Annotated in this window: 56 protein-coding genes and 2 tRNA genes (1 of these 58 cut by a window edge); 26 read left to right on the top strand and 32 right to left on the bottom strand. The window is 67.7% G+C overall.

The genetic code is table 11. The features are described 5' to 3' along the window. The 6 genes from ILP92_RS15765 to folK form a co-directional block, all read right to left on the bottom strand. Positions 1–735, bottom strand: partial view of a DUF3800 domain-containing protein gene (locus ILP92_RS15765; RefSeq protein ID WP_198917378.1) — the 5' portion only. Its footprint begins 291 nt before the window's first position; the window shows 735 of its 1,026 coding nt (coding positions 1–735); it begins with the start codon at positions 733–735; its stop codon lies beyond the left edge, outside the window. A gap of 364 nt (positions 736–1,099) precedes the next feature. Further along, positions 1,100–1,843 carry a pyridoxine 5'-phosphate synthase gene (locus ILP92_RS15760; protein ID WP_198917377.1) on the bottom strand — a complete coding sequence of 248 codons (744 nt, stop codon included), beginning with the start codon at positions 1,841–1,843 and terminating at the stop codon, positions 1,100–1,102. Beyond that, positions 1,836–2,498, bottom strand: coding sequence for a DUF2062 domain-containing protein (locus ILP92_RS15755; protein WP_198917376.1), 663 nt, complete (start codon positions 2,496–2,498; stop codon positions 1,836–1,838). The genes ILP92_RS15760 and ILP92_RS15755 overlap by 8 nt, the downstream gene beginning before the upstream one ends. Before the next feature lie 17 nt (positions 2,499–2,515). Continuing rightward, positions 2,516–4,636 carry a RelA/SpoT family protein gene (locus ILP92_RS15750; RefSeq protein ID WP_198917375.1) on the bottom strand — a complete coding sequence of 707 codons (2,121 nt, stop codon included), beginning with the start codon at positions 4,634–4,636 and terminating at the stop codon, positions 2,516–2,518. A 27-nt stretch (positions 4,637–4,663) separates the two neighbouring features. Continuing rightward, entirely contained in the window at positions 4,664–5,017 is a 354-nt protein-coding gene (rpoZ, locus tag ILP92_RS15745; protein ID WP_198917374.1) for a DNA-directed RNA polymerase subunit omega, read from the bottom strand. 76 nt (positions 5,018–5,093) lie between these two features. Continuing rightward, positions 5,094–5,678: a 2-amino-4-hydroxy-6-hydroxymethyldihydropteridine diphosphokinase gene (gene folK, locus ILP92_RS15740; RefSeq protein WP_198917373.1), complete on the bottom strand. Its 585-nt coding sequence runs from the start codon at positions 5,676–5,678 to the stop codon at positions 5,094–5,096. A 107-nt stretch (positions 5,679–5,785) separates the two neighbouring features. On the opposite strand from folK, the gene ILP92_RS15735 reads away from it, so the two are divergent. The 8 genes from ILP92_RS15735 to ILP92_RS15700 all read left to right on the top strand — a co-directional run bounded on the left by ILP92_RS15735 (position 5,786) and on the right by ILP92_RS15700 (position 11,170). Next, entirely contained in the window at positions 5,786–6,346 is a 561-nt protein-coding gene (locus tag ILP92_RS15735; RefSeq protein ID WP_198917372.1) for a LabA-like NYN domain-containing protein, read from the top strand. Between the two features lie 204 nt (positions 6,347–6,550). Then, complete coding sequence (locus ILP92_RS15730) at positions 6,551–7,282, top strand: helix-turn-helix transcriptional regulator (RefSeq protein WP_198917371.1); 732 nt, start codon at positions 6,551–6,553, stop codon at positions 7,280–7,282. A 62-nt stretch (positions 7,283–7,344) separates the two neighbouring features. Then, a complete protein-coding gene (gene ispH / locus ILP92_RS15725) occupies positions 7,345–8,295 on the top strand; it encodes a 4-hydroxy-3-methylbut-2-enyl diphosphate reductase (RefSeq protein WP_198917370.1) in 951 nt (316 codons plus the stop codon). An 85-nt stretch (positions 8,296–8,380) separates the two neighbouring features. After that, complete coding sequence (locus tag ILP92_RS15720) at positions 8,381–8,992, top strand: LysE family translocator (RefSeq protein WP_198917369.1); 612 nt, start codon at positions 8,381–8,383, stop codon at positions 8,990–8,992. After that, positions 8,989–9,435, top strand: a complete 447-nt coding sequence (locus tag ILP92_RS15715) for a DUF3429 domain-containing protein (protein WP_198917368.1) — start codon at positions 8,989–8,991, stop codon at positions 9,433–9,435. Before ILP92_RS15720 ends, ILP92_RS15715 begins: the two co-directional genes overlap by 4 nt. Further along, on the top strand, positions 9,432–10,031 hold the full coding sequence (locus ILP92_RS15710; protein WP_198917367.1) for a class I SAM-dependent DNA methyltransferase: 600 nt from the start codon (positions 9,432–9,434) through the stop codon (positions 10,029–10,031). The genes ILP92_RS15715 and ILP92_RS15710 overlap by 4 nt, the downstream gene beginning before the upstream one ends. A gap of 66 nt (positions 10,032–10,097) precedes the next feature. Continuing rightward, on the top strand, positions 10,098–10,556 hold the full coding sequence (gene rnhA / locus ILP92_RS15705; protein ID WP_198917366.1) for a ribonuclease HI: 459 nt from the start codon (positions 10,098–10,100) through the stop codon (positions 10,554–10,556). Beyond that, on the top strand, positions 10,553–11,170 hold the full coding sequence (locus tag ILP92_RS15700) for a trimeric intracellular cation channel family protein (RefSeq protein WP_198917365.1): 618 nt from the start codon (positions 10,553–10,555) through the stop codon (positions 11,168–11,170). The genes rnhA and ILP92_RS15700 overlap by 4 nt, the downstream gene beginning before the upstream one ends. A gap of 13 nt (positions 11,171–11,183) precedes the next feature. Here the strand turns inward: ILP92_RS15700 and fmt are convergent, their stop codons facing one another. The 3 genes from fmt to def (ILP92_RS15685) form a co-directional block, all read right to left on the bottom strand. Next, entirely contained in the window at positions 11,184–12,083 is a 900-nt protein-coding gene (gene fmt / locus ILP92_RS15695) for a methionyl-tRNA formyltransferase (protein WP_198917364.1), read from the bottom strand. A 4-nt stretch (positions 12,084–12,087) separates the two neighbouring features. After that, the gene (def, locus tag ILP92_RS15690) at positions 12,088–12,585 is read right to left on the bottom strand and encodes a peptide deformylase (RefSeq protein WP_198917363.1); all 498 of its coding nucleotides are present in this window, start codon (positions 12,583–12,585) and stop codon (positions 12,088–12,090) included. 70 nt (positions 12,586–12,655) lie between these two features. Then, positions 12,656–13,177 carry a peptide deformylase gene (gene def / locus ILP92_RS15685; RefSeq protein ID WP_198917362.1) on the bottom strand — a complete coding sequence of 174 codons (522 nt, stop codon included), beginning with the start codon at positions 13,175–13,177 and terminating at the stop codon, positions 12,656–12,658. A gap of 141 nt (positions 13,178–13,318) precedes the next feature. On the opposite strand from def (ILP92_RS15685), the gene ILP92_RS15680 reads away from it, so the two are divergent. Together ILP92_RS15680 and ILP92_RS15675 are read left to right on the top strand one after the other, a co-directional pair. After that, positions 13,319–14,488 (top strand): MalY/PatB family protein, encoded by a 1,170-nt coding sequence (locus ILP92_RS15680; protein ID WP_198917361.1) that lies wholly within the window; start codon positions 13,319–13,321, stop codon positions 14,486–14,488. A 253-nt stretch (positions 14,489–14,741) separates the two neighbouring features. After that, complete coding sequence (locus ILP92_RS15675; RefSeq protein ID WP_198917360.1) at positions 14,742–16,007, top strand: DEAD/DEAH box helicase; 1,266 nt, start codon at positions 14,742–14,744, stop codon at positions 16,005–16,007. A 98-nt stretch (positions 16,008–16,105) separates the two neighbouring features. Here the strand turns inward: ILP92_RS15675 and ILP92_RS15670 are convergent, their stop codons facing one another. From ILP92_RS15670 to uraH, 15 genes are all read right to left on the bottom strand, one after another. After that, positions 16,106–16,504: an acyl-CoA thioesterase gene (locus ILP92_RS15670; RefSeq protein WP_198917359.1), complete on the bottom strand. Its 399-nt coding sequence runs from the start codon at positions 16,502–16,504 to the stop codon at positions 16,106–16,108. A gap of 49 nt (positions 16,505–16,553) precedes the next feature. Next, positions 16,554–17,765: an acyl-CoA dehydrogenase gene (locus ILP92_RS15665; RefSeq protein WP_198917358.1), complete on the bottom strand. Its 1,212-nt coding sequence runs from the start codon at positions 17,763–17,765 to the stop codon at positions 16,554–16,556. 5 nt (positions 17,766–17,770) lie between these two features. Then, positions 17,771–19,258, bottom strand: a complete 1,488-nt coding sequence (locus tag ILP92_RS15660; protein ID WP_198917357.1) for a class I adenylate-forming enzyme family protein — start codon at positions 19,256–19,258, stop codon at positions 17,771–17,773. Next, positions 19,255–20,247 (bottom strand): NAD(P)H-dependent flavin oxidoreductase, encoded by a 993-nt coding sequence (locus ILP92_RS15655; protein ID WP_198917356.1) that lies wholly within the window; start codon positions 20,245–20,247, stop codon positions 19,255–19,257. Before ILP92_RS15655 ends, ILP92_RS15660 begins: the two co-directional genes overlap by 4 nt. Beyond that, on the bottom strand, positions 20,244–21,026 hold the full coding sequence (locus tag ILP92_RS15650) for an oxepin-CoA hydrolase, alternative type (protein WP_198917355.1): 783 nt from the start codon (positions 21,024–21,026) through the stop codon (positions 20,244–20,246). Before ILP92_RS15650 ends, ILP92_RS15655 begins: the two co-directional genes overlap by 4 nt. Continuing rightward, positions 21,023–21,433 carry a PaaI family thioesterase gene (locus ILP92_RS15645; RefSeq protein ID WP_198917354.1) on the bottom strand — a complete coding sequence of 137 codons (411 nt, stop codon included), beginning with the start codon at positions 21,431–21,433 and terminating at the stop codon, positions 21,023–21,025. The genes ILP92_RS15650 and ILP92_RS15645 overlap by 4 nt, the downstream gene beginning before the upstream one ends. After that, positions 21,430–22,551, bottom strand: coding sequence for an acyl-CoA dehydrogenase family protein (locus tag ILP92_RS15640; RefSeq protein WP_198917353.1), 1,122 nt, complete (start codon positions 22,549–22,551; stop codon positions 21,430–21,432). Before ILP92_RS15640 ends, ILP92_RS15645 begins: the two co-directional genes overlap by 4 nt. A gap of 3 nt (positions 22,552–22,554) precedes the next feature. Then, positions 22,555–23,751, bottom strand: coding sequence for an acyl-CoA dehydrogenase family protein (locus ILP92_RS15635; protein WP_198917352.1), 1,197 nt, complete (start codon positions 23,749–23,751; stop codon positions 22,555–22,557). A 13-nt stretch (positions 23,752–23,764) separates the two neighbouring features. Beyond that, positions 23,765–24,940, bottom strand: coding sequence for an acetyl-CoA C-acyltransferase (locus ILP92_RS15630; RefSeq protein WP_198917351.1), 1,176 nt, complete (start codon positions 24,938–24,940; stop codon positions 23,765–23,767). Beyond that, positions 24,933–27,011: a 3-hydroxyacyl-CoA dehydrogenase NAD-binding domain-containing protein gene (locus ILP92_RS15625; RefSeq protein WP_198917350.1), complete on the bottom strand. Its 2,079-nt coding sequence runs from the start codon at positions 27,009–27,011 to the stop codon at positions 24,933–24,935. The genes ILP92_RS15630 and ILP92_RS15625 overlap by 8 nt, the downstream gene beginning before the upstream one ends. 30 nt (positions 27,012–27,041) lie before the next feature. Next, the gene (locus ILP92_RS15620; protein ID WP_198917349.1) at positions 27,042–27,842 is read right to left on the bottom strand and encodes an IclR family transcriptional regulator; all 801 of its coding nucleotides are present in this window, start codon (positions 27,840–27,842) and stop codon (positions 27,042–27,044) included. Beyond that, positions 27,839–29,179, bottom strand: a complete 1,341-nt coding sequence (locus tag ILP92_RS15615) for a TRAP transporter large permease (protein WP_198917348.1) — start codon at positions 29,177–29,179, stop codon at positions 27,839–27,841. The genes ILP92_RS15620 and ILP92_RS15615 overlap by 4 nt, the downstream gene beginning before the upstream one ends. Positions 29,180–29,182: 3 nt before the next feature. Then, positions 29,183–29,698 (bottom strand): TRAP transporter small permease, encoded by a 516-nt coding sequence (locus ILP92_RS15610; protein ID WP_198917347.1) that lies wholly within the window; start codon positions 29,696–29,698, stop codon positions 29,183–29,185. Between the two features lie 111 nt (positions 29,699–29,809). After that, a complete protein-coding gene (locus ILP92_RS15605) occupies positions 29,810–30,859 on the bottom strand; it encodes a C4-dicarboxylate TRAP transporter substrate-binding protein (RefSeq protein ID WP_198917346.1) in 1,050 nt (349 codons plus the stop codon). Between the two features lie 284 nt (positions 30,860–31,143). Further along, positions 31,144–31,476 carry a hydroxyisourate hydrolase gene (gene uraH / locus ILP92_RS15600; protein ID WP_198917345.1) on the bottom strand — a complete coding sequence of 111 codons (333 nt, stop codon included), beginning with the start codon at positions 31,474–31,476 and terminating at the stop codon, positions 31,144–31,146. A gap of 75 nt (positions 31,477–31,551) precedes the next feature. On the opposite strand from uraH, the gene puuE reads away from it, so the two are divergent. From puuE to ILP92_RS15585, 3 genes are all read left to right on the top strand, one after another. Further along, positions 31,552–32,964, top strand: coding sequence for an allantoinase PuuE (puuE, locus tag ILP92_RS15595; RefSeq protein ID WP_235971490.1), 1,413 nt, complete (start codon positions 31,552–31,554; stop codon positions 32,962–32,964). A 79-nt stretch (positions 32,965–33,043) separates the two neighbouring features. Then, positions 33,044–33,535 (top strand): ureidoglycolate lyase, encoded by a 492-nt coding sequence (locus ILP92_RS15590; RefSeq protein WP_198917344.1) that lies wholly within the window; start codon positions 33,044–33,046, stop codon positions 33,533–33,535. Positions 33,536–33,699: 164 nt separating this feature from the next. Continuing rightward, positions 33,700–34,803: a glycosyltransferase family 61 protein gene (locus tag ILP92_RS15585; protein ID WP_198917343.1), complete on the top strand. Its 1,104-nt coding sequence runs from the start codon at positions 33,700–33,702 to the stop codon at positions 34,801–34,803. Between the two features lie 306 nt (positions 34,804–35,109). On the opposite strand, the gene ILP92_RS15580 is transcribed toward ILP92_RS15585, so the two are convergent. The 5 genes from ILP92_RS15580 to ILP92_RS15560 all read right to left on the bottom strand — a co-directional run bounded on the left by ILP92_RS15580 (position 35,110) and on the right by ILP92_RS15560 (position 40,904). Then, the gene (locus ILP92_RS15580) at positions 35,110–35,964 is read right to left on the bottom strand and encodes a bifunctional allantoicase/(S)-ureidoglycine aminohydrolase (protein WP_368667909.1); all 855 of its coding nucleotides are present in this window, start codon (positions 35,962–35,964) and stop codon (positions 35,110–35,112) included. 16 nt (positions 35,965–35,980) lie between these two features. Further along, a complete protein-coding gene (locus tag ILP92_RS15575; RefSeq protein WP_198917341.1) occupies positions 35,981–37,210 on the bottom strand; it encodes a urate hydroxylase PuuD in 1,230 nt (409 codons plus the stop codon). A 112-nt stretch (positions 37,211–37,322) separates the two neighbouring features. Then, complete coding sequence (locus ILP92_RS15570; protein WP_198917340.1) at positions 37,323–38,723, bottom strand: sensor histidine kinase; 1,401 nt, start codon at positions 38,721–38,723, stop codon at positions 37,323–37,325. Positions 38,724–38,744: 21 nt separating this feature from the next. Then, complete coding sequence (locus ILP92_RS15565; RefSeq protein ID WP_198917339.1) at positions 38,745–40,163, bottom strand: dihydrolipoyl dehydrogenase family protein; 1,419 nt, start codon at positions 40,161–40,163, stop codon at positions 38,745–38,747. 3 nt (positions 40,164–40,166) lie between these two features. Continuing rightward, positions 40,167–40,904 (bottom strand): TVP38/TMEM64 family protein, encoded by a 738-nt coding sequence (locus ILP92_RS15560; protein WP_198917338.1) that lies wholly within the window; start codon positions 40,902–40,904, stop codon positions 40,167–40,169. A gap of 252 nt (positions 40,905–41,156) precedes the next feature. On the opposite strand from ILP92_RS15560, the gene rpmH reads away from it, so the two are divergent. From rpmH to yidD, 3 genes are read left to right on the top strand one after another with little or no spacing between them, the layout of a single operon-like run. After that, a complete protein-coding gene (gene rpmH, locus ILP92_RS15555) occupies positions 41,157–41,291 on the top strand; it encodes a 50S ribosomal protein L34 (RefSeq protein ID WP_198917337.1) in 135 nt (44 codons plus the stop codon). Positions 41,292–41,301: 10 nt separating this feature from the next. Beyond that, on the top strand, positions 41,302–41,694 hold the full coding sequence (gene rnpA, locus ILP92_RS15550) for a ribonuclease P protein component (RefSeq protein ID WP_198917336.1): 393 nt from the start codon (positions 41,302–41,304) through the stop codon (positions 41,692–41,694). Continuing rightward, positions 41,691–41,909, top strand: a complete 219-nt coding sequence (gene yidD / locus ILP92_RS15545) for a membrane protein insertion efficiency factor YidD (RefSeq protein WP_198917335.1) — start codon at positions 41,691–41,693, stop codon at positions 41,907–41,909. The genes rnpA and yidD overlap by 4 nt, the downstream gene beginning before the upstream one ends. A gap of 50 nt (positions 41,910–41,959) precedes the next feature. On the opposite strand, the gene ILP92_RS15540 is transcribed toward yidD, so the two are convergent. Then, positions 41,960–42,520, bottom strand: a complete 561-nt coding sequence (locus tag ILP92_RS15540) for a DUF1353 domain-containing protein (protein WP_198917334.1) — start codon at positions 42,518–42,520, stop codon at positions 41,960–41,962. A gap of 48 nt (positions 42,521–42,568) precedes the next feature. On the opposite strand from ILP92_RS15540, the gene ttcA reads away from it, so the two are divergent. The 8 genes from ttcA to ILP92_RS15500 all read left to right on the top strand — a co-directional run bounded on the left by ttcA (position 42,569) and on the right by ILP92_RS15500 (position 52,564). Beyond that, a complete protein-coding gene (gene ttcA, locus ILP92_RS15535) occupies positions 42,569–43,393 on the top strand; it encodes a tRNA 2-thiocytidine(32) synthetase TtcA (protein WP_198917432.1) in 825 nt (274 codons plus the stop codon). A 50-nt stretch (positions 43,394–43,443) separates the two neighbouring features. Continuing rightward, a tRNA-Gly gene (locus ILP92_RS15530) sits at positions 43,444–43,517 on the top strand. A 115-nt stretch (positions 43,518–43,632) separates the two neighbouring features. Continuing rightward, positions 43,633–46,341 (top strand): DUF2339 domain-containing protein, encoded by a 2,709-nt coding sequence (locus tag ILP92_RS15525; RefSeq protein ID WP_198917333.1) that lies wholly within the window; start codon positions 43,633–43,635, stop codon positions 46,339–46,341. Between the two features lie 94 nt (positions 46,342–46,435). Next, complete coding sequence (locus ILP92_RS15520; protein ID WP_198917332.1) at positions 46,436–47,395, top strand: DNA cytosine methyltransferase; 960 nt, start codon at positions 46,436–46,438, stop codon at positions 47,393–47,395. A gap of 4 nt (positions 47,396–47,399) precedes the next feature. Next, positions 47,400–48,308, top strand: coding sequence for a NaeI family type II restriction endonuclease (locus tag ILP92_RS15515; protein WP_198917331.1), 909 nt, complete (start codon positions 47,400–47,402; stop codon positions 48,306–48,308). A gap of 67 nt (positions 48,309–48,375) precedes the next feature. Continuing rightward, positions 48,376–50,160: an ABC transporter transmembrane domain-containing protein gene (locus ILP92_RS15510; RefSeq protein WP_198917330.1), complete on the top strand. Its 1,785-nt coding sequence runs from the start codon at positions 48,376–48,378 to the stop codon at positions 50,158–50,160. A gap of 119 nt (positions 50,161–50,279) precedes the next feature. Next, complete coding sequence (locus ILP92_RS15505; RefSeq protein ID WP_198917329.1) at positions 50,280–52,154, top strand: acyl-CoA synthetase; 1,875 nt, start codon at positions 50,280–50,282, stop codon at positions 52,152–52,154. Positions 52,155–52,219: 65 nt separating this feature from the next. Further along, positions 52,220–52,564 carry a DUF3140 domain-containing protein gene (locus tag ILP92_RS15500; protein ID WP_198917328.1) on the top strand — a complete coding sequence of 115 codons (345 nt, stop codon included), beginning with the start codon at positions 52,220–52,222 and terminating at the stop codon, positions 52,562–52,564. 63 nt (positions 52,565–52,627) lie between these two features. Here ILP92_RS15500 and ILP92_RS15495 read toward each other — a convergent pair. Continuing rightward, positions 52,628–52,703: transfer RNA gene (locus ILP92_RS15495), tRNA-Trp, on the bottom strand. A 122-nt stretch (positions 52,704–52,825) separates the two neighbouring features. Here ILP92_RS15495 and ILP92_RS15490 point away from each other — a divergent pair. Further along, positions 52,826–53,320, top strand: coding sequence for a ferritin-like domain-containing protein (locus tag ILP92_RS15490; RefSeq protein WP_198917327.1), 495 nt, complete (start codon positions 52,826–52,828; stop codon positions 53,318–53,320). 99 nt (positions 53,321–53,419) lie between these two features. Further along, entirely contained in the window at positions 53,420–54,265 is an 846-nt protein-coding gene (locus tag ILP92_RS15485; protein ID WP_198917326.1) for a hypothetical protein, read from the top strand. Here the strand turns inward: ILP92_RS15485 and ILP92_RS15480 are convergent. After that, the gene (locus tag ILP92_RS15480) at positions 54,262–55,236 is read right to left on the bottom strand and encodes a zinc transporter ZntB (protein WP_198917325.1); all 975 of its coding nucleotides are present in this window, start codon (positions 55,234–55,236) and stop codon (positions 54,262–54,264) included. The two genes, ILP92_RS15485 and ILP92_RS15480, sit on opposite strands and share 4 nt — an antisense overlap. Positions 55,237–55,339 lie beyond the last annotated feature (103 nt).

Below are 55,339 nucleotides of genomic sequence, written 5' to 3'. Positions count from 1 at the left end.
TTGGAGCTCACTTCGAAATTCATCTTGCTTATCGTGAAAGAGAATTTCCGGCTTACTGCCAGTGTCTCTTGAAAATTCGTGGATGGCCTGAAAAAGTTGGGTAAATGCGATAACGTTAGGAGTATGCGCCTGATAACCCTTCCTTTTTCGAGTTGCGTTCATTGTAAAGCTACCCGGCGATTTGCGGGCAAACTTGAACGCTTCCTTCACAACGGACTTGAACGGCTTGGGATAACCAGCTGACGAAATAAAACTCTCGACTTCGCCAAGGGTGCAAATAACGCCATCTATATCATCAGCTAAATATGCGGTCCAAAATTGCTTTGCCGCTTTAAAATTGAGAGCATCATCCATCATAAGGCAAAGAATGTGTCTGTGCATTTCGTCCCAATACCACACTCCCGGAACTGCAGAATTTTCACCGGGATCAAATATCAAGTCGACCAGTTTCGTCGGAGCGACATAAGGCTTGTGAATCTGCATGATGTTGAAATTCCATTTATTTCCATCATCAAGCGTGTCTAAAATATTTTGCCCGAGCTCTGCAATTTCGTGGTCCTGCCACTGGTTCGCATGCAGCCTTTCCACTCCCTTTCTTTTAACAAACGGACCTATTACAGATTCGCATGGGTGACGAATATCATTAATGGACAGAATGCTCCCTAGTCGAAAAATTTCGTTTTTGTCAAATATGTTCCTTCCTGAGTGCCCAGTTTCATCAGTATATGCAAACATTCCACACTCCACTATTTCCTGATCGCGGCCTGCATGAAGAGCGAGTATCTGACAGCTCCAAGAAAGGCCGCAATCTAAGCGACTTCGAAAAAGCAAAAAGCGCCAGTATTCAATAATTAGTGTAGTCACTCAAAACCTTAGAAAACGTGAAATGCTTCAGAGACCAAGCATCTATCATTTTAAATCCCATCAGGCAGTCTATGCAGTTCATTGAATTTCGCAAATAACGTTAGCTTCGTATTGTTGGCATTCGTTTTCTTCGTAACAGTGCCTCCTTCCCGCCCCAAAGAACGTCGATGCTTAAGGCCGCAACGAACAGGCTCCCCCCATACCCGACCAACGCCCCTCAACGACGGGTCCCCACCTACCCCCGCGCGGTGTCCATGATTTCGCGCATCCGGGCGATGGCGGGCTCGAGGCCCAGGAAGATCGCCTCGCCGATCAGGAAATGGCCGATGTTCAGCTCCACCACCTGCGGCAGCGCGGCGATGGGCGGCACCGTGTCGTAGGTCAGGCCGTGGCCCGCGTGGACTTCCAGACCCAGATCATGGGCGAAGGCGGCCATGTCGGTCAGCCGCGCCACTTCCGCGGCCGCGTCGTCCATCCGGCCCTCGGCGAAGGCATCGCAATAAGCGCCGGTATGCAGCTCGACCACCTGCGCACCGATGCGCGCCGCGGCCTCGATCTGGCGGCAGTCGGCGGCGATGAAGATCGACACCCGGCACCCGGCCTCGGCCAGGGGCGCGATGAAATGCGCCAGCTTGTTCTCTTCGCGCGCGACCTCCAGGCCCCCTTCGGTCGTGCGTTCCTCGCGCCGCTCGGGCACCAGGCATACGGCGTGGGGCTTGTGGCGCAGGGCGATGGCCTGCATCTCGTCGGTGGCCGCCATCTCGAAGTTCAGCGGCACCGTCAGCGCCGCCATCAGGTTCTCGATATCGGCGTCCGAGATGTGGCGTCGGTCCTCGCGCAGATGCGCCGTGATACCGTCGGCGCCCGACGCCTCGGCCAGCTTCGCGGCGCGCACCGGGTCGGGCACACCGCCTCCGCGCGCGTTCCGGACCGTCGCCACGTGGTCGATATTGACGCCCAGTCGCAGGTGCTCAGCCATCGGTCGCTTCCTTCTTCAGGCGACGCGCGGCACTGGTCTGCGCGGCGCGGCGCTGCTTTTCGAACTTCTTCTTCAGCCGCTTTATGCGCGACTTCTGATAGGCCGCAATGACGGGGCGCGAAATCGCGTAGGCCGCCAGCCCCGCCAGCACGCCGGGGATGATGCCCCCGACCAGGTAGGGCAGGAAGACGCGGCTCATGAACAGGTCCAGCCCGTCGAACTCAACCGACCCGCCGGTCAGCAGCGCGTTGGCGTTGGTCCAAAGCTCGACCGACACCCGGCTGAAGGCGTCGAACGTCTCGTCCAGCGGCAGCGGGTGATCCTGGCCCAGCAGCTTGCTGCCCAGCCCCACCGATACGCCGGCGATGACCGGGAAGGTGATCGGGTTGCCCACGAAGGTGGCCAGCAGCGCCGCGACGATGTTGCCGCCCATCAGCCACGCCAGGCCCGCGGCCACCAGGAAATGCAGCCCGAAAAGCGGCGTGAAACTGGTGAAGACGCCCGCCGCGATGCCGCGGCTGATCTTGTAGGCGGGGTCCGGCAGGCGGCGCAGCCGGTGCACCATGTACAGGATCGCGCGCCACCACCCGCCGCGCGGGTACAGCCAACGCCCCATATGCGCCAGGGTCGATCTGGGCTTGCGCCGCTTGAACAAAACCGGTGTCGCCTTTCTCAGGGTTTGCGGTCGGGATTGCGCACCCGCGTGATCGTCGCGACATCCGCATCCGATTCCAGCGACAGCCGGACCGCGTGCATATGCTCCACGCTGCGCAGGTCTATATCGATCTGGACGCGATAGAAATCGGGTTTCTTGTCGCAAAACACCAGGTCCGAGATGTTGGCCTTTTGCGACCCGATCAGCGTGCAGATGCGCCCCAGAACGCCCGCGTCGTTGGTCAGGGTCAGCTCGAAGGTAACGGTATGCACCGCCGGGTGCGTGCCCGAATGCCAGTGCAGGTCGACCCAGCGGTCGGGGCGGTCTTCGAAATCAATCAGCGTGGGGCAGTCGATGGCGTGGATGGTCACGCCCTTGCCCCGGCTGGTGATGCCGACGATGCGCTCGCCCGGGACCGGCTGGCAGCATTGCGCCCGCGCGAAGGCCTGGTCGCCCTCGAGCCCCACGATCGCGGCGCCGGCCTCGATCTCGTCGCCCTTGACCAGCACCAGCTCGGGGAACAGCACCTCGATCACCCGGCGCGCCTGCAGCTCGGCCGAGCCGAGCCGGGCCAGCAGCTCGTCGCTGTCGGGGATGTTCAGCAGCCGCGCTGCGGTGCCCAGCGCCTTGTTGGTCAGCCGCTTGCCCGCCGCATCGAAGGCCACGCGCGCCAGCTCGTTGCCCAGCCGGATGAACTTGTCGCGGTCGGCGGCGCGCAGCGATTTGCGGATCGCGGTCTTGGCGCGCCCGGTGGCCACGATGTCCATCCACGTCGATTGCGGGCGCTGGCCCTCGGCGGTCAGGATCTCGACGCTCTGCCCGTTCCTCAGCCGCGTCCAGAGCGGGACGCGCACGTGGTCGACCTTGGCGCCCACGCAGGCATCGCCGATGCGCGTGTGGATGGCATAGGCGAAGTCCAGCGGCGTGGCGCCCTTGGGCAGCTTCACCACCTCGCCCTGGGGCGTGAAGCAGAAGACCTGGTCCTGGTACATCTCCAGCTTCACAGCTTCCAGGAACTCGTCGTGATCCTCGGCGCTGTCGAATTGCTCGTTCAGCGTCGCGATCCAGCCCGCGGGATCGACGGCGAACGGGTTCACCGCCCGCTCGCCATCGCGATAGGACCAGTGCGCCGCGACGCCGCTTTCGGCCACCTCGTGCATCTGGCGGGTGCGGATCTGCACCTCGACCCGCTTGCCGTCGCGGCCCGACACGGTCGTGTGGATCGAGCGGTAGCCGTTCGACTTGGGCTGGCTGATGTAATCCTTGAAGCGGCCCGGCACGGCCCGCCAGCGCTGGTGGATGGCGCCCAGCACGGCGTAGCAGGCGGCTTCGTCGGCGACGATGACGCGGAAGCCGTAGATGTCGGACAGGCGCGAGAAGCCGATCTTCTTCTCTTCCATCTTGCGCCAAATGGAAAACGGCTTCTTGGCGCGGCCGTGCACTTCGCCGTCCAGGCCGATCCGGTCCAGCTCGGCGCGGATATCGGATGTGATCTTGTCGATCACGTCGCCCGATTCGCGCTGCAGGGTGATGAAGCGGCGGATGATCGAATTGCGGCCCTCGGGGTTCAGCACGCCGAAGGACAGGTCCTCCAGCTCTTCGCGCATCCACTGCATGCCCATGCGGCCCGCCAGCGGCGCGTAGATGTCCATCGTCTCGCGGGCCTTGCGCATCTGGCCCTCGGGCCGCATGGACTTGATGGTGCGCATGTTGTGCAGCCGGTCGGCCAGCTTGACCAGGATCACCCGCATGTCCCGGCTCATCGCCATGAACAGCTTGCGGAAATTCTCGGCCTGCTTGGTCTCGTTGGAATTCAGCTGCAGCTTGGTCAGCTTGGTGACACCGTCCACCAGCTCGGCGATCTCGGTGCTGAACTTCCGGGCGATATCGTCATGGGACGCGCGCGTGTCCTCGACCGTGTCGTGCAGCAGCGCCGTCACGATGGTGGCGTCGTCCAGCTGCTGGCCCGCAAGGATATGGGCGACCGCCAGCGGATGCGTGATGTAGGGCTCGCCCGAATGGCGATACTGGCCCTGATGCATCTCGGACCCGAACGCATAGGCGCGCGCGATCAGGTCGTCGTCGCTTTTGGGATGGTATTGCTTGATGCGGGCGATCAGGCCGGAGATGTCGTCCATTCGGCCTGCCGCCCGCGTCCCGTCGTGTTACTGCTGGCCTTGCGCTTCCATCAGCGCGCGCAGCAGTTTTTCTTCGCTCATGTCGTCGTCGGCGGGCTTGTCCTGCTCGGCGCCCATCAGCAGCGCCATCGCGTCCTCTTCGGGCTCGTCGACCTCGATCTGGGTCTGGTGCGATTCGATCATCCGCTCGCGCAGGTCATCGGCAAGCTGCGTCTCTTCGGCGATCTCGCGCAACGACACGACGGGGTTCTTGTCGTTGTCGCGGTCGACCGTGGGGGTCGAGCCTGCCGCGATTTCCCGCGCACGATGGGCGGCCAGCATCACCAGCTCGAAGCGGTTGGGCACTTTGTCGACGCAGTCTTCTACGGTCACGCGGGCCATGGGGCACCTCTTGATCTCGAATGTGTAAGGGGCCTGCCTTAGACGATGACAAAAGGATTGACAAGTCGCGAATCCGCTAGTCCGGGTCGGAAATCGGCCGGATCGCGGCCACGTCGCCCGCGGGCAGGCGGGCCAGCATCCCTGCCACGTCAAGGCCCAGCACCGGGTGACGCCAATCGGGCGCGATCTCGGCCATCGGCACCAGCACGAAGGCGCGCTCGTGCAGGCGCGGATGCGGCAGAATCGGCTGATCTGGCGCCTCGCGTTTCTGCCGCTCGAACGGCAGGTCGTGCCAGTGCAGATACACCTCGCGGTCCGGCACCACCCTGTCGCCCAGCGCCAGCAGGTCCAGATCGATCGTGCGCGCGGCCCAGCGCCCGTCGCGCGCCCGGCCCAGTTCGGCCTCGACGGCGTGCAGGTGGGCCAGCGCCCGATCGGCGTCCAGCGCGGTCTGGAACAGCGCCACCGCATTCACGAAATCGGGACCGGATCCGGCCGGAAACGCGGGGGTCCGCATCAACCGGCTGACGCGCTGCAACCGGAATGCTTTCGTGTCAAGAAGATGCAAGGCGGCAAGCAGCATTTGTGCCGGTTTTCCGGCATTGCCGGGCAGATTGGCGCCAAGCGCCACAAAAGCATGCCGTTGCGTCACATCTGTCATGGATTATTGCGCCGAAGTGTCAGAAGGTTATGTAGCCGGTCGGAACGGGCGCGACACTTTGGCAGTGATGGCCCAAACTCCCGCGGGAGGCTATTCGAGGATCTATCATGTTTTATCGCGACGAACGTTTGGCACTTTTCATTGACGGATCAAACCTCTACGCCGCGGCGAAATCCTTGGGCTTCGATATCGACTACAAGTTGCTCAGACAGGAATTCATGCAGCGTGGCAAGCTGCTGCGTGCGTTTTACTACACCGCCCTGCTGGAGAACGACGACTATTCCCCGATCCGCCCGCTGGTGGACTGGCTGCACTACAACGGCTTCACCATGGTCACCAAGCCGGCCAAGGAATTCACCGACAGCCAGGGCCGCCGCAAGGTGAAGGGCAACATGGATATCGAGCTGGCGGTCGACGCCATGGAGCTTGCGCCGCGCGTCGATCACATCGTGCTGTTCTCGGGCGACGGCGATTTCCGCCCGCTGGTCGAATCGCTGCAGCGCGCGGGCGTGCGCGTGTCGGTGGTCAGCACCATCCGCAGCCAGCCGCCCATGATCGCCGACGAGTTGCGCCGCCAGGCCGACAACTTCATCGAGCTCGAAGAGCTGCGCGAAGTGATCGGACGCCCGCCGCGCGAAGACCAAAGCCCCCGCGCCGTCAACAACTGAACCCTCGCATCCACGCCCCCATCGTGACCCCGGCCCGAAAAATCAGGGGGCGCCCCGATGACGACGCAACCGGACACCCCCGTCTGAAATAACCGCGCGTGCAAGCGGAACAGGCAATACTGACCCCGGCGGCGATACAATTTTTCGACTTTATCTTTTGGTCAATTCCTCCAACATCCCCCCAGACAGGGGGGAAGGGGTTCCATGCCTTTGGATCGGATCGACCAGATCGAGCGCAGCACCAGTGCGGCCGATCTCTGGGACGCCACGCTGTCGGCGCTGGCCGACGAGGGGCTGGATTTCGCCATCTACCTGACCGCCAACGCCGAGAACCGCGACGCGCAGCTGATGACGAACCTGCCGACGCTCTACGACATCTCCGCCCCCGAGGACGATCCGTTCCTGCAGCATTGCTGCCGCTCCTACGAGATCACGAAGACCGGCGCGGCCTACATGGAAGACTACCCCTACCTCAACGCAAGGGCGCGCAGCTTCATCCTGTCGGCGCGCGAGCACGGCTTCCAGTCGGGCATGGCGATCCCGGTGCGGCTGGAAGGCTCGCCGCGCTTCGGCGGCTTTAACCTGGGCTCGCGGCTGGACCGCGACGCGTTCGAGACCCGCATCTGGCCCCACCGCGAACGCATCCGCTTCTCGTGCCTGATCGTGCATCGCCGCATGGAAGAGCTGGCCCGCAGCCCCGGCCCCGATACCGGGTTCCGCGAATTGCTGATCGCGCCGCAAAGCGACCCGCTGTCGCCGCTCAGCCCGCGCGAGAAGGAAATGATCTACCTTTTGGCGCGCGGCCTCAGCCGCAAGGAATGCGCGCGGATGTGCGACATAACGCCCAACACGGCCAACGAATACATCAAGAGCGCCTATCGCAAGCTGGGCGTGCGCAACAAGGTCGAGGCCGCGCGGCTCATCAACTCGCTCTGACCTCTGGAATTCGGCGGCGCGCAACTTTAGGTGATACGCACTGACCGCCGGAGATCCCCCGAATGACCAAGCCGCCCCTCACGCTCTACCTCGCCGCGCCGCGCGGCTTCTGCGCGGGCGTGGATCGCGCCATCAAGATCGTCGAGATGGCCTTGCACAAATGGGGCGCGCCGGTCTTCGTCCGCCACGAGATCGTGCACAACAAGGTCGTCGTGGACACCCTGCGCGAGAAGGGCGCGGTCTTCGTGGAAACGCTGGACCAGGTGCCCAACGACCGCCCGGTGATCTTCTCTGCCCACGGCGTGCCCAAGGCGGTCCCGGCCGAGGCACGGCGCCGCGACATGGTCTTCGTCGACGCCACCTGCCCGCTGGTCAGCAAGGTCCATATCGAGGCCGAGCGCCACCACGCCAACGGCCTGCAGATGGTGATGATCGGCCATGCGGGCCACCCCGAAACGCTGGGCACCATGGGCCAGCTGCCCCCCGGCGAGGTGCTGCTGGTCGAAACCGTGGACGACGTGGCGGGGCTCGAGCCGCGCGATGCCGACAAGCTGGCCTTCATCACCCAGACGACGCTCAGCGTGGACGACACCGCCCATATCGTGGCCGCGCTGAAGGCGCGCTTCCCGGCCATCGTCGGGCCGCACAAGGAAGATATCTGCTACGCCACCACCAACCGCCAGGAAGCGGTGAAGGCCATGGCGCCCGACTGCGACGCGATGCTGGTGGTGGGCGCGCCCAACTCGTCCAACTCCCAGCGCCTGGTCGAGGTCGGCACCCGCGCGGGCTGCCCCTACGCCCAGCTGGTGCAGCGGGCCAGCGACATCGACTGGCGCGCGCTCGACGGCATCCGCTCGGTCGGCGTGACCGCCGGCGCCTCTGCCCCCGAAGTGCTGGTGAATGAGGTCATCGACGCCTTCCGCGCCCGCTACGACGTGACGGCGCAGCTGGTGGAAACAGCCGTCGAGACCGTCGAGTTCAAGGTGCCCCGCGTGCTGCGCGAACCCGCCTGAACACGCGGCCCGACAGCTCACCGATTGGCATCGCGCGCGTCCACGCTATGATTTCCGTAACCATTTCCGGATTAAGGTGACGCCCGTGTCGTACCAGTTTCTTCTGACCGCTTTCGTCGTCGTGATCGCCCCGGGCACCGGGGTGATCTACACGCTTGCCATCGGCCTGGGCCAGGGGCGGCGCGCGGCGCTCTGGGCGGCGCTGGGCTGCACCTTCGGGATCGTGCCGCACCTGCTGGCCGCGACGCTGGGCCTTGCGGCGCTGCTGCATACCAGCGCGCTGGCCTTCCAGATCGTGAAATTCGCGGGCGTGGCCTACCTGCTCTACCTCGGCTGGCAGGCGCTGCGATCGGGCGGCGCGCTGAACGTGGCGGCGCGGGACGGCTCGGATCCCGGCCCCCGCATCGCCCGGCGCGGCGCGCTCATCAACATCCTGAACCCCAAGCTGTCGCTGTTCTTCCTGGCGCTGCTGCCGCCCTTCCTCTCGGGCACCCCCGCCACCGCCACGGCCGAGATGCTGGTCCTGGGCGCCGTCTTCATGGCCATGACGCTGGCCGTCTTCGCGCTCTACGGCGTGGCCGCCGCACAGGTCCGCGCCCGCGTCCTGTCGTCCGAGCGGGCGCTGCGCTGGCTGTCGCGCGGCATCGCCGCCACCTTCGCAGCCCTGGCCGGTCGGCTGGCGGTCGAGCGCGCATGACCATCCCGCGCGCCCCCCTGCTGCTGGGCCTCGCGGGCCTCCTGCCGTTCCTGTGGGGCGTGGCGACCATGCTGCTGCCCGACCTCGGCACCTGGGCCGCGCGCGCCATCGGCCCGCGCTTCGTCGGGCCCTACGTGCAGTTGGCCTACGGCACGGTGATCCTGTCGTTCATGTCCGGCGTGCTCTGGGGCTTCGCCACCCGCGCGACCGGCGCCATCGCCGCCAGCGGCTACGCGCTGTCGACGGTGCCCGCGCTCTGGGCCTTTTTCCTTGTCGGCGGCGGACCGGTCTCGGCCGCGATCTACCTGGCCCTGGGCTTCGCGGGCATCCTGGCGCTGGACCTGCTGTTCTGGCGGCAGGACCTCGCGCCGCCCTGGTGGATGCAGCTGCGGCTGCTGCTGACCGCCATCGTCGTCCTGTCGCTGCTGCCGATCATCCTGTGACCGCCGATCCGCAAACCCTGGCGACCTACGCCAAACGGGCCGAGGAATACGCCGACGTCATCAGCCGCGCCGGGCCCGACGCCGACCTGCTGGCCTTCATGGACGCGCTGCCGCCGGGCGATGCGCCCGTGCTCGACTGGGGCTGCGGGCCGGGCAACAGCGCCGCGATCATGGTCTCGCACGAGATCGACGTCGACGCCACCGACGCGTCGCCCGAAATGGCCGCCGTCGCCGCGGGCCTGGGCGTGGACGTGCGCATCGAACCCTTCGACGCGCTCGACCCCGCGCCGCGCTACCGCGGGATCTGGGCCAATTTCGCCCTGCTCCACGCCCCGCCCGACGTGGTGCCGGACCTGGTCGCGCTGGCAGGCCGCGCTCTTCTGCCCGGCGGCGTGCTGCACCTGGGCATGAAGCAGGGCAGCGGCTCGGCGCGCGACCCCATCGGGCGCTATTTCAGCTACTGGCAGCCGGACGACTTGGACCGCATGACCCGCGCCGCCGGTCTGACCCCGTTCCGCACCCGGCTGGGCGAAGGCAACGGGCTCGACGGCCGGATCGAGCCCTTCGTGATCCATCTCAGCCGCAAACCGGCCTGAGCGAGCCATTTACCCCGGTCCGCGCTTCGGTCTAGAAGCTGGTCCACGCCACGACGAAAGCCCCCCATGACCAAACTCATCGCCTATACCGACGGCGCCTGCTCGGGCAATCCCGGCCCCGGCGGCTGGGGCGCGCTCCTGCAGGCCAGGGACGGCGACCGGGTCGTGAAATCGCGCGACCTGAAGGGCGGCGAGCCGCAGACCACGAACAACCGGATGGAGCTTCTGGCCGCCATCAACGCGCTGGAAAGCCTGTCGCGCCCGTCCGCCATCACCATCGTCACCGACAGCCAATACGTGAAGAACGGCGTGACCGCCTGGATCCACGGCTGGAAGCGCAACGGCTGGAAGACCTCGGCCAAGAAGCCTGTGAAGAACGAAGACCTGTGGAAGCGGCTCGACGCGGCCCAGCAACGCCACGACGTGACGTGGGAATGGGTCAAGGGCCACGCGGGCCATCCGGAAAACGAACGCGCCGACGAACTGGCCCGCGCCGGCATGGCCCCGTTCAAGACCGGCAAATGACGGCGCTGGCCTTTCTCGACTACGCGTCGGTGTTCATCTTCGCGCTGACCGGCGCTTTCGCCGCCAGCCGGGCGCAGCTCGACATCGTGGGCTTCGTGTTCCTGGCCAGCCTGGTGGGGATGGGCGGCGGCACGATCCGCGACCTGCTGCTCGACCGCCCGCCGCTCTGGATCACCGATCCCACCTACCTTGGCGTGGCGGCGGTGGCGGCGGTGCTGGTCTTCTTCCTGGCGCACCTGGTGGGCAGCCGGTTGCGCTGGCTGGTCTGGCTCGACGCCTGCGCGCTGTCGGTGGCGGTGCCCGCGGGCTTCGCCGTGGCGCTGGCGACCGGACAGCCCTGGCCCATCGTGCTGCTCATGGGCGTGGTGACCGGCACCTTCGGCGGCCTGATGCGCGACGTGGTCGTCAACGACGTGCCCGTGGTGCTGGTGCAGGGCGAGCTCTACGTGACCGCCGCCGCGGCGGGCGGGATCGCGGGTCTGGCCGCGCTGAGCATCGGCGACGCCTCCTTCGCCCTGCTGATCTGCGCGCTGACCACGCTGATCCTGCGCGCCGGATCGCTGCGCTTCGGCTGGTGCCTGCCCACCTACAAGTCGCGCGCCCCGCGCCGCTAGGCCCGCGCCGCCCCTAGCCCAGCCGGTCGGGCAGCGTCATGCCGCGCAGCGCCTCGCTGGCCGCAACCGCCCGCTTGCCCGCCCGCTGCAATTCCAGCACCTCGACCGCGCCCGCGCCGCAGGCCACGGTGAAGCCCCCCAGCACTGTGCCGGGCGCACCCGACCCTTCCACTGCCCGCGAGCGCAGCAGCTTCACCCGCTCGCCCGCGATGTCGCACCACGCGCCCGGCACCGGCGACAGCCCCCGGATCTGCCGGTCCACCTCGATCGCGGGCCGTGTCCAGTCCACCCGCGCCTCGGCCTTGTCGATCTTCCTGGCATAGGTCACGCCGTCCTCGGGCTGCGGCTCCGGCACCAGTTCGTCCAGGCGGTCCAGCGCCCGAACGATCAACTCCGCCCCCATGCCCGACAACCGGTCATGCAGATCGCCGGTCGTGTCGGTCGCGCCGATGGGCGTGGCCGCGCGCAGCAGCACCGGCCCGGTATCCAGCCCCGCTTCCATCCGCATGACGCAGACGCCCGTCTCGGTATCCCCGGTCATCACCGCCCGGTGGATCGGCGCCGCCCCCCGCCAGCGCGGCAGCAGCGACGCGTGGATGTTCAGGCAGCCCAGCCGCGGCGCGTCCAGCACCGCCTGCGGCAACAGCAGCCCGTAGGCCACGACCACCGCCACATCCGCGCCCAGCGCCGCGAAATCCGCCTGCGCTTCCGGCGATTTCAGGCTGGCGGGATGGCGCACCTCCAGCCCCAGCTCCAGCGCCCGGCGATGCACCGCACCCGGCCGGTCCTTCTTGCCGCGCCCCGCGGGCCGCGGCGGCTGGGTATAGACGCAGACCACGTCGTGGCCCGCGTCGACCAGCGCCTGCAGCGGCGGCACCGAGAAGTCGGGCGTTCCCATGAACACGACCCGCATGGCGCTATCCCCCCACCTTGGCGGCACGCTTCAACAGCATGTCGCGCTTCACCCGGCTCAGCCGGTCGAAATACATCCGCCCCGCTAGGTGGTCGACCTGGTGCTGCACGCTGGTGGCCCAAAGCCCCACGAAATCGCGCTCTTCCACCTCGCCCGCCGCGTTCAGGAATCGCACCGTCACCGCGCGCGGCCGCGACACCTGCGCCGACACCCCCGGCAGGTTCGGCGACGCTTCCTCGTGCAGGCGCGGCTCGACACTGGCATAAAGCACCTCCGGGTTCGCCATCAGCACCGCCCGGCCGCGCTCGGCCGACGCATCCACCACCGCCAGCGCGCGCATCACGCCGATCTGCGGCGCCGCCAGGCCCACGCCCGGCATCGCCTCCATCGTGTCCACCATGTCGGACCAGAGCGCGCGCACCGCGTCGTCCACCGCCGCCACCGGCAAAGCCGCGCGGCGCAGGCGTCGATCCGGCCACATCACGAAAGGCCTCACAGCCATGGCGCCCCTGCCCCATCTTTGTTCTTGAAAATATCCCGGCGCACCGCCCGCCCCGCGCGCGACACGCGCCTCAGGCGCGCGCCAGTTCCCGCTTCAGCTTCTGCATCTTGCGGGTGATCATCTGCCGCCTCAGCGGCTTAAGGTAGTCGATGAACAGCTTGCCATCCAGGTGATCGATCTCGTGCTGCACGCAGGTGGCCCAAAGCCCCTCGAACCGCTCCGACATCTCGGCCCCGTCCAGGTCGGTCCAGCGCACCTCGACCGCGGCGGGCCGCTCCACGTCGGCATATTGCTCGGGGATCGACAAACAGCCTTCCTCGTAGGTCGACAGCTCGTCCGCGGCCCACACCACCACCGGATCGATCAGCACCAGGGGCCGCGGCGCCGCGCCCTCTTCCTTCACGCAATCCATCACCAGCAGGCGGCTCGACACGCCGATCTGCGGCGCGGCCAGCCCGATACCCGGCGCATCGTACATGGTCTGCAGCATGTCCTCGGCCAGCGCCCGGATCTCGTCCGTGGGCGTGCCCACGGGATCCGCCACCTTCTTCAGGCGCGGGTCGGGATGGATCAGGATGGGTCGAATGCTCATGGCCCTCATTTATGCGCCACCGCGCCCGGATGCAACAAAACCGCGCCACCCGCAGCCCCGCGGGGCGTGCGATTTTTGCACTGGACGTCCGGCCCCGGCGTGACAGGTTCTCCCCCAAGCGCAACCCGAGGAACCGCCCCCATGTCCTTCGACGAGATCATCGACCGCCGCGGCACCCATTCCACCAAGTGGGACATGATGGAGCCGATCTACGGCGTCCCCGCCGAAGACGGCCTGTCCATGTGGGTCGCCGACATGGATTTCCGCGCGCCGCCCTGCGTGCAGGACGCGGTCGGGGCCCTGCACGACCACGGCATCTACGGCTATTTCGGCGACACCACGCAATATAACGACGCGATCCGCTGGTGGATGCGCGAACGCCACGGCTGGCAGGTCGATCCCGACCACATCTTCACCACCAACGGGCTGGTCAACGGAACGGCCATGTGCGTCGACGCCTTCACGTCTCCGGGCGACGGGGTGGTCCTGTTCACCCCCGTCTACCACGCCTTCGCCCGCGTCATCAAAGCCGCGGACCGCCGGATCGTCGAATGCCAGCTGGCCCTCGAAGACGGGCGCTACGGCTTCGATTTCGACGCCTACGACGTCCAGATGACGGGCCAGGAAAAGCTGCTGATCCTGTGCTCGCCGCACAATCCCGGCGGCCGCGTCTGGACCCGCGACGAGCTCGCGGGCGTCGCCGCGTTCGCCCGCCGCCACGACCTGGTGATCGTGTCCGACGAGATCCACCACGACCTGGTCTATCCCGGCCACAGCCACACGCCCATGGCCCTGGTCGACGGCATCGCCGACCGGCTGGTGATGATGAGCGCCACGACCAAGACCTTCAACATCGCCGGCGCCCATGTGGGCAACGTCATCATCGCCGACGACGCCCTGCGCGCCCGGTTCGCGCGCCGGATGGCGGCGCTCGGCACCTCGGCCAACGCCTTCGGCATGCACATGGCCACCGCCGCCTATTCGCCCGACGGCGCGGCCTGGGTGGACGAGCTGATGCAGTACCTGGACGAAAACCGCCGGGTCTTCGACGCGGGCGTGGCGCAAATTCCCGGCGTGCGCTCGATGCCGCTGGACGCCACCTATCTCAGCTGGGTCGATTTCACCGGCACCGGCATGACGCGCGAGGAAGAGCTTCACCGCGTCGAGCAGCGCGCCCGGATCGCCGTCAACCACGGCCCCACTTTCGGCAAGGGCGGATCGGGCTTCCTGCGGTTCAACATCGCCACCCCCCGCGCCCGCATCCACGAAGCCGTGGCGCGACTTCAGGACGCATTCTCGGACCTGCAATAAGGTTGACATCGGGACCGCACCCGACGATACGCACCCCCAAGACGTCGATCCCTGCCGCGTGAGCAGACCGGGCCACCCCGCCCTTTCCGGATCGGCGCACCGTTTCCCAAATCACGCGGGGAGGCACGCGCTTGCAGCGGCCTCATGGGCAATACGGCCCCCGGTCAGTCTTCGGGCGTTCCTCTGATCGCAACGGGACCCCCGTGTTCTCCACGGCCCCGATCCGTATTTTATTCCGAAAGGATCCATCTCCATGGATTTCGACATGCTGGGCCTCGAGCCCAAGATGATCTCCCGCCTGGCCGAACTGGGCATCACCGAACCCACCCCGATCCAGAAACAGGCCATCCCCCACGCCATGAACGGGCGCGACGTGATGGGCCTGGCGCAGACCGGTACCGGCAAGACCGCCGCCTTCGGCCTGCCGCTGATCCACGCGCTGTCGGCCGAAGGCACCAAGCCCGCGCCGAAATCCGTGCGCGGCCTGATCCTGGCCCCCACCCGTGAACTGGCCAACCAGATCAGCGAAAGCCTGCGCGGCTTCGCCGGTGGCACGCACCTGTCGATCACCGTGGTGGTGGGCGGCGTCTCGATCAACCGCCAGATCAACCGGCTCGAGCGCGGCACCGAGCTTCTGGTGGCCACGCCCGGCCGCCTGATCGACCTGCTGGACCGCCGCGCCGTGCGGCTGAACGACACCCGCTTTCTCGTGCTGGACGAGGCCGACCAGATGCTCGACATGGGCTTCATCCATGCGCTCCGGAAGATCGCGCCGCTGCTGCGGGCCGAGCGCCAGACGATGCTCTTCTCGGCCACCATGCCCAAGCTCATGAACGAGATCGCCAGCGCCTATCTCGACAACCCCATCCGCATCGAGGTCGCGCGCCCCGGCCAGGCCGCCGACAAGGTCGAGCAGGAGGTCCATTTCGTCTCGAAGGACGGCAAGCCGACCCTGCTGCGCGAACAGCTCGACCGCCACCCCAAGGACCGCGCGCTGGTCTTCGGACGCACCAAGCACGGCTGCGAAAAGCTGATGAAACAGCTCGACCGCGACGGCTACAAGGCCGCGTCGATCCACGGCAACAAGAGCCAAGGGCAGCGCGACCGCGCCATCGCGGGCTTCAAGGACGGCACCATCAAGGTGCTGGTGGCCACCGACGTGGCCGCCCGCGGCATCGACATCCCGGGCGTCGAATACGTCTACAACTACGAACTGCCCAACGTGCCGGAAAACTACGTCCACCGCATCGGCCGCACCGCCCGCGCGGGCCGCGAAGGCCAGGCCGTGGCCTTCTGCGCCCCGGACGAGATGTCGTACCTGCGCGACATCGAAAAGGTGCTGAAATCCAAGGTCACCGTCGCCTCGGGCGCGCCCTGGGCCGAAGACACCCCGCCGCCCAAGCAGGGCGGTCGCGGCGGCAGGCCCGGTGGCAATCGCGGCGGCCAGAAGCCGTCGGCGGCGAAATCCGGCCGTCCGCGCAGGCGTCGCAAGCCCGCAGGCAACCGCAACGCCGCCTGACAAGGGACGCGCCGGTCCCCCGGGATCGGCGCCCCCTGCCCCATCTTTGTTCTCTCAAATATCCCGGCGCCCGGCCCGCAGCCAGCGCCACGGACCTGTCAGGGCGAGGCGTCCGCGACCTGGATCGCCTCCAGCAGCGCGCGCACCGGCGGGACGATGGGCACCACCTCCGACGTGGCCCGCCGCACGCTCACGTGCACGAAGAACCCTTCCGCCGCCGCCACGTCGCTGTCATCGGCGAACAGCCCGATCTCGTAGCGCACCGAGGACCGGCCCAGATGCGCCACCCGCAACCCCGCGGTGACGGTCTGCGGAAATGCCAGCGGCGCGAAGTAGCGACAGCCCGATTCCACCACCAGGAACGCCGTCTCGCCCGCCACGGGGTCCAGCACGCCCGCCTCGACCAGCGGCGCGTTCACCGCCGTGTCGAAGAGCTGGTAGTGCAGGGCGTTGTTCAGATGCCCGTAGATGTCGTTGTCGAACCACCGCGTCCCCATCTGGCGAAACTGCCGATAGTCCGCGCGGTGGCCCGGCTTGGCCCGCACCCTAGAAAAACGCCTGCAGCCCGGTCTGCGCCCGGCCCAGGATCAGCGCGTGGACGTCGTGGGTGCCCTCGTAGGTGTTCACCGTCTCCAGGTTAATCATGTGGCGGATCACCTGGAATTCCTCGGAAATCCCGTTGCCGCCATGCATGTCGCGCGCCATCCGCGCGATCTCCAGCGCCTTGCCGCAATTGTTGCGCTTCATCATCGAAATCAGCTCGGGCGCCGCCGAGCCGTCGTCGATCATCCGCCCCAGCCGCAGCGAGCCCTGAAGCCCCAGCGTGATCTCGGTCTGCATGTCGGCCAGCTTCTTCTGGAACAGCTGCGTCTGCGCCAGCGGCTTGCCGAACTGCTTGCGGTCAAGCCCGTATTGCCGCGCACCGTGCCAGCAGAACTCGGCCGCCCCCATGACACCCCACGAAATGCCGTAGCGCGCGCGGTTGAGGCAGCCGAACGGGCCCTTCAGACCTTCCACATTGGGCAGCAGCGCGTCCTCGCCCACCGCCACGTCCTTCATCACGATCTCGCCCGTGGTGGACGCGCGCAAGGACAGCTTGCCGCCGATCTTGGGCGCGCTCAGCCCCTCCATGCCCTTTACCAGCACGAAGCCGCGGATCTTGCCGCCATGGGCCTCGGACTTGGCCCAGACCACGAACACGTCCGCGAAGGGCGCGTTGGAAATCCACATTTTCGACCCGTTCAGCACGTAGCCGTCATCGGTCTTCTTGGCGACGGTCTTCATGCCGCCGGGGTCCGAGCCTGCATCCGGCTCGGTCAGGCCGAAACAGCCGATCATCTCGCCGGTGGCCAGCTTCGGCAGGTACTTCTCGCGCTGCTCTTCGCTGCCGTAAGCGTGGATCGGGTACATCACCAGGCTCGACTGCACCGACATCATCGAGCGGTAACCCGAATCCACCCGCTCGACCTCGCGCGCGACCAGCCCGTAGGTCACGTAGTTCATGCCCAGCCCGCCATATTGCTCGGGGATGGTCAGGCCCAGCAGGCCCGCTTCGCCCATCTGCGGGAACAGCTCGGGCGAATAGGCTTCGTCGCGGTAATCGTCGATCACGCGGGGTTGCAGCACGTCCTGGGCGAACTGGCGCGCGGCGTCGCGCAGCATCCGCTCGTCCTCGGTCAACTGGCGTTCCAGCAGCATGGGATCGTCCCATTCGAACTGGCCAAGCTCGGGTCCGTGTCCTTGGGTATCCTTGGGCATTGGTTTTACTCCTTGTCCATTTCAGCGATCCGGTCCGCGAAGGTGTCCAGAAGCTTGTGTTTCAGTATCTTCCCGGTCGCGGCGGCGGGGAGTTCGTCGACGATGAATATAGCAGATGGCCGCTTGTAGTTCGACAGGCTGTCCGCGACGAAGCCGCGCAGGGCGTCGGGCGTCACGTCGCCCGCGGTCTGCACGAAGGCCAGCACCTGCTCGTTGCCCTTATGGGGGCGCCCGACCACCGCGCATTGCACCACGTCGGGGTGATCGTTGATCGCCGCTTCCACCTCGGGCGGATAGACGTTGAAGCCCGAGCGGATGATCAGCTCCTTGACCCGGCCCACCACGTGCAGGTTGCCGTCCGCGTCGATCTCGCCCAAATCGCCCGTCGACAGCCAGCCGTCGTCGTCCATGACCTCGGCGGTCTTGTCGGGCGCCTTGTAATAGCCCTTCATCACGTTGGGCCCGCGCACCAGGATTTCGCCCACGCCCTTGTCGTTGGGATCCTTCAGCCGCACCTCGACCCCCTCGGCGGGCGGGCCCACACTCACATCGGGCGTGCCGATGGGATTGCGCGTGCCGCTGACGCCTGCCGTGGTCTCGGTCATGCCGTAGCCGTTCTGCAGCGGCAGGCCGTAGAACGCCTCGGCCTTGCGCTTCCACGCGGGGTCCAGCGGAGCCGCGCCCGAGGACACATAGCGCAGCTTGGCATCCTTCAGGTTGTCCATCCCCAGCCCGGCAGTGTGCTCCATCAGCAGGGCGTGCATCTGCGGCACCGCCGGAAGCACCGTCGCGCCGTTCTGCAGCGCCTCGAGCAGCGCGGCGGGCGTGAAGCGCGTCTCAAGCTGCACCTCGGCACCGCAGACCGCCGCCGCCGTCAGCATCGACGCCAGCCCGAAGACATGGGTCAGCGGCAGAGCGCCATAGATCCGGTCGCGCGCCGTCATGGCGCGCAGATCGCACGACGCCTTGCCCGCGAAGACCAGGTTGTCATGGGTCAGCATCACGCCCTTGGGCGCACCGGTGGTCCCGGTGGTGTAAAGCAGCATGGCCACTTCGGTATCGGGATCCGGCTCGGCCTCGTGGGTCGCGATGGCGATGTGGCCGAAGCTCGCATCCGCAACGTCGGCGCCGGCGCGGGCCGCGTGGGCCTTCGCCTCGTCCGACGCGCCCAGCGTGAAGACGCTGGCGCGCGGCGTGCAATGGGCGCGGATGCTGTCGATCTCGGAGGCAGACATGCGGGCATTGACCGGCACGATCCAGGCATCCAGCCGCGAGGCACCGAACACCATCGCGGCGATGGCCAGGCAGTTCTCGGCCACGACCATCACCCGGTCGCCGGGCCGCACGCCCGCATGGCGCAGCAGCGCCGCCGCTTCTTCCGTGGCGGCCTTGTAGCCCGCGAAATCCACCCGGTGGCCCAGAGTGTCACGCAGCGCGGGGCTGTCGGGGCGCTGTTCGGCGTGGCGGTCGATCAGCTCCTGCAGGCGGGTCATCCGGACATCCTTTCCGGGCGCAGCCGCTTCAGCGCGGTCTCGGCCTCGTGCTCCAGTTGCGCGACGATCTCGGCCAGCGGCTTGATCGCGTCGGTCAGCCCCAGCGACTGGCCCGCCGACAGCATCCCCCGCGACACGTCGCCCGTCTCGTAGGCGCGGCGCCCGATCGTCCCCTTCACCAGCGGCATCAGCTGGTCGATGCCGCCCTCGGGGTTCTCGCGCTCCAGCCGCGCGACCTCTTCGGTGGTCTCGTTGGCCAGCGTGCGGATCGTGTTGCGCACGGTCTGCATGGTCAGCGCGGTGTCGCGCTCGGTCGCGTCCACCATGGCCTGCTTGTAGCCGCGATGGGCGCTCAGCTCCTCGCAGACCAGGAAGCGCGTGCCGATCACCACGCCCGACGCACCCGCGGCCAGAGCGGCGACGATCTGCGACCCCGCGCCGACGCCGCCGCCGATCAGGAAGGGGATCTCCAGCCTGCGCTCGGCCAGCGCCATGTTCACGAAGCTGCCCACCAGGTCCATGCCCGGATGGCCGCCGCATTCGGCGCCCACGATGCTGACCATGTCCACGCCCACCGATTGCGCCTTCACCGCGAAGCGCACCGACGGCACCTTGTGCAACACGGTGATGCCCGCGTCCTTCAGCTGCGGGATATAGGGTTCGGGATTGCGGCCCGAGGTCTCGACGACCGTGATCCCCGCATCGGCGATCTCGCGGAACACGTCGGCGGTTTTCTCGCCCGGCACCAGCTTCGGCAGCATCGAGACATTCACGCCGAAGGGCTTGCCCTCGGCCCTGTCGCGGCAGCGGGCGATCTCGTCCGTCAGCGTATCGGGGAAGCTGGCGGCGGTAATAAATCCCATGATCCCCGCCCGCGCGCAGGCGCTGACGTAGGCCGCGTCGCCCAGCCACATATAGCCGCCCGCCACGATGGGCAGGCGGGTGCCGAAGGTCCGCGTCACGGCGGTGTCGAAGACGGGATCGGTCATGCGCGCAGCTTTCGGAAATCGGGGGGGCGTTTATCCAGGAAGGCGGCGATGCCCTCGCCCGCCTCGTCGCCGCCTTGCGCGCGGGCCATGGCGTCGCGCTCGGCGTCGAGCTGGGTGTCGAGCGTCGCGGCCCGCCCCTGCACCAGCAGCCGCTTGATCGCGCGCTGGGTGTCCTGCGGGCCGTCGCCCAACCGGTCGGCCAGCGACAGCGCGGTGTCGAGCGCATCGCCGTCCGCGCAGATCTCGCTGAGCGCGCCGATCATGTGCAGCCGCTCGGCATCCACGCTCTCGCCCAGCAGCATCAGCCGCGCCAGCAGGTGCGGCGGGATCACCCGCGCCAGCGTCTGCGTCAGCCCGCCATCGGGGGCGAGCCCCGCCTTCACGTACGCCATGGTGAACCGCGCCTGCCGCGCCGCCACCACCATGTCGCAGGCAAACGCGATGGACACGCCCGCCCCCGCCGCCCCGCCTTCGACCGCGGCGATGACCGGTGCGGGGCAGGCGCGGATGGCCCGGATCACGCCGTGCAAGCCCTCGATCTTGTCGCGCCGCGCGGCCTCGGACAGCTCGCGCCGGGTGATGAGCGTGTTCAGGTCGCCCCCCGCGCAGAAGAAATCGCCCTCGCCCGTCAGCACCACCGCGGCGATGCCGGGCACGGCCGCCCGCTCGCAGGCTTCGACCACCGCCGCGTAATATTCCGGCGTCAGCGCGTTGCGCCTGGCCGCGTTGACGTTCCACACGATCAGCGCGTCGCCGCGATGCTCGATCCGCGCGCTCATGTCCGCATCGCCTTGAACGCGCCCGACCCGGTGGCGATCAGGGTGCCGTCAGCGCGGCGCAGCTCGCCCTCGATGAACTTCACCTTGCGCCCGCCGCCCACCAGCCGCCCCGTGGCCGTCAGCGTGTCGCCCACCTGCGCCGACGCGATGAAGTTGGTGGTCATCGTGATCGTCACCATCGGGTGCAACCCGCTTGCGTCCACCGCCAGCGACCCCGTCGCGCCCATGGCGTTGTCCAGCATCACCGCCGCCAGCCCGCCGTGAAACGCGCCGTGTCGGTTGGTGTGCCGGTCGTCCAGCGTCAGGCGGCAGCGCGCGCAGCCGTCTCCCTGCGACACGTCCAGCACGTAGCCGATATTGCGCTGCGTGCCGGTCTCGTCGGTGATGATGCCGGGCGCGTCCTTCATGCGGCGGCAAGCCGGGTGAAGCGCGACAGGTGGTAGGTCGTGTCGCCCAGCCGGTGGTCGCACATGGTCAGACGGCGCGTCAGGTGCGCCAGGTCGTATTCCTCGGTCATGCCAATGCCGCCATGCATCTGGATCGATTCCTCGACCACCAGCTTCGCCACCGCCCCGATCAGCTGCTTGGTGGCGCTGACGTGGCGCTCGCGCAGATCGCGCGGCTGGTCCAGGTTGCCGCACAGGTTGATGACGGCCGAGCGCGCCTGCTCGATCTCGATCAGCACGTCGGCCATGCGGAACTGCAGCGCCTGGAACTTGCCGATGGGCTTGCCGAACTGGGTGCGCTGTTTCAGGTAGTCGGCGGTCAGTTTGCGGCAGGCCTCCATCAGGCCCAGCGCCTCGGCCGACAGCGCGCCGGTGGCGCGCGCGACGGCCCATTCGATATCGTCGAAGGCGTCGCCCTCGCTTCCCAGCAGCTCGGCCTGCACATTGTCCAGCGCGATCTCGGCGGCGTGGCTGCCGGCCATGGTCCTGTATCCGCGCAGGTCCATGCCCTCGGCGCCCTTCTTCACCACGAACAACGAGATGCCGTCGCGGTCGGCCACCTCTCCGGACGTTCGGGCGGAGACCACAATGTGATCCGCGTTCGGTCCGTTTACGACCACCGCCTTACGGCCCGAAAGCGTGAAGCCATCGCCCGATTTGGTGGCTTCCGTGGACACCCGGTCCAGGTCATAGCGGCTGGCCGGTTCGGTATGGGCGAAAGCCAGTTGCGTCTCGCCCGCGATCACCGATTCCAGCACCGCTTTCTGATCGTCCGAGCCCCGGCGCGCGATCAGCCCGCCCGCCAGCACGACTTCCAGCAGCGGCTCGGTCGCCCCGGCGCGGCCCAGCTCTTCGAACACCACGCTCAGATCGAAACCCGCGCCACCGAAACCGCCGTCGTCTTCGGTGAACAGCGCGCCGATCACACCCATTTCGGCCAGGCCCTGCCAAGCTTCGGATGAATAGCCCGTATCGCCGTCCAGCACGGCCTCGCGGGTGGATTTGTCCCAGCTGTCGCGCATGAACCGGCGGAGACCGTCCTGCAACATCTGGCGTTCTTCTGTCAGGTCGAATTTCATATCTTAAAGCTCCAGGATGGCCTTCGAGATGATGGTCTTCTGCACCTCGTTCGAGCCGCCGTAGATCGACAGCTTTCGGTTGTTGAAGTAAGTCTTGGTCATCGGCAGCGCGTAATCCGGTCCGACCGGTTCGGTGTTGCTGCCGGGCTCGAGCGCCTCGCTGACGAAGGGCATTGCGTAGGGGCCGACCGCTTCGCGGGTCAGCGCGTTGATCTCCTGCCGGATCTCGGTGCCCTTGATCTTCAGCATCGACGATTCCGCGCCCGGCGCCTGCCCCTCGGCGGCCTTGCTGACCACCCGCAGGTTCGTCGTCGCCATGGCCATCAGCGCGATTTCCACCTGCGCCATCTTGGCGGCGAATAGCGGATCCTCGATCAGCGGTTTTCCATGCGACATTTCCAGTCTGGCGATGCGCTTGAGGTTTTCCAGCGCCGCGTTGGCGAAGCCCACCCCTGCAATATTCGTCCGCTCGTGGGTCAGCAGGTACTTGGCATAGGTCCAGCCCTTGTTTTCCTCGCCCACCAGGTTCTCGACCGGGACCTTCACGTCCTTGAACCAGACCTCGTTCACTTCTGCACCACCGTCGATCAGCACGATGGGACGCACTTCGATGCCCGGATCGTCCATGTCGATCAGCAGGAAGCTGATGCCTTCCTGCGGCTTGCCGTTCTTGCTGGTGCGCACGAGACAGAAGATCATGTTCGCGTACTGGCCCAGCGTGGTCCAAGTCTTCTGACCATTGACGATATAGTGGTCGCCATCGCGCACCGCTTCGGTCTTGAGCGACGCGAGATCCGAGCCCGCACCCGGTTCCGAATAGCCCTGACACCACCAGTCGTCGCCGTTCAGGATGCGCGGCAGCCAATACTCGTTCTGCTCTTTCGAGCCGAATTTCTGCAGCACCGGACCCAGCATGTTGATGCCGAAGGGCACGATGCGCGGCGCGTGGGCCTGGGTCGTTTCTTCCTCGAAGATGTGCCGCTCGACCGCGTCCCAGCCGGTGCCGCCATGTTCCTTGGGCCAGTTGCCCGCAAGCCAGCCCTTTTCGTTGAGGATGGCGTGCCATTCCTCGTGGTCTTCCTTGGTCAGCTCATGGCCCAGGCGCACCTTGTCCGAAAGGCGCTCGGGAAGCTTTTCCTGAAGAAAAGCCCGCACCTCGGCGCGAAAGGCGTTCTGTTCGTCTGTGTAACTCAGATCCATTTAAATCGTCCTTTCAGTAAATGTCGAAAAGGCCCGCGGCCCCCTGGCCGCCGCCGATGCACATTGTCACCACGCCCAGTTTCGCGCCGCGGCGGCGGCCTTCGTACAGGATGTGGCCCGCCATGCGCGCGCCGGTCATGCCAAAGGGATGCCCGACCGAGATCGAGCCGCCGTTGACGTTCAGGATGTCGTTGTCGATGCCCAGCCGGTCGCGGCAGTAAAGCGCCTGGCTGGCAAAGGCTTCGTTCAACTCCCACAGGTCGATATCGCTGACCTTCAGACCCGCGCGTTCCAGCAGGCGCGGCACGGCGAAGACCGGGCCGATGCCCATCTCGTCGGGCTCGCAGCCCGCGATGGCGAAGCCGCGGAAGGCGCCCAGCGGCTCCAGCCCGGCACGCTCGGCCTCTTTCCGGTCCATCATCACCAAAGCGGCGGCACCGTCGGACAGCTGCGAGGCGTTGCCGGCGGTGATGTATTTCCCCTCGCCCCGCACCGGTTCGAGCTTCTGCAGCGCCTCCAGCGTGGTGGAGGGCCGATTGCATTCGTCCATCTCCAGCGTGACCTCTTCGTGGGTCACCTCGCCGGTTTCCTTGTTCTTCACGGCCTTCGTGGTCTTGATCCCCGCGATCTCGGCGTCGAAGCGGCCCTGTTTCTGCCCCTCGGCGGTCCGCATCTGGGACTGGTAGCCCAGCGCGTCCTGCGCCGCGCGGGAGATGCCATAGCGCTCGGCCACGATATCGGCGGTGTCGATCATCGGCAGGTAGAGGTCGGGCTTGTGGGCCATGATCCAGTCGTTCGGCGCCTCATCGGGGGGCGGCTGGACGCCGGAAATGCTTTCCACCCCGCCCACGAGGATCGCCTTGCTGCCTTCCTGCGCGATCATGTGGCCGCCCATGGCGATGGCCTGCAAACCGGACGCGCAAAAGCGGTTGACCGTGGTGCCCGCGATGCTGACGGGAAGGCCCGCACGGATCACCGCCTGCCGCGCGATATTGCGCCCCGTGACGCCCTGCGGATAGCCGCAGCCCCAGATGCTGTCCTCGATCAGCGCGGGGTCGATACCCGACCGCTCGACCGCGTGGTGGGTCGCGTGGCCCGCCAGGTCGACGCCGTGGGTGATGTTGAACGCGCCCCGCCCGGCCTTGCCGATGGGGGTGCGCGCGACGGAGACGATGACGGCCTCAGGCATTGTTCATATCCTCGAATGTGCGGCCGTCCTCGGCCAGTTCTTCCAGCAGGGGCGCGGGCGTCCAGAAGCCCGATCCGTCCTCGTAGTCGCGCAGCCGGTCGCGGATCGTGGCGATCCCGGTCATGTCGGCGTATTTCATCGGACCGCCGCGATAGCGCGGGAAGCCGTAGCCCATCAGCTTCACCACATCGATGTCGAGCGGGCGCAAGGCGATGCCGTCCTCGAGCACCCGCGCGCCTTCGTTGACCATCGCGGCCATGTAGCGGTCGACGATCTCGTCGGCGCTGAAGTCGCGCGCCTCGATCCCCTGCTTGCGGCGCTCTTGTTCGATAAGGTCAAGAACCTCGGGATCCTCGCGGCCCTTGGGGCTTTCGTCGTCGTAAATGTAGAAGCCGCGGCCCGTCTTCCGGCCCAGACGGTCCATGTCGTAAAGGTCGTCGGCCCATTGCGGATGGACGATGCCGGCCTCGCGGCCCTTCCGCTGCCGCGTCATGTAACCGATATCGAGCCCCGCCAGGTCCGCGACCTTGTTCGGACCCATGGCGAAGCCGAAATCCTCCAAAGCGCGGTCGATCTGGTAGGGCGACGCGCCGTGCAGCATCATCCAGTCGGCGGCCGAGCGGTAATGCGACAGCATCCGGTTGCCGATGAAGCCGTCGCAGACCCCCGCCCGCACGCTGACCTTCCCGAGCCGCTTGCCAAGCGCGAAGCCGGTGGCGGTGACGTCCTTGTCGGTGGCGTCGGCGACGACGACTTCCAGCAGCTTCATGATGTGGGCGGGGCTGAAGAAATGCAGCCCGATCACGTCGGCGGGGCGGCTGGTGGCCTGCGCGATCTCGTTGATATCCAGATAGCTGGTATTGGTGGCCAGCACCGCGCCGGGCTTGGCGATGGCGTCCAGCTTGGTGAAGACCTCTTTCTTCACGTCCATGGATTCGAACACGGCCTCGATGATGACATCGGCGTCCTTCAGCGCGCCGTAATCGGTGACGCAGTGCAGGGTGCCCAGCGCCGCGTCGCGCTTGGCCGCGCTCATCTTGCCGCGCTTCACGGCGCCGTCCAGGTTCCCTGCGATGGTGGCCTGCGCCTTGTCAGCCGCCTCTTGCTTCATCTCGACCAGCGTCACGGGCAGGCCGCGCAAAAGCGCCGCGGTGGCGATGCCCGAGCCCATGGTGCCACCGCCGATCACGCCGATGCTGCCGATATCGCGGGGCGTTGCACCTTCCAGCCCCGGCACCTTGGCGACCTTGCGTTCGATGAAGAAGGCGTGGATCAGCCCCTCGCGCTGGGGGGTGTCCATGAGCGCGTTGAACAGGCGGCGTTCCTCGTCCAGCCCCTCGGGCAAGTCGTGTTCGGTCGCGGCCTTCACGGCGCGCATGGCCTGCACCTGCGCCACCTGGCCGGGATATTTGGCGTGCAGCTTGGCCTCCCACGCGTCCCAGCCCTCGGCGGGGGCGGCGGGGCGGTCCATGGCCTTGATCGGGCGCGGGCCCGCACCCTGGTCCAGCAGGTCCTGCGCGTAGGCTACGCCCGTCGCGCGGGTCTCGCCCTCGCCCACCCGGTCGATCAGGCCCGCCTCCAGCGCCTCGTCCGGGCCGATGGGCTTGCCGCCGGTAATCATCTCAAGCGCAGTATCGGTGCCCACCACGCGCGGCGCGCGCTGGGTGCCGCCCGCGCCGGGCAGGATGCCCAAGGTCACTTCCGGCAGGCCCAGCTTGGTGCCGGGCATCGCCAGCCGGTAATGGCAGCCCAGCGCCACCTCGAGCCCCCCGCCCAGGGCCACGCCGTGGATCGCGGCGACGACCGGCTTGGGGCAATCTTCGATGAAGTTCACGACCTCGGGCAGCCACGGGTCCTGCGGCGGCTTGCCGAACTCGGACACGTCCGCGCCGCCCAGGAACAGCTTGCCGCCGCCCAGGATGACCGCGATCTCTGCGTCGTCGTCGATGAACCGCGCCACCGCGTCCTTCAACTGGGTGCGCAAGGCCAGGCCCAGCGCGTTCACCGGCGGGTTGTCGACGGTCAGCACGGCTATGGGGCCTTCACGGTCGTAGGTGACAAGGTCGCTCATCAATCTCTCCTTTTCAGGGTCGGCACGGCCTCAGCCCGGCAGGGGCGAGGGCGGCATGCCAAGACGTTGTTCCAGTTCCAGGACGGCCGCGCGCAGGGCGGGGCCGACTTCGGTTTCCATCCGGGCGACCGGCAGATCGACGGGCAGCGCGCCGCAGCTGAAGACCACCGGCTGCTGCAGGTCGCGCGGCTGGAAGGGGGTCGACACCGCGTGGATGTTGCCGGTGAAATAGCGGTCGGGGTCGCAGATCACGAAGCCCCGCGCGAAAAGCTGCTGGCGCGCGGCGGTGCGCAGCTCGCGCGCCTCGTCCAGCGTCATGGGCGCATCCCGCGACGCATCGGCGGCCAGGTCCGCCAGCGCGTCCTTGGACGTGGCGCCGATCAGGCACAGCCCCGACGACGTGCCGCGGTAAGGCAGCCGGTGGCCCATCTCCAGCCAGATCGACGACGCGCCCGCGGGCCGCCAGGTCTTGGCCAGCACCACCTTGTCGTGGTCGCGCATGGCCAGCAGCGCCAGCGTGCCGGTTGTGTCGGCCAGCCGCTGCATGATCGGCCCGCAAATCTCCAGGAACCCGATGGACGCCCCCGCCACGTTGCCCAGCGCCAGCAGCGCCGGTCCGGGGCGATAGCGGTCGCGGTGGCTGCCATGGGTCAGGTAGCCCAGCGTCTGCAGCGTGAAGGTCAGCCGCGACACGGTGGATTTCGGCAGGCCCGTACGCTCGGCGATCTCGGCATTGCCAAGCCCGTCGTCGCTGGGACGGAAGGCGCGCAGGACGCTCAGGCCCCGGGCCAGCGTGGTGGCGAAACGGCGGTCTTCGGTCATGTCGTTCATTGCAGCGTCCCCGGAATGAACAGGCTCAGCCACGGCACCGCCATGATGATGATCAGCACGATCACGTCCACCGACAGGAATCGCACCAGCCCCGAAAAGATGCGGTCGATCGCCACCGATGGCCCCACGACCGACGAGATGACGAAGACGTTCAAGCCCACGGGCGGTGTAATCAGGCCAATCTCCAGCAGTTTGATGACGACGACGCCGAACCAGATCAGATCGAAGCCATAGGTCTCGATCAGCGGGACCATCAGCGGCAGGGTCAGCACCATGATGCCGATGGGGTCCAGGAACATGCCCAGCGCCAGGTAGATCAGCGCGATGGCGGCCATTAGCACCACGGGGCTGAGCTCGGCATCGGTGACGGCCTGCACGATGTCCGGCGCCACGCCGGTCAGCGCGATGAAGGCCACGAAGATCTTGGCGCCCGCGGCGATCAGGAAGATCGACGTGGTCTGGATGCAGGTCTCGCGCAGCGCGTCCCAGAGCGCGCGGAAGGTCAGCTTGCGTTGCGCGAAGCCGATGGCGACGGCCAGCGACACGGAAATGGCCGCGGCTTCGGTCGCGGTGAAGAACCCGCCGTAGATGCCGCCGACGATGGTGGCAAACAGCGCCACGGCGGGCCAGGCGGCGATGGCGGCGCGGCGCTTTTCGGCGCGCGTGATCTCGCCCTCGTAGCGCGGCGCGTCCTGCGGCTTCTGCTTCACCCAGATCCAGATCACCAGCATGAAGCCCGCAAGGCTCAGCAACCCCGGCAGGATCCCCGCCAGGAACAGCGCGCTGATCGAGGTTTCCGTGAAGATGCCGTAGATGATGAACAGCACCGAGGGCGGGATCAGCGAGCCCAGCGTGCCGCCCGCCGCAACGGATGCGGTGGCCAGGCGCTTGTCGTAGCCCATGGACAGCATCTCGGGACAGCAGATCCGCCCCATGGTCGAGGCACACGCGATGGACGAGCCCGAGATGGCCGAGAACCCGCCGCAGCCCATGACGCTTGCCATGGCGACGCCGCCGGGGATCTTGGCCAGCCAGACGCGCGCGGCGTGGTAGATCGCGGTGGTGATGTCGGCCTTGTAGGCGATGTGGCCCAGCGCCACGAACAGCGGGATCATCGACAGATCGTAGCTGTGGATCAGGTCGAACGAGTTGGAAAAAACCAGGCTCGAGGTGGGGCGATAGGCGCGTTCGGGCGCGAAGGTGCCGGTGCGGAACGCGAAGATCACGAAAGTGCCCACGGTCGCCACCGCGGCCAGCGCGAAGGCGATGGGCACGCGGATGGCCAGCAGGCCGATGACGGACGCGAAGGCGACGATGCCGATGAGGGTGCCGTCCATGGCTCAGGCTTCCTCTTCGATATGGTCGGGGGTGGCGTCGATATGCGCGCCCGAACGGATCGTGGCGATGTCCTGCCAGACCATGATCGCCAGCCGCAGCCAGCAAATGGCGATGCCGAAGAAGAAGATCACCCGGCCGGGCCATTTGGGCAGGGACAGCTGGCCGAAGAAGAAGGCGCCGGACTCGAAGGCGCCCGTCACCTCGCGCCAGCCCGCCCACATGAGCGGCAGCAGCGCCAGCAGCCCCATGACCGACCCGAACACCACCAGCCAGTCCTGCCAGCGGCGCGGCATGTGCTGGGTCAGCACCTCGACCACGATATTGGCGCGGGCGGTGGCGGTGGCGGCCAGCGGCAGCACGATGGCCGCCACCATCAGCTCGCGCACCATGACCACGGTGTCGGGGATTCCCGAGTTCAGGAAGATCCGCAGGCAGACGCTGATGGTGATCAGCGCGCCCAGGCCGATCACGGCGATGGCGGCCAGGTCCAGCAGCAGCTTCTCGATGCGCAGCAGCATCCCGCGATCCTCCCAAATCGGTTCAGTTTCGGGGGTGGCGGGGCCGCGTTGGGCCCCGCCCCGGACGTGATCCGGGGGGCCCGCGCGACGGGCGCGGGCCCCGGTCAGGCGTCAGCGCGTCCAGGGATAGCCCTGGTCGTCCCGCTCGGCGGTGTACTTGTCGATGAGCCCGCGATACTCGGCCAGCAGCGCCGTGCCGTCCAGACCGGCGGCGGTGGCCTGCTCGACCCAGGCGTCGATATAGGTGCTGCCCTTCTCGACCAGCTTGGCGCGCTCTTCGTCGGGCAGCTCGATGACCTCGACGCCCGCGTCCTTCATGGTCTCGATGGCCTTTTCGTTGTCGGCGGTGATAAGCTCGCCCAGCTTGTCGGCCATGCCCATGCCCGCTTCCATCAGCGCGTCCTGCTGCTCGGGCGGCAGGCTGTCATACATCTGCTTGTTCATGAAGATGCCCAGCGCGCCGACCTGGCCCCAGTTCATCAGGGTGTAACTGTCCATGACTTCCTGCTGCTTCAGCGCGGCCACGGCGTAGCTGTAGCCCTGGCTGCAATCGATCAGCCCGGTATCCAGACCCTGGTAGGCGTCGTAGATCGACATGCTCACCAGGTTGGCCCCAAAATCGGCGAAGGTCTTGCCGTAGGCGCCGACGCCGCGGACCTTCAGCCCGTCGATATCGTCGGCGGTGCGGATCGCGGTGTCCTTGCAGCCGATATGCACGGCCGACGTGGTGTAGGTGCCCACATAGACCAGGTTCTGCGCGGCCAGGTTCTGCTGGATCGCCTCGGAGCTGCGCATCAGCTCGTCGGTCGCGCGCATCCCCACCCAGGCGTCGGGGTTGTTGATGGGCAGGTCGGCGATGCCGTAGGCGACCATTTCCTGGGGGAAATAGACCGCGATGATGGTGCCCGCATCGGCCACGCCGTCGGCGATGCTGTTCAGCGCGGCGCCCGCCTTGAACAGCGCGCCGCCCCACTGGATGTCGAAGCCCAGCTCGCCGCCGGTCTTTTCGCTCACCTGCTCGGCGAACCAGTTCGTCGCCTCGGCGCGCGCACCGCGGTTGGGGCCGGCCTCGCCGTAGAACAGCGTGGTCTCGGCCGCGGCAAGGCCCGCGGTGGCGGCCAGCGCGGTGCAGGTCGCGGTGATCTTGAGCATGGTTTTCATCGGTGGTTCCTCCCCTAATTCCATTATGCGGAATTATATTCTATTAAGCAGAACTACCATATCCACCCGGCCCAAGCAACCCGCCGCGTGGTGCCGCTCGTCGAAGCGGGTTTCCCGGCTGGAGGATTCAACTAGGACGCGTAACCCGCGCCGGGATCAGGACTTTCGTCGTAGAACCGGGGGCGGACCAGACCCGCGACCGCGTCGCGCGTCTCCGCCCGCACACGGGCGACCGGGGCAATCCCGCGAATCGCTCACCTCACGCGCGCCGCCCGAAGGCGCACCTAGCTGCCGCGATAGGTCGAATAGCCGTAGGGCGACAGCAACAGCGGCACGTGGTAATGGCTGTCCTCGTCCATCGTGAAGCGGATCGGGATGTCGCCCAGAAAGCGCGCGTCGCCCAGGTAGCCGCCCGCGTGGAACACCAGCTCGTAGGTGCCGGTGGCGAAGCCGTCCTCGGGCAGGATCGGCCCGTCGGTGCGCCCGTCGGCATTGGTGGTCTTGCGCGCCAGCTCGGTCCGGGTGTCGCCGTCGATGCGGTAGAGCACGATCAGCAACCCCTGCGCGGGCACCCCCTTCGCGGTATCGAGAACATGGGTGGTCAGGTATCCGGGCATCTGGCGGCGTCTCCGTGCGGGCTTGCAAGACGCAGTGTTTCGCCTGCTAATGCCGGGCACAAGAGGAATGCGCCCATGCCCGACCGCTATCCCCGCGACATGCGCGGCCACGGCCCCGTGCCCCCTGATGCCGCCTGGCCGGGTGGCGCGCGGATCGCCGTTCAGATCGTGCTGAACTACGAGGAAGGCGGCGAGAACAACATCCTGCACGGCGACGCAGGCTCCGAGGCGTTCCTGTCCGAAATCGTCGGCGCCGCCGCCTGGCCCGGCCAGCGCCACTGGAACATGGAAACGATCTACGAATACGGCGCGCGGGCCGGGTTCTGGCGGCTGCACCGGCTGCTGGCCGACCTGCCGGTGACGGTGTTCGGCGTGGCGACGGCACTGGCGCGCGGACCCGAACAGGTGGCGGCGATGCAGCAGGCCGGATGGGAGATCGCGTCGCACGGTCTGAAGTGGATCGAGTACAAGGATTACCCGCCGCAGGACGAAGCGGCCGACATGGCCGCCGCCATCGCCCTGCATACCGAGGTGACGGGATCGCGCCCCCGCGGCTGGTACACCGGGCGCTGCTCGGTCAACACGGTGCGGCTGGCCGCGGAAGACGGCGGCTTCGACTACGTGGCCGACAGCTACGCCGACGACCTGCCCTATTGGCACCAGGTCGGGGACGGCGCGCAGCTGATCGTGCCCTACACGCTGGACGCCAACGACATGCGCTTCGCCACGCCGCAGGGCTTCAATTCGGGCGACCAGTTCGAAGCCTACCTGCGCGACAGCTTCGACTGCCTCTACGCCGAAGGGCTGGCGGGACGGCCGAAGATGATGTCGGTGGGCCTGCATTGCCGCCTGGCCGGACGGCCCGGCCGGATCATGGCCCTGCGGCGCTTCCTCGACCACGCGCGGGCGCAGGACGGCGTCTGGTTCGCCACCCGCGCCCAGATCGCGGACCATTGGGCAAAGACGCATCCCTGGCGAGATATCGCGCGCCCCAGCCGGATGGACCGCGCCGAGTTCGTGGCGGCCTTCGGCGGCATCTACGAACATTCCCCCTGGGTGGCCGACGCGGCGTTCGACCTGGAACTCGGGCCCGCCCATGACAGCGCGGCGGGGCTGGCCCACGCAATGGCGCGGGCGTTCCGGCGCGCACCGGACGACGCGCGGCTGGCGGTGCTGCGGGCGCATCCGGACCTTGCGGGCAAGCTCGCGGCGGCGCGGCGGCTGACGGCCGACAGCACGGTCGAGCAGTCCAGCGCCGGTCTGGACGCCCTGACCGACGCCGAGCGCGCGCGGTTCACCGAGCTCAACGACGCCTACGTGGCGAAACACGGGTTTCCCTTCATCATCGCGGTGCGCGATCACGACAAGGCGGCGATCCTGCAGGCCTTCGAGCGGCGATTGCAGAACGCGACGGCGGACGAGCTTGCCGAGGCCTGCCGCCAGGTCGAGCGCATCGCCGCGCTGCGGCTGGCCGAGCGGCTGGCATGATGGCCGTTTTCCGCCCGGAAAACGTGACGATTTTCTCGAGAAAATCGGGCCGGAATTCTCAAGAATTCCGGTGCCGCCGGTGAGCTCGCTGCGGGCCCGGACGCTGACGCGAAACGCCTTCACACCCTTCGGCGACGTGCTCGACACCCGAGGCGCGCCCGACCGGATCATCAACCAGGGGCTCTGCGGCCGCTTCCACGACCGCGCGCGGCTCGATTTCGGCGACGGGCGCGCAGGCATCAGCCTGTTCGACGCCGAACCCCGCGCCCTGCCCTACCGGCTGGAGCTGCTCGAGCGTCACCCGCTGGGCAGCCAGGCTTTCATCCCGATGACTTTTCAGCCGTTCCTTGTCATCGTTGCCGAAGATCTGGGCGATCGGCCCGGGCAGGTCCACGCCTTCGTCACCGCACCGGGACAGGCGATCAATTTCCTGCGCGGAACGTGGCACGGTGTGCTGACGCCGCTGCACGCCCCGGGGCTCTTCGCCGTGATCGACCGGATCGGCGACGGCGCCAACCTGGAGGAGTACCCGCTTTCGAAACCGATCCTCGTTGAGGCAGCGGAAGAATGATCGCATTTCAGTGGATCGGCGTATCAACCGATTTGGAACCGGATCTTCATCGTTTTCGCGCTCGATCTGCTGCTGCCCGCTCCGTCAAGTCTGTGCCGCATTCCTTGCGAAACTGAAAACCACATCCATCTGAAGACCCGCGCTTTCCCAAAGAGAGAATACAGATGCTGGCCGACCACGCACACGATCCGGAAAAGGCGCTTTCCGACCACATCGAAGATGTCCCGAACGCCTCGCTTATCCCCTTCACCGAGGTCGGCAAGCGCGGTCGGCAGGTGCTTGGCGGTGTGCTGCGCGAGGACGGCAGTTTCGTCGATGCCTCGCGGTGTTTCATTAGCGAGACCCGGGCGGTCAATCGTCCCGCCACGCCGATGCCCATCGAGATCCATCGCGCCGGCACCTGGCTGTTCGGTGGCAAGCACGACGCCCGCTTCGGACATTTCCTGGTCGAAACACTGGCCCGTCTTTGGGCACTCGATATGGTGGCTGACCCGATCGCCGGGATCGTGTTCCTGCCGTGGAAGGTCATGCATCCGCGAAGGGCTGCCCGCCGCCTCAACAAGACGCGTGGCCTGTTCGACCTCGTCCCGGACTTGCCACCGATCGAGGTCGCGTCGGTGCCGACCAGCTTCGACCGCCTGATCGTTCCGCCGCAGGGATGCGGCGCGACGCTGATGGCGCCGGGCTGCCCCGAGTTCCGCGCGTATATCAAGGCTCGGTTCGCGCCCGACGTTGCGCCGTCGGGCGCGGGAAAGATCTTCGTTTCGCGCACGGCCATTCGGTCAACGCCAGGACACCTGCTGTTCGAGGATCGGCTCGAGGACCTGGCCCGGCAAAACGGTTACGAGATCTTCCATCCGCAAATGCACAGCCTTCCCGACCAGATCGCCCAATATCGCGCGGCCGGTGTCATTCTTGGCGTAGAAGGCTCTGCCTTTCACTTGGTCGCCTTTTCCGGCACGTGCGCAAAGATCGGCTTCATAAGGCGTCGTATGGGGGAGGCTCCGCTGGGCTTCCTGGGTCAACTGTCACGCATGACCGGCGGCCCGGTTTTCGATCTCGATCACCTGATCGAGAACTTCCTAATCGACGGCACGATACCCATGGCGAACGCGGTGCCTGACTTCGACGGATTGACAGCCGATCTGATCCGCCATGGCTTTCTAGCGCGGAATCAGGAGATCCCGCGGATCACGGCCAGCGACGTCGTGGCCGAGCGACGGCGGCTGGAGATCGACATCCTGGGACCGACCGCGTCGACCGGCTGAGCCGGTTCATGCTGACATCCGCGCGAGGGTCTTCGCCTCGGCCTGTCGCCTGCCCCGACATACGATCCCCGTTCAGAAACGCTAACCCACGGTGGCCGCGCTGTGGATGAGGGCGATCAGGCCAGCATCCGCCTGCCGGGCGTTTGTCGCATCTGGTCCGCTCAGCTTACTGGTATCGATGTCGATCACCCGGCGCAGGGACGCGGGCACGCCGCGCCACTGAGCGCCGCCGGGCCGGGGCCGCTGCCCCCGGACCCCCGGGATATTTCGAAAGAACAAAGATGGGGGCCGGGCGCGACCGGCCGGTCAGCGGCGCCGGGCGGGCGCGGTCTGGTCGCCCAATAGGCCCAGTGCCGCGTGACGGTTCACGTCCTTGTAGAGCAGGTAGCGAAACAGCCCCGGCCCGCCCGCGTAGCAGGCTTGCGGACAGAAGGCGCGCAGCCACAAATAATCGCCGGCCTCGACCTCGACCCAGTCGTCGTTGAGCCGGTAGACCGCCTTGCCTTCCAGCACATAAAGCCCGTGCTCCATCACGTGGGTTTCCATGAAGGGGATCATCGCGCCCGGATCGAAGCTGACGATGTTCACGTGCATGTCGTGGCGCAGATCCTCGGGGTCGACGAAGCGGGTCGTGGTCCAGTGGCCGTCGGTCTTGGGCATGGCGACGGGGGTCACGCGGTCTTCGTGGGTGACGAAGCTCTCGGGCGCGTCCAGCCCGTCGACCGGCTGGAAGAGCTTGCGGATCCAGTGGAAGCGCAGCGCCTCGCGGTCGCCCGCGAAAAGGCTCCACTCGGTGCCGGGCGCGATATAGGCGTAGGAGCCTTCGCGCATGGTGTGGCTTTGGCCCGCGATGGTGATGCGCCCCGTGCCGGACGTGAAGAACAGCACCGCCTCGGCGCGGGTGTCGTCGTCGGGACGGTCCGAGCCGCCGCCCGGCGCCACCCGCATGAGGTAATGCGAGAACGTCTCGGAAAAGCCCGTCATTGGCCGCGCGATCACCCAGAGCTGGGTCTTCGTCCAGAACGGCAGGCGCGACGTGGTGATGTCCTGCAGCACGCCGTGGGGGATCACCGCGTAGGCGGTCGTGAAGACCGAGCGGTCGGTCATCAGCCGGTCCTGGCCCGGATGGCCGCCCGCGGGGGTGAAATACTTGCGCTGGATGGGCTCGGTCACGGCATCAGGCCCCTTGCTGGGCGGCGCGATACCAGGCGCGGATCGCGGCGCGGTCGGCATCGGACAGGTCGGTGATGTTGCCCGGCGGCATGGCGTGGCTGACGCCCGATTGCAGGAAGATCCGGCGCGCCTGGCCCGCGACGTCGGCCTCGGTTTCCAGCACGACGCCCTTGGGCGCCCAGCGGAGGCCGGGCCACACCGGCTCGCGCGCGTGGCACATGGAGCAGCGCCCGGTGACGGTCTGGTGGATGTCGGCGAAGCCCGGCGCGGCGGCGTAGCGCTGGGCCAGGGGCGTCATCGCCTGCTCGGCGGGGTCGTCGGCGTAGAGCGGCGCGGTCGAAAGCCAGGCCAGTGCCAGGAACAGCACCACCGTCACGGCCCAGGTCCAGGTGGGATTGCCCGCGCGCGCGTGGCGGGTGTTGAAGTAATGGCGGATCGACACGCCGATCAGGAAGACCAGCGCCGCGATGATCCACGCGTTGTCGGTGCCGAAGGCCAGCGGGTAGTGGTTCGACAGCATCAGGAAGATCACCGGCAGCGTCAGGTAATTGTTGTGGGTCGAGCGCAGCTTGGCGATGGCGCCGTATTTCGGGTCCGGCGTGCGGCCCGCCTTCAGGTCGGCCACCACGATGCGCTGGTTCGGCATGATGACCATCGCCACGTTGGCGGTCATGATCGTGGCGGTGATCGCGCCCAGGTGCAAAAGCGCGGCGCGGCCCGTGAAGACCTGGTTCAGCAGCCACGAGGTCGCGACGATGCCCGCGAAGAGCACCAGCATGACGGCGGTGGGCCGCGATTTCAGCGGCGAGCGGCAGAGCGCGTCGTAGCCCACCCAGCCCAGCGCGATGAAGGCCACCGACAGCGCGATGGCCTGCCAGGTGGCGAGGTCCGCGCGCGCGGGGTCGATCATGTATAACTCGGCCCCCGCCCAGTAGAGCACGGCCAGAAGGGCCACGCCCGACAGCCAGGTGGAATAGCTTTCCCACTTGAACCAGGTCAGGTGCTCGGGCATCGCGTCGGGGGCCACCAGGTACTTGCGGATATGGTAGAAGCCGCCGCCGTGGACCTGCCATTCCTCGCCATGGGCGCCGGGCGGCAGGTCGGGCGCCTTGCGCAGCCCCAGGTCCAGCGCGATGAAGTAGAACGACGATCCGATCCACGCGATGGCCGTGATCACGTGCAGCCAGCGCACCGCGAAGGCCAGCCAGTCCCACATGACGGCGAAGTCGTACATCCTGTCTTCCCAAAGGCCTGGTCGCCCCGTTGTTGAGGATTTCCCCCAGCCGGTCAATGGGCGACGCGCCCGGCCCGCGGCGGCGTCGCGACCCCGGATCCGGGCCGAGCCCTCAGGCCACGGCGGTGTCGACTATGGCCAGGGTCTTGGGCAAGGTGATCTCGAACGTGGTGCCGCGCGGCCCCGTCTCGTAAAGGCCCAGCGTGCCGCCGTGGCCGCGCACCAGTTCCGCGGCGATGGCCAGGCCAAGCCCCGATCCGCCCTTCTTCACCGCCCCCTGGAACGGCAGGAACAGGTGCTCCTGCGCCTTTGGCGGCAGGCCGGGACCGGTGTCGCTGACGCGGATGATCCAGGCCACGTCCGTCTCGACCGCGCTGATGCCGATCTCGCCCGCCTTGCGCGACGCCTCGATCGCCTGGCGGGCGTTGCGCACCAGGTTCGAGATCACGCGATAAAGCTGCTCGGGATCGGCGCGCACCAGCATCGTCGGCGACACGTCTTCGGAGAACGAGATCTCGGCATCGCCCGCCGCCAGACGCTCGCCGTCGATCACGTCGTGGACGATCTGCGCCAGGCTCACATGGCTCAGCGCGGGCGGCGGCTCGTCGGCGCGGCCGAAGGCGAGCACGCCTTCGCAGATCGACACCGCGCGGCGGATCGAGTTCAGCAGCTTCGGCACCATGCGGGCCACCGTCGGGTCCGTCGTCGTCTCGATCCGGTCGGCGAACAGCTGCGAAGTGGTCAGCACGTTGCGCAGGTCGTGGCTGATCTTGGCGACCCCGCCGCCCAGTTGCGCCAGCCGGTCCTTCTGCTTCAGCGCCGCCGTCAGCTGCGTCTGCAGCGATTGCAGCGCCTCTTCGGCGGCGCGCAGCTCGACGATACCCGCATGCGGCTCGATGATGCGGCGGGCGTCCTCGGGGGCCTTGGCGTAGCTTTCCATGGCCGCGACGACGCCCTGGATCGGCACCACCAGGAAGCGGCGCACCGCCAGGAACAGCAGCAGCGCGGTCACGACCGAGATCACCGCCGATAGCACCAGCACGCGCAGCCCGTATTCCAGCATGGCGCCCCGCAATGGCCCGGTGGCCATGGTGATCTCGATCAGCTCGCCCCCCTCGCGGACCGGCGAGCCGAGCACGCGGATCACCTCGTTGCCGGGACGGGCCAGGGTTTCAAGCGCGTCGCGGATCAACGTCCAGGGGCTCGAATCGCGCATATCGTAGGTCGCCACGATGGGCGACGGGATGGGCGAGCTCAGCACCAGCTGCCGGATCTCGTCGCGGCGCAGGACCACGTTGAAGACCTCGGCGTTTTCCAGCAGCTCGCCTTCCAGCGCGGGGTCGATCATCTCGTCGGCCAGCAGCGCCAGCGACGCGATCTGCGCGCGTTCCAGCCGCGACAGCAGGTAATCCTCGCGGAAGCGCGCGACGGACGGCAAGAAGATCAGGACTTCCGCGATCATCACGAAGACGACCGTGAGGGCAAGGAAGCGTCCTGAAAGGGTGTTCAGCATCCGCGCGCGTCCATCGATGATCTAGGGCATGTATTTCTGCACAAGCTGAACGATAGTCTTGACCGACGCGTTCTCAAAGAGTTGCGGCGAGAAATAGGCCCCAGCGGCCCGCTTGTTGATCTCGGACAGGGTGGGATAGGGCAGCACCGTGTTGGCGATGGCGCTCATCTTCTGGCCGTTGGCGATGGCCATGGCCCACATGCCGATCAGCTCGCCCGCATGGGCGCCGACGATGCTGACGCCCTTGGGCTTGCCGTTGGCGACCAGCACCTTGATGAAGCCCTTGGTCTTGCCTTCGGCGATGGCGCGGTCGTTCTCGTCGTAGTTGAACCGCACCACTTTCATCTGGCCGCCGAACTTGGCGCGCACCTGGGCCTCGGTCATGCCCACGTGGGCGAGCTCGGGATCGGTATAGGTGACCCACGGGATGTGGTCCTGCCGCGCCTTGGCCCAGGTCATGCCCAGCACGGCCGAGCGCACGATGACGCCCGCGTGGTAGCCCGCCACATGGGTGAACTGCATCCGCCCCGCCGCGTCGCCGATGGCGTAGACCCGGCTGTTGGTGGGCGAGCGCAGGTCGTCGCCCACGGTCACGGCGCGGTCGTGCTTCACCCGCGCGGCCTTCAGGTCCAGCTTGTCCAGGTTCACCTTGCGCCCCACCGCCATCAGCAAATGGCTGCCGGTGAAGCTGCCGCCTTCGGTCTCGACCGTGATGCGGCCATCCGCTTCGCTGATCCGCCTGGCCTGCTGGCCCTCGATGATCTGCACGCCCTCGGCCTGCAGCGATCCGATCACCACCTCGGCCAGCTCGCGGTCGTCGTTGCCCAGCGCCTTCAGCCCCTCGATCACCGTGACCTTGCTGCCCAGCCGGATATGCGCCTGCGCCATTTCCATCCCGATGGGACCGCCGCCGATGATCAGCAGGTGCTCGGGCCGCTCGCGCAGATCGAAGATGTTTTCGTTGGTGTAATGCGTGACGTTTTCGATCCCGTCGATGGGCGGCACGAATGGGGACGATCCCGTGGCGATCACGAAGCGGCGGGCCGTGATCTCGTGCGCGCCCGCGACGACGGTCTTCTCGTCGGTGAAGCGCGCCCAGTCCCGGATCACGCGGACGCCGAAGCCTTCGAACCGTTCCTGGCTGTCCACCGGCGCGATGGTCTCGATCACCTTGGCCACGTGGTCCTTGGCGGCGGCGTAATCCACCTGCGGCTCGACCGCGGTCACGCCCAGATCCCCGGTATGGCCCATCGCATAGGCCTGCTTGGCCGCGGCCAGCAGCGATTTCGACGGCACGCAGCCGTAGTTCAGGCAATCGCCGCCCATCTTGTGGCCCTCGATCAGCACCACGTCGGCGCCCATCTGGCTGGCCCCCGCCGCCACCGACAGCCCGCCCGAGCCCGCGCCGATGATGCAGATGTCACACTTGATCTTTTCCATGGCTCAGATTCCTTTCTTGCCGCGCACGGCCTTCAGAATGATGGGCAGCGCGGCCAGAAGGCACAGGCCCAGGATCGGCAGCAGGATATGCGGCTCGAAGATGATGCCCAGGTTCGGCGTCTCGCCGCGGGCGAAGACCTCGCCCAGGCCCGCGCCGACGCTGGTATAGACCACCGCGCCGGGGATGATGCCGAAGAAGGTGGTGACGGCGAATTTCCACAGCGCCACGCCGACGAAGGCCGGGACCAGGTTCGCCACGAAGAACGGCACCGCGGGGACCAGCCGGATCAGGAACAGGATCGACCATTCGTTCTCGTCGATGCCCGCCTTGATGCGCGACACCAGCCCGTCGGACGCATCCATCCGCGCGGCCAGCCGGTCGCCCAGGCCCCAGCGCGCGGCCAGGAAGATGCAGATCGCCCCCAGCGTGGCGCCGGTGACGTTGTAAAGCGCGCCCGGGAAGGTGGCGAACAGGAACCCGCCGGTCAGCGTGGCGATGGTGGCACCGGGCAGCGAAAACGCGACGATGCCGATATACGCCGCGATGAAGACCAGCACCGTGGCCAGGTAATTGGCGTCGCGGAACGCGATCAGCCGCTCGCGATTCGCGGCCAGCGTGTCGAAGGTCAGGTAATCGCGCAGCGTGAAGGCCCCCACCAGCGCCACCAGGCCGATCGCGATGATCGGCAGGCGCCTGAGCCATTTCGAGCCCTTGGCCCGGTGGTCGTCCGTCTGTTCCATGCCTGTCTCCCATGCTTGTGACTGTCGCGGCTGGGCATCAAGTTGGGCACGGCAGCGCGGCTCGGCCATCTATGTCACCTTTGGTTGAAATCTGTAACGTCCCGCGGGACCGAATAGGGCCAATCTGAAACATTGGTCGCGCGTTTTGTAACATGGCGGCGTGTTGACAGCCCCGTCCCGCCCCCCTAAAGAGCGGGCTTCGAGACATGAGGCGCGGGATCTGCCGCGCACCGCACCCGACGGAGAGACGCGATGAAACGCACCTTCCAGCCTTCGAACCTGGTTCGCAAGCACCGCCACGGCTTCCGTGCGCGCATGGCCACCAAGGCCGGCCGCAAGATCCTGAACGCGCGCCGCGCCAAGGGCCGCAAGTCGCTCTGCGCGTAAGGCACGTGCCGTGATCGACGCAAAGCCCGCCGCAGAGCGATCTGCGGGCGGGCTTTTGTCTTTGGACGCGACGCTGCCGCCCCGGATCACGGCGCGCGCCGATTTCCTGGCCGCGGCGCGGGCGCGCTCGGTGCGGATGCCCGGCTTCCTGCTGCAGGCCCGCCGCCGGGACGATCCGGGCCCGCTGCGGGTGGGCTTCACCTGTTCCAAGAAGGTCGGCAACGCGGTGGCGCGCAACCGCGCCAAGCGCCGCCTGCGCGAAATCGCGCGGCTGGAGCTGCCCGCGCTGGGCCGACCCGGCTGGGATTACGTGCTGGTCGGCAAGCGCGACGCGACCGCCAGCCGCGACTTCGCGCAGATGCGCGCCGACCTGGCCGCGGCCCTGCGCAAGGTCCACCCATGAGCCCCGCCGCCCGCCTCCTGGCCCTGCCGGTCCGCGCCTACCGCGCGGTGCTGTCGCCCTGGGTGGGCTTCAGCTGCCGCTACGATCCCAGCTGCTCGGCCTACGCGCTCGAGGCGCTGGACAAGCACGGCGCGCTGAAGGGCGGCTTGCTCACCCTGCGCCGGATCGGACGCTGCCATCCCTGGGGCGGCTCGGGCATCGACAACGTGCCCTAAGGCGCACGTTTTCCTCGAGGAAAACGTCACGGATTTCTCGAGAAATCCGGTCACTGCCCCGCCCGGGGCACCACGAAGGCGGTCTTCAGCGTCGGATCGCCCAGGTCGGCGAAGGCGCGGTCGGGATCGGCCCGCGCATAGGCCCCGGCCCCGAACAGCCGCAGCCCCCAGTAGATGCCCAAGCGCCGCCAGGCGCGCACGCCCGCCGCCTCCATCGCCAGCAGCATCACCCGGTCGGCGAACAGCCGGTCCGGCGCGCGCGGGCCGTGTCCCGGCAGGAACGACCACGCCACGTAGAGGTAGTCGTGGATGATCGCCGCCTCCAGCCACGGCCCCACCCGCCCCACGAAGAACCGCAGCAGCACCGGCACCGATGTCAGGTCCGTCACCAGCCCGCGCGGCGCGCTCAGCATCCGCCGTTCGCCGTCGATCGTCACCGCGCAGTCGAAATCGTGCTGCAGCACGTAATCGCCATCCTCGCCCAACCGGTCCAGCAGGTTGTTCACCGGCCGGATCAGGCTCAGCGGGGACAGGTATTCGAACGCCACCACGGCGTCCCAGCGATCGGGATAGGGATTGACGGCGCGGGGCGGTGCGGATCGAAGCTGCATGGCCAACCTTTGCTTTGCGGGCGCGCGGAAATGGATTATCCGGCGGACATGCTGGATCATAGCGACATTCACCCGCTGTTTCACGGGGCCCCGGATAGCACCGAGTTCCTCAAGCTTCGCAAACGCATCGTCCGCCAGACCCGCGAGGCGGTCGAGCGCTACGGCATGGTGCGCAAGGGCGACCGCTGGCTTGTCTGCCTGTCGGGCGGCAAGGACAGCTACACGCTGCTGGCCGTGCTGCACGAGCTGCAGTGGCGCGGCCTGCTGCCGGTGGAGCTGCTGGCCTGCAATCTCGACCAGGGGCAGCCGGGCTTCCCGGCGACGGTGCTGCCCGAGTTCCTGCAGCGCAGGGGCGTGCCGCACCGGATCGAATACCGCGACACCTATTCCATCGTCATGGACAAGATCCCCCAGGGCCGGACCTTCTGCGCGCTCTGCTCGCGGCTGAGGCGCGGCAACCTCTACCGTATCGCGCGCGAGGAAGGATGCGCCGCCGTCGTGCTGGGCCACCACCGTGACGACATCCTGGAGACGTTCTTCATGAACCTCTTCCACGGCGGGCGGCTGGCCACCATGCCGCCGAAGCTCGTCAACGAAGACGGCGACCTGTTCGTCCTGCGCCCCCTGGCCCACGTGGCCGAAGCCGATTGCGACCGTTTCGCCCGCGCGCTGGACTACCCGATCATCCCCTGCGATCTCTGCGGCAGCCAGGACGGTCTGCAGCGCCAGCAGGTCAAGCAGATCCTCGACGGGTGGGAGCGCAACAGCCCCGGCCGCCGCCAGGTCATGTTCCGCGCGCTGATGAACGCGCGGCCGTCGCATCTGCTGGACCCGGCACTGTTCGATTTCGCCGCTCTGGACCTGAAGGACTGAGCGACGCGCTTGCACCGGCGCGGGGCTTGGCGTATCGAATGGGCGACGCTGCGGGCGTTGTGTAATGGTAAGACCTCAGCCTTCCAAGCTGATGATGCGGGTTCGATTCCCGCCGCCCGCTCCATCCCCCACCTTTGTCCGATCGCGCCATCCACGCGCCTTGATATCGCCCCGGCTTGCGGAAACGATGGGGTATCGGGATGCCCTTGCGCGTCCTGCAGGGCGTGAGGCGTGCGGTGATGGGTTTCCTTTTTTCAGTGATCGTGCTGATCGGCTTTCCGTGGTTGTGGCTGCGCCAGAACGCGCTGCGGCGCCGGATCGACGCGCTGGAGTCGCGGCAGCGCGATACCGCCGCGCCGGTCCCGGACGCGGCCCGCACCGAAACCCCCACGTCGGATGACGCCACCGCACCAAGATCCGCGCCGACGCCCCGGCGCAAACCCAATTTCGCGCGCGCCCAAGCCCAGGTCGCGCGCGACCAGGCCGAAAGCGTCCCGCTCCCGCCCGCCCCGAAGCGAAGCCCGGCCTACGTGCTTTCCCAGGGCAATGTCGACGCGCTGGGCGGCTGGCTGCGCGCCAACTGGACGCTGGCCATCGCGGCGGTGTCGCTGATCCTAGGCGGGCTCTTCATGGTGCAATACGGGGTCGAGCGCGGGTTGCTGTCGCCGCGCCTGCGCATCCTCGGCGCGCTGGCGCTGGGCGTCGCCCTTATCGGCGCGGGCGAATGGGTCCGACGGCGCCATGGCGACGAAAGCCCGCTGACCCGCCACCTGCCATCGACCTTCGCGGGTGCGGGAATCGTGGTGCTGTTCATCGCCTGCCTGTCGGCCCACGCACTTTACGGCCTGATCGGCTCCGGCCTGGCGTTGGCAGCAGCCGCCCTGGTCGCGGCGGCCGCGATCCTGATGGGCTGGCTCTACGCCCCGTTCCTGCCCGCCATCGGCCTGCTGGGCGGCTTGGCGGCGCCGGTCCTCGTTGGCGGGTCCAGCGGCGATCCGATCGTGCTTTACCCCTATTTCACCGTGCTGGGACTGGCCGGGCTGGCCATCGACAGCCCGCGCCGCACCGCGTGGCTGTCGACGCTGGCGCTGATCGTGGCGATGGCGGGCCTCGAGCTGGCCCGCGTGGCCCAGCCCGACGCGCTGGCGTTCCTGCTGGCCGCCCTTGCCCTGGCCGCGGGCACCCTGATCGTGCCGCAATGGACGCTGGTGCCGCGCCTGTCGGGCCCGCCCGTGCCCCCCTGGAACGGATCGGGGCGGCCCGCCTTCCCCGCGCTTCTGGGTGCCGCGGGGATCGCGATCGCGTGTTACGTGACGCTGGCGATCGGGCTGGACGGCCTGCGCGCGACCGACCAGAGCTGGCTGGCTCTGGGCGGCTTCGTCGGCCTTTTCGCCGTCCACGCCCTGTGGTTGCGCCGCGCGGCACCGCTCGACCCGCTGGCGGTGCTGCCGGTGCTGGGCTTCCTGGCGCTGGCCGCGCTGCAACCGCTCGAACGCGGGGCGCTCTGGACCGACTTCGCCGCCTTCGCCCAGGCCGAGCCCGAGACGGCGCTGCCCACCGTCCTGTGGTGGATCCTGGGCGGGGCCGCGATCGTGGCGCTGGCCGCGTTCCAGCGGTTGCGCATGGTCCTGCACGACGCCCCCGATGCGCCCGGCGCGACCTGGTGGACCACGCTCGCCGCCACGATCCTGCCCGCGACCGCCCTGCTGGTCGAGCGGCTCTGGACCCCGCGCGACATCATCGGCGCCTACCCGGTGGCGCTGGCCGTGATGGCGGGCGCGGCCCTGCTGGTTGTCCTGACGCAGGCCCGCGCGCGTCTGGGCGGCGCCTTCCGGCAGCGCGAGACGGGGATGCTGGCCGCCAGCGCCCTGCTGATGATCGCGCTCGCGCTGTTCCTGCTGCTGACCAAGGACGCGCTGACGTTGGGCCTGGCGGTGCTGATGGTGCTGGCCGTGGCGCTGGACCGGCGCTTCGGTCTGCGGATCCTGGTCTGGGTGGCGCAGCTGGGCGCGGCGGTGATCGGTTACCGGCTCGTCGTCGATCCCGGCGTGGATTTCAGCGCCGTCCGGTCCAGCTGGCCCGCGTTCCTCGCGTCGCATCTGGGCGCGATCGCCGGGTTCGAGGCCGCGCGCCGCCTGGCCCGTCCGAACCGCCGCACCCTGGTCGCGGTGGCCGAATCGGGGCTTGCGACGACCCTGGGGCTGCTGGTCATGCTGCTGATCGCGCGCGCCTTCGACGGCCAGCCGTCGGCCGCGTGGTTTCCGGGCCTCTTGGCCGCGATCTGGGCCTCGGTGGCGATGGGCCAGGTCTGGCGCCTGCGGGGCGCGCGCGGCGCGGTGCGCGTCCTGCGCGCGGGCCTGAGCGGCATCGCGGCCCTTTCCGCGCTGGCCTTCATGGGCCTGCAGGTCGTGACCAGCGCCTTCATGCTCAAGCGGCCGGTGCCGGAAGTGGTCGTCGGCCCGCCGATCTTCGACACCATCGCGGTGGCGTGGCTGCCGCTGGCCGCCGTGCTGGGCATCTGCGCCTGGATCGCGGGCCGCAGCGGCCTTGGCCAGGCGCGGACCTTGCGCATCGTGTCCTGCGCGGGCGCGGCGCTGGCCGTGATCGCCTGGGGGTTCCTCGAAATCCGGCGGCTCTGGCGCGGACCGGACCTGTCGGCCTTCGGCCCGTCGGATGGCGAGCTTTACACCTACACCCTGGCCATGCTGGCCGCATCGCTGGCGGTGCTGGCCGTCGCGGTGCTGCGCCGCTCCGAATTGCTCCGCCGGATCGCCATGATCGGCGTCGCGCTGACCATCGCCAAGGTCTTCCTGCTGGACACGGCGGGCCTGTCGGGGCTGACGCGGGTGGTGTCCTTCGTGGGGCTGGGCCTTGCGCTGGCCGGGCTCGCCTGGGTCAACCGCAGGATCGACGGGCTGTGGAGCCCGCGCGACCCAAAGCCCGATTGAGGCGCGGAAATCCTTGCCCGGCGCGCGGGGGCGGGCTAGGAACGGATGGCGAACAGGTGCCACCCGTGGTGGGCGGGCAAGGGGGACGGTCCAGATGCTGACATCGGTGGAACTTTGCGCCGGTGCGGGCGGACAGGCCCTGGGGCTGGAACAGGCGGGCTTTCACCACACCGCGCTGGTCGAGATCGACAAGCATTGCTGCGCCACCCTGCGCCACAACCGGCCCGACTGGCACGTGCTGGAACAGGATCTGCGCGTCTTCAAGGACGACGCCGCGCGCTACCGCGGCATGGACCTGCTGGCGGGCGGACTGCCCTGCCCGCCCTTCTCGGTCGCGGGCAAGCAGCTGGGCGAGGCTGATGAGCGCAATCTCTTCAACGACGCCATCGACATCATCGACGCGGCCCGCCCCCGCGCCGTGATGATCGAGAACGTGCGCGGCTTCCTCGACGCCGTGTTCCACGACTACCGCGAGCGGCTGAAGGGCCAGCTGACCCGGCTGGGCTACGTCACCGACTGGCGGCTCTTGAACGCGTCCGATTACGGCGTGCCGCAACTGCGTCCGCGCGTGGTGATCGTGGCGGTCGAACGCGCCCGCGCCGAGCATTTCGACTGGCCCGACCCGAACCCCCACAACCCCGCCACGGTAGGCGCGACCCTGCGCGACCTGATGGCGGCCGACGGCTGGCCGGGTGCGGCGGCCTGGGCGGACAAGGCCGACGAGATCGCGCCGACCATCGTGGGCGGATCGAAAAAGCACGGCGGCCCGGACCTGGGCCCCACCCGCGCCCGCGCCGCCTGGGCCACGCTGGGGGTCGAAGGCCGCACACTGGCCAACGCGCCGCCCGCCCCCGATCATGCGGGCATGCCGCGCCTGACCGTGCCCATGGTCGCCCGCATCCAGGGCTTTCCCGACGACTGGCACTTCACCGGCGCCAAGACCAACGCCTATCGCCAGGTCGGCAACGCGTTCCCGCCGCCGGTGGCCCGCGCGGTGTCGGCCCAGATCGCGCGCACCCTGCGCAAGCGCGTGCTGCGGCCGGTCCGCGCCTGATCCCGTGAAGGCGATCCCGGTCAGCCAGGTCGCGCCGGGCCACCCCGACCACGCCCTGCTGTCCGCGATCGCGGGCGACATCACCGCGCGGGCGGGCGGCCGGGCCGCGCTGGCCGACAAGCTGGCCGCCATGCTGCGCGCCTGCATCGACGACGTCATCATGACCGCCAAGACCGGGCGCCGCTCCTACGACGAGCTGGAAAAGACCGAAAAGACCTATATCGGCACCCGGGTCGAGATCGAGCTGCGCGCGCTGCTGGGCCTGAAGCGCGGGCGGCTCGATACCGAGATCCTGGGCCATGACGTCGACATCAAGCACACCATGGGCGCCAACTGGATGATCCCGACCGAAGCGGTGGACCAGCCCTGCATCGTGGTCGCCGCCGACGAAGTGCAGGCGCGCTGCTACATGGGGCTGATCGTGGCGCGGGCCGACCACCTGACCGCGGGGCAGAACAAGGACGCCAAGCGCAGCGTGTCGGCCCATGGCTTCGCGCAGATCCTGTGGCTGGTCGAGCGGCACCCCTACCCGCCCAATTTCTGGCGCACGGTCGATCCCGACACGGTCGCGCGGATCTTCGCGGGCGACACCGGCAACGCGCGCATGGCCCAGCTCTTCCGCGAGATCCAGCGCCGCCCCATCGCGCGCGACGTGGTCGAAGCGGTGGCCCGGCAGCGCGACTTCATGCGCCGGATCCGGTCCGACAAGGGGCGCGGCACCCGCGACATACTGGCGCGCGAGGGCGTGCTGCTGCTGTCCGGCCAATACGACGCCGCGCTGATCGCGGAATTGGGGCTGCGGACCTGCGGGCCCAGCGAATTCATCGCCTGTCGCCCGGCCTCGGCGGCGCAGATCGACCTTGCCGCGCGGCACGGGCTCGCGCTGGGCGGCAAGGGCTCACCCGCAGGCTGATATTGCCGCCGCCCCGACACTTGCCTAGAAGGTTGCGATCCCGGACCCACGCGATACGAGGCACCCCTTGGCCGACACCACGACCGAAGAGCGGGCGAAATCCAAGAAGATCGGCGCGCTGGCCGCGCTCTGGCCGTTCCTGCAGCCCTATCGCGTGCTGCTGGCGGGCGCGGGGCTGGCGCTGGTCCTGACGGCCTGCGTGTCGCTGATCCTGCCCATCGCCGTGCGCCGCGTGGTCGACGGGTTCGAAACCTCGGCCGAGGCGCTTCTGGACAGCTATTTCCTGGCCGCGCTTGCCATCGCCGGGCTGATGGCCCTGGGCACAGGGCTGCGCTACTACCTGGTCACGCGGCTGGGCGAACGGGTCGTGACCGACATCCGCAAGGCCGTGTTCGACCGGGTCATCGGCATGTCGCCCGCCTTCTACGAACGCATCATGACCGGCGAGGTGCTGAGCCGCATCACCACCGACACCACGCTGATCCTGTCGGTGATCGGCTCGTCCGTGTCCATCGCGCTTCGGAACCTGCTGATCCTGATCGGCGGTCTGGCGCTGCTGTTCTACACCTCGGTCAAGCTGTCGCTGATGGTTATGCTGCTGGTGCCGCTGGTGATCGTGCCGATCATCACCCTGGGCCGCCGCCTGCGCAAGCTCAGCCGCGAGAACCAGGATTGGATCGCGCAATCCTCGGGCAACGCGTCCGAGGCGCTGTCGTCCGTCCAGACCGTCCAGGCCTTCACCCACGAGACCGCGTCGCGGGCCCGCTTCGCGGACGTGACCGAGGAATCCTTCCGCTCGGCCAAGACCCGCATCGGGGTGCGCGCGGCGATGACGGTGATCGTCATCATGCTGGTCTTCTCGGGCATCGTGGGGGTGCTGTGGATGGGCGCGCGCGACGTGCGCGCCGACGTGATGACCGTGGGCGAGCTGGTGCAGTTCGTGATCTACGCGGTGATGGTGGCGGGCGGCGTCGCCGCGCTGTCGGAAGTCTGGGGCGAGCTGCAGCGCGCCGCGGGCGCCACCGAGCGGCTGGTCGAGCTGCTGACCGCCACCGACAGCGTTCTGGACCCCGCCGACCCGGTGCCCGCCCCCGCCCGTCCCGAAGGCCGCATCCGCTTCGACGACGTGCGCTTCTTCTACCCCGCGCGCCCCGCCGCCGCCGCCCTGGACGGCGTGTCGTTCGAGGTCAATCCGGGCGAAACCGTCGCCCTGGTCGGCCCCTCGGGGGCGGGCAAGACCACGATCATCCAGCTTCTGCTGCGCTTCTACGATCCCACCAGCGGCACCGTCACGCTGGACGGCGTGCCGCTGGACCGCATGGCGCGCAGCGATTTCCGCCGCCACATGGCGCTGGTCCCGCAGGACCCGGTGATCTTCGCCGCCTCCGCCCGCGACAACATCCGCTTCGGCCGGCCGGACGCGTCGGATGCCGAGGTCGAGCAGGCCGCGAAAGCCGCCGCCGCCCATGACTTCCTGACCGCCCTGCCCGATGGCTACGACAGCTACGTGGGCGAGCGCGGCGTGATGCTGTCGGGCGGCCAGAAACAGCGCATCGCCATCGCCCGCGCCATCCTGCGCGACGCCCCGGTGCTGCTGCTGGACGAAGCGACCAGCGCGCTCGACGCCGAATCCGAGCACCTGGTCCAGCAGGCGGTCGAGCGGCTGGCCGCGGGCCGCACCACGCTGGTCGTCGCCCACCGCCTGGCCACGGTGAAGAAGGCCGACCGCATCCTGGTGTTCGAAGCGGGCCGCATCGTCGCCACCGGCACCCATGACGAGTTGGTGGACCAGGGTGGGCTCTACGCCCGTCTGGCGCGGCTGCAATTCACCGCCGGATTGGCCGCAGAATAGCGCCACTTTCCCCTTTCCCTTGCTTTGTCGCAGCGTCAGACTTGCGCGAAATGGCGTTTCTTTGCTGATGAACGCCCAGGGACAAGCCCGCAAAACCGGGCAAAGGGAGGAAAGACTGCATGGTATACGCCAACTACGCCGACCGACAGGCCATCGAGGACGTGGGCCCCTGGTCCGAACGCGACCTGCCAAGGACTGTCTGGCAGATGCTGAACAAGACGGCCGACAAGCACGGCACGCGCCCCGCGGTGACCTTCCAGCTGTTCTCGGGTCCCGACGACAAGGCCGAAACGCTGACGTGGAACGACCTGCGCGCCCAGACCGCGCAGATGGCGAACCTGCTGCGCGAGCTTGGCGTGGGCGAGACCGACAAGGTCGCCTACCTGCTGCCCAACTGCAACGAGGCCATCGTGACCTACCTGGGCGGCATGGTGGCGGGCGTCGTGAACCCCATCAACCCGCTGCTCGAGGCCGAGCAGATCGCATCCATCCTGCGCCAGACCGAGGCCAAGGTGCTCGTGACCCTGCGCGCCTTCCCCAAGACCGACGTGGCGCAGAAGGCCGCCGACGCCGTCGCGCTGGCCCCCAATGTCAAGCACGTGATCGAGGTCGATCTGCATCGCTACCTGACCGGCCTGAAGAAGCTGATCGTCCCGCTGATCCGACCCAAGGTCGAGGTCAAGCACGACGCGCAGGTCCACGCCTGGTCGGCGGTCGTGGGCAAGCAGAAGAAGGCCCTGACCTTCGAGGACAGCAGCGCCGACCGCGTCTGCACCAACTTCCACACCGGCGGCACCACCGGCATGCCCAAGGTGGCGCAGCACAAGTATTCGGGCGTGATCTACAACGGCTGGCTGGGCAAGGAGCTGCTCTTCGACGAGAATGACAACCTGATCTGCCCACTGCCCATGTTCCACGTCTTCGCCGCCATCGTGGTCATGGGCGCAAGCCTCGCGAGCGGAGCGCATGTCGTCTTTCCGACGCCCCAGGGCTATCGCGGCGAAGGCGTGTTCGACAATTTCTGGAAGCTCTGCGAGCGGCACAAGATTACCTTCATGATCACCGTGCCCACCGCCATGTCGGCGCTGATGCAGCGCAAGGTGGACGCCGACATCTCGAAGCTGAAGATCGCCTTCTGCGGCTCGGCGCCCCTGCCGCTCGAGCTCTACCGCCGGTTCGAGGAAGCCGCGGGCGTCACCATCTGCGAAGGCTACGGGCTGACCGAAGCCACCTGCCTCGTGTCCATCAACCCGCCCGACGGCGAAAAGAAGGTGGGCTCGATCGGCATCCCGTTCCCCTACACGGACGTGAAGATCGTCAAGAACGGCGAAGAATGCCCGGTCGACACCATCGGCGAGATCTGCGTCTCGTCGCCCGGCATCTACGAGGGCAAGACCTATACCGAGGACGACAAGAACAAGGACCTGTTCCACGCGGGCAAGTATCTGCGGACGGGCGACCTGGGGCGGCTCGACGCCGACGGCTACCTGTGGATCACCGGCCGCGCCAAGGACCTCATCATTCGTGGCGGCCACAACATCGACCCCGCCGAGATCGAAGAGGCGCTGGCGGGCCACGAAGCCGTCGCCATGGCGGGCGCCATCGGCCAGCCCGACGCCCATGCGGGCGAGCTGCCCTGCGCCTATGTCGAGCTGGTGGGCGGCGCGGATGTCACCACCGACGAGCTGCTGAAGTTCGCCAAGGACAAGATCCACGAACGCGCCGCCTGGCCCAAGCATATCGAGGTGCTGGACGAGCTGCCGAAGACCGCCGTGGGCAAGGTGTTCAAGCCCGACCTGCGGCGCCTGGCCTTCACCCGCGTCTATGACGCGGCGCTGAAGGACGCGGGCCTCACGGCCCATGTGGCGGAAGTGATCGAGGACAAGAAGCGCGGCCTGGTGGCCCGGATCGCGCCCGAAGGCAACGTCGACCGCGACGCCGTGGCCCGCGTCATGGGCGACTATGCCGGCCACTGGGAATGGGCCGACGCGTAAGCCGCGCAGGCTCGGAACCCGATCACCGCTCCTTCGCTTGGGATGCCAGGCGAAGGAGCTTTTTCATGGCGAAATCACGCGACGAGATCTGGGACGAATGGCGCGACCGCGTCAACATGGCCCCGCAGGAACTGGAAGACTGGCTGCAGACCGATGAAAGCAAGTCCGTGGGCGACAGCGACGACGGCGAATCCACCGGCCACGCCTCGGGGCGGCGGATCGTGAAGATCAAGCGCACCAACAAGGACGAGCTGACCGACGACCAGTGGGACCACATGGGCAAGGTCGTGGGATACATCAACCGCCACTGCGCGCAGGTGCCCGATGGCGACATCGAAGACAGCACCTGGCGCTATTCGCTGATGAACTGGGGCCACGACCCGCTGAAGGACGATGGCTGCGCCAGCTGAGAAATCTTTCGGAAACATGAAGATAGCGGGCGCATCGCCATATCCGCGGATATAATCGGCGGTTGGCAGGGGCAGCAGGGTTCGAACCCGCGACCTACGGTTTTGGAGACCGTCGCTCTACCAGCTGAGCTATACCCCTATCCGACCGCTTCGGTAAGCCAGCCCCGCCGGGGGGTCAAGACCCTGTTCACAAGGAACCTGGCGGCGTGCTGCCCGTTGGTCGGTCAGGAAATTCGAACTGACAACAGGGAGCCAACCGTCATGGCCATGAACAACCTCAAGGACGTCTATATCGACCAGATGCAGGACCTCTACTCGGCCTGCAAGCAATCGCTCGACGCCACCACGGCGCTGGGCCGCGCCGCCAAGAACAAGGAGCTGTCCGAAGCCCTGATCGCGGGGGCCAGCGGCATTTCCGACGGCATGGAAAAGGTCGCGCAGCTCTGCTCGGACCACGGCGTCGACCCCGACGGCGAGTTCTGCAAGGGCATGGAAGGGCTGGTCAAGGAAGCCCACGCCCACGCGCTGGACGAAGAGTTCGGCGACGAGGACACCCAGGACGCCATGATCATCACCCAGTACCAGCGCATGGTGCATTATGCGCTGGCCGGCTACGGCTGCCTGGTGGCCTTCGCCAACCGGCTGGGCCTCGACGGCGACGCGGCCGTGCTGCAGGAATGCCTAGACCAGACCTATGACGGCGACAAGCGCATGACCCAGATCGCCACCCACGGTGTGAACGCGGCAGCCGCGTGAATTCGCTTAAATAGCGCCGCAAATTCCGCTTTGCCCTTTGCGGGATGACAATCTTTTCGCGCTTTGATCCCCACAGGCACAAGTCTGTGGGGATTTTTCGTGCAACACGCGGTCAAATGGAAGGCAGCGACGCCCTGGGCGTCCGAACGGATTCCGCCGCACGTGGCGCGCGTGCCCACCATGCTGCGCCCCATCGAAGGGCGTTTCTACCAGTGGCTCGCGCGCACGCAGACGGCGGCGGATGCGGCGGTGGTGGACCTGGGCGCCTTCGTCGGCGGATCGTCCGCGCGGCTGGCCCACGGGCTGTCCCAAAGCGGCCACGCCGCCCGGTTGCACGTCTATGACCGCTTCACCGCGTCCGAAGCGTTGAAGCAACGGATGCTCTACCCCGCCGGGGTCGCGCCGTTTCCCGGCGAAGACACGTTCGAGCTGGCCAAAAGCCACCTGGCCCCCTGGCACCGGCGGATCACCCTTCACCGCGGCCGGATCGAAGACATCGGCTGGTGTGGCGATCCGATCCGGGTGCTGTGCATCGACGCGTTCAAAAGCGCCGACGCGACCGATGCCATGGTCGCGCAGTTCTTCCCGTCGCTGGTGCCCGGGCGCTCGGTCGTGGTGCACCAGGATTTCCTGCAGCCGACCCAGCCCTGGCTGGTGGCACTCATGTGGGCCTTGCGCGACGTGTTCGAGCCGCTGGCCTACGTCCGGCACGCGACCATCGCCTTCCGCTGCACGCGCCGGATCCTGCCGTCGCACCTGCGCAAGGCCCGGGTGGCGCGCCTCAGCGACGAGGACCTGCTGTCCGCCATCGCGAAGTCGCGCCGCGCCTATGCCGGCTGGGGGATCGGCCAGCCCTTGCGGCGGATGGAAACGGTGCTGCAGGCATCGCCGGGATGCCGCGTGGCGCACATGATGACCCACGAGCGCAAGCGCTTCGCGGCCTAGAGCAGCCGGAACGCCCGCAGGATCGCCAGCACGACAATGGCCAGCCCCGCCATCAGCCCGCAGAACACCCAGAAGGCGGGCGGCCAGGCCGCGCCCGGCATCCCCGCCAGGTTGATGCCCATGAGACCGGTCATGAAGCCCAGTGGCAGGAACACGGCCGAGATCATCGACAGGACATACAGGTTCCGGTTCAGCCGCTCGTCGCGGGCGGCGTCGATCTCGGTGCGGATCGTGGCCAGTTGGTCGCGGATGGCGTCGAGCGTTTCGACCACGCGGGTCAGCTGGTCCAGCTGCTCGCCCAGGATCGCGCGCTGCGGATCGCCCACCCACGCCATGTTGGCCCGCAGGATGTCGCGTACCGCGTCGCGCTGGGGCGGCAATACGCGGCGCAGGTCGGCCAGCTCGAGCCGCTGGTCGGTGGTCTCGGACCCGTAATGGGACAGCGGCGCCTCGATCACCGCGGCCTCGAGCGCTTCGGACCGCGCGTCGAGATCGCTGACCTGTTCCTCGATCCGGTCGGTCAGAAGCTCGACCAGCTGGGCCAGGAAGGCGCCGCTGGTCTCGGGGCCCTTGCCGCCCGCGATGCTTTCGGCCAGCACGTCCACCGATTGCAGACGCCTGCGCGACATGGACACGATGCGGGACGGATCGGCGTAAAGCCGCAGCGAAATCGTGTCCTCGGGATCCGCGCCCTCGTTCAGGTTGATGCCGCGCAGGATGACCAGCAGCCCCTCGCCGAGCTTCAGCGCGCGGGGCCGGACCTGCGGTTCGATTAAGGCGGCGCGGATCGCGGGATCCAGGTAGGACAGATGCTCGTCGATCCACTGGGTCGTGTCGGGATGGTCGGCGCTCAGATGCAGCCAGGCCGGTGCGTCGTCGCGCAGGGCGCGTGCGATGTCGGCGTCGCTGTCGATGGGGCGGCCGCGATCGGTGCCCGCCAGGTGGTGCGCGAAGACGACATGGTCATCCATAATCTTGTCCTTCGGAACGAAAAACGGGCGCCCCTGTTCGGGGCGCCCGGCGATCAGGTGCGCTGCGTCGCGGGTTACTCGATGATTTTCGAGACCACGCCGG

The organism is Palleronia pontilimi, from assembly GCF_016412875.1.
Taxonomy (GTDB): domain Bacteria; phylum Pseudomonadota; class Alphaproteobacteria; order Rhodobacterales; family Rhodobacteraceae; genus Palleronia; species Palleronia pontilimi.
The sequence above is the reverse complement of the archived record's forward strand: the minus strand, read 5'-3'. Positions and strand labels throughout refer to the sequence as shown.

Excerpts from the sequence above, each read along its gene's own strand:
- def (WP_198917362.1), bottom strand. The coding sequence starts at position 13,177 with ATGAGCATTCGACCCATCCTGATCCATCCCGACCCGCGCCTGAAGAAG.
- ILP92_RS15655 (WP_198917356.1), bottom strand. The coding sequence starts at position 20,247 with ATGACCGATCCCGTCTTCGACACCGCCGTGACGCGGACCTTCGGCACC.
- ttcA (WP_198917432.1), top strand. The coding sequence starts at position 42,569 with ATGCTGGATCATAGCGACATTCACCCGCTGTTTCACGGGGCCCCGGAT.
- folK (WP_198917373.1), bottom strand. The coding sequence starts at position 5,678 with ATGACAGATGTGACGCAACGGCATGCTTTTGTGGCGCTTGGCGCCAAT.
- rpmH (WP_198917337.1), top strand. The coding sequence starts at position 41,157 with ATGAAACGCACCTTCCAGCCTTCGAACCTGGTTCGCAAGCACCGCCAC.
- ILP92_RS15525 (WP_198917333.1), top strand. The coding sequence starts at position 43,633 with ATGGGTTTCCTTTTTTCAGTGATCGTGCTGATCGGCTTTCCGTGGTTG.
- yidD (WP_198917335.1), top strand. The coding sequence starts at position 41,691 with ATGAGCCCCGCCGCCCGCCTCCTGGCCCTGCCGGTCCGCGCCTACCGC.
- fmt (WP_198917364.1), bottom strand. The coding sequence starts at position 12,083 with ATGCGGGTCGTGTTCATGGGAACGCCCGACTTCTCGGTGCCGCCGCTG.
- ILP92_RS15665 (WP_198917358.1), bottom strand. The coding sequence starts at position 17,765 with ATGCCCAAGGATACCCAAGGACACGGACCCGAGCTTGGCCAGTTCGAA.
- ILP92_RS15570 (WP_198917340.1), bottom strand. The coding sequence starts at position 38,723 with ATGCTGAACACCCTTTCAGGACGCTTCCTTGCCCTCACGGTCGTCTTC.
- ILP92_RS15505 (WP_198917329.1), top strand. The coding sequence starts at position 50,280 with ATGGTATACGCCAACTACGCCGACCGACAGGCCATCGAGGACGTGGGC.
- rnhA (WP_198917366.1), top strand. The coding sequence starts at position 10,098 with ATGACCAAACTCATCGCCTATACCGACGGCGCCTGCTCGGGCAATCCC.
- ILP92_RS15605 (WP_198917346.1), bottom strand. The coding sequence starts at position 30,859 with ATGAAAACCATGCTCAAGATCACCGCGACCTGCACCGCGCTGGCCGCC.
- puuE (WP_235971490.1), top strand. The coding sequence starts at position 31,552 with ATGCCCGACCGCTATCCCCGCGACATGCGCGGCCACGGCCCCGTGCCC.
- ILP92_RS15625 (WP_198917350.1), bottom strand. The coding sequence starts at position 27,011 with ATGAGCGACCTTGTCACCTACGACCGTGAAGGCCCCATAGCCGTGCTG.
- ILP92_RS15650 (WP_198917355.1), bottom strand. The coding sequence starts at position 21,026 with ATGAGCGCGCGGATCGAGCATCGCGGCGACGCGCTGATCGTGTGGAAC.
- ILP92_RS15610 (WP_198917347.1), bottom strand. The coding sequence starts at position 29,698 with ATGCTGCTGCGCATCGAGAAGCTGCTGCTGGACCTGGCCGCCATCGCC.
- ILP92_RS15735 (WP_198917372.1), top strand. The coding sequence starts at position 5,786 with ATGTTTTATCGCGACGAACGTTTGGCACTTTTCATTGACGGATCAAAC.
- ILP92_RS15645 (WP_198917354.1), bottom strand. The coding sequence starts at position 21,433 with ATGAAGGACGCGCCCGGCATCATCACCGACGAGACCGGCACGCAGCGC.
- ILP92_RS15540 (WP_198917334.1), bottom strand. The coding sequence starts at position 42,520 with ATGCAGCTTCGATCCGCACCGCCCCGCGCCGTCAATCCCTATCCCGAT.
- ILP92_RS15585 (WP_198917343.1), top strand. The coding sequence starts at position 33,700 with ATGCTGGCCGACCACGCACACGATCCGGAAAAGGCGCTTTCCGACCAC.
- ispH (WP_198917370.1), top strand. The coding sequence starts at position 7,345 with ATGACCAAGCCGCCCCTCACGCTCTACCTCGCCGCGCCGCGCGGCTTC.
- ILP92_RS15700 (WP_198917365.1), top strand. The coding sequence starts at position 10,553 with ATGACGGCGCTGGCCTTTCTCGACTACGCGTCGGTGTTCATCTTCGCG.
- ILP92_RS15560 (WP_198917338.1), bottom strand. The coding sequence starts at position 40,904 with ATGGAACAGACGGACGACCACCGGGCCAAGGGCTCGAAATGGCTCAGG.
- rpoZ (WP_198917374.1), bottom strand. The coding sequence starts at position 5,017 with ATGGCCCGCGTGACCGTAGAAGACTGCGTCGACAAAGTGCCCAACCGC.
- ILP92_RS15680 (WP_198917361.1), top strand. The coding sequence starts at position 13,319 with ATGTCCTTCGACGAGATCATCGACCGCCGCGGCACCCATTCCACCAAG.
- uraH (WP_198917345.1), bottom strand. The coding sequence starts at position 31,476 with ATGCCCGGATACCTGACCACCCATGTTCTCGATACCGCGAAGGGGGTG.
- ILP92_RS15630 (WP_198917351.1), bottom strand. The coding sequence starts at position 24,940 with ATGCCTGAGGCCGTCATCGTCTCCGTCGCGCGCACCCCCATCGGCAAG.
- ILP92_RS15620 (WP_198917349.1), bottom strand. The coding sequence starts at position 27,842 with ATGAACGACATGACCGAAGACCGCCGTTTCGCCACCACGCTGGCCCGG.
- ILP92_RS15520 (WP_198917332.1), top strand. The coding sequence starts at position 46,436 with ATGCTGACATCGGTGGAACTTTGCGCCGGTGCGGGCGGACAGGCCCTG.
- ILP92_RS15715 (WP_198917368.1), top strand. The coding sequence starts at position 8,989 with ATGACCATCCCGCGCGCCCCCCTGCTGCTGGGCCTCGCGGGCCTCCTG.
- ILP92_RS15635 (WP_198917352.1), bottom strand. The coding sequence starts at position 23,751 with ATGGATCTGAGTTACACAGACGAACAGAACGCCTTTCGCGCCGAGGTG.
- ILP92_RS15670 (WP_198917359.1), bottom strand. The coding sequence starts at position 16,504 with ATGGGGACGCGGTGGTTCGACAACGACATCTACGGGCATCTGAACAAC.
- ILP92_RS15730 (WP_198917371.1), top strand. The coding sequence starts at position 6,551 with ATGCCTTTGGATCGGATCGACCAGATCGAGCGCAGCACCAGTGCGGCC.
- def (WP_198917363.1), bottom strand. The coding sequence starts at position 12,585 with ATGGCTGTGAGGCCTTTCGTGATGTGGCCGGATCGACGCCTGCGCCGC.
- ILP92_RS15660 (WP_198917357.1), bottom strand. The coding sequence starts at position 19,258 with ATGACCCGCCTGCAGGAGCTGATCGACCGCCACGCCGAACAGCGCCCC.
- ILP92_RS15575 (WP_198917341.1), bottom strand. The coding sequence starts at position 37,210 with ATGTACGACTTCGCCGTCATGTGGGACTGGCTGGCCTTCGCGGTGCGC.
- ILP92_RS15640 (WP_198917353.1), bottom strand. The coding sequence starts at position 22,551 with ATGAAATTCGACCTGACAGAAGAACGCCAGATGTTGCAGGACGGTCTC.
- ILP92_RS15750 (WP_198917375.1), bottom strand. The coding sequence starts at position 4,636 with ATGGACGACATCTCCGGCCTGATCGCCCGCATCAAGCAATACCATCCC.
- ILP92_RS15760 (WP_198917377.1), bottom strand. The coding sequence starts at position 1,843 with ATGGCTGAGCACCTGCGACTGGGCGTCAATATCGACCACGTGGCGACG.
- ILP92_RS15615 (WP_198917348.1), bottom strand. The coding sequence starts at position 29,179 with ATGGACGGCACCCTCATCGGCATCGTCGCCTTCGCGTCCGTCATCGGC.
- ILP92_RS15500 (WP_198917328.1), top strand. The coding sequence starts at position 52,220 with ATGGCGAAATCACGCGACGAGATCTGGGACGAATGGCGCGACCGCGTC.
- ILP92_RS15490 (WP_198917327.1), top strand. The coding sequence starts at position 52,826 with ATGGCCATGAACAACCTCAAGGACGTCTATATCGACCAGATGCAGGAC.
- ILP92_RS15480 (WP_198917325.1), bottom strand. The coding sequence starts at position 55,236 with ATGGATGACCATGTCGTCTTCGCGCACCACCTGGCGGGCACCGATCGC.
- ILP92_RS15565 (WP_198917339.1), bottom strand. The coding sequence starts at position 40,163 with ATGGAAAAGATCAAGTGTGACATCTGCATCATCGGCGCGGGCTCGGGC.
- ILP92_RS15675 (WP_198917360.1), top strand. The coding sequence starts at position 14,742 with ATGGATTTCGACATGCTGGGCCTCGAGCCCAAGATGATCTCCCGCCTG.